52 protein-coding genes, 1 tRNA gene and 2 pseudogenes (1 of these 55 running past the window's edge) are annotated in these 57,671 nt (G+C 50.9%); 15 read left to right on the plus strand and 40 right to left on the minus strand.

The window, feature by feature from the left end; translation table 11 throughout:
* The 15 genes from C2M29_RS08320 to deoC all read right to left on the minus strand — a co-directional run.
* A partial coding sequence (locus C2M29_RS08320; protein ID WP_233997923.1) for a GTP-binding protein occupies positions 1 to 90 on the minus strand: 90 nt, incomplete at its 3' end.
* 57 nt (positions 91 to 147) lie between these two features.
* On the minus strand, positions 148 to 2,265 hold the full coding sequence (gene fusA / locus C2M29_RS08325; RefSeq protein ID WP_105189349.1) for an elongation factor G: 2,118 nt from the start codon (positions 2,263 to 2,265) through the stop codon (positions 148 to 150).
* Between the two features lie 27 nt (positions 2,266 to 2,292).
* Positions 2,293 to 2,763 carry a 30S ribosomal protein S7 gene (rpsG, locus tag C2M29_RS08330; protein ID WP_105189350.1) on the minus strand — a complete coding sequence of 157 codons (471 nt, stop codon included), beginning with the start codon at positions 2,761 to 2,763 and terminating at the stop codon, positions 2,293 to 2,295.
* A gap of 97 nt (positions 2,764 to 2,860) precedes the next feature.
* Positions 2,861 to 3,235 carry a 30S ribosomal protein S12 gene (rpsL, locus tag C2M29_RS08335; RefSeq protein WP_105189351.1) on the minus strand — a complete coding sequence of 125 codons (375 nt, stop codon included), beginning with the start codon at positions 3,233 to 3,235 and terminating at the stop codon, positions 2,861 to 2,863.
* 189 nt (positions 3,236 to 3,424) lie between these two features.
* Positions 3,425 to 7,603, minus strand: coding sequence for a DNA-directed RNA polymerase subunit beta' (gene rpoC, locus C2M29_RS08340; protein WP_105189352.1), 4,179 nt, complete (start codon positions 7,601 to 7,603; stop codon positions 3,425 to 3,427).
* Between the two features lie 92 nt (positions 7,604 to 7,695).
* The gene (rpoB, locus tag C2M29_RS08345) at positions 7,696 to 11,721 is read right to left on the minus strand and encodes a DNA-directed RNA polymerase subunit beta (RefSeq protein ID WP_105189353.1); all 4,026 of its coding nucleotides are present in this window, start codon (positions 11,719 to 11,721) and stop codon (positions 7,696 to 7,698) included.
* Positions 11,722 to 11,991: 270 nt separating this feature from the next.
* Positions 11,992 to 12,354 carry a 50S ribosomal protein L7/L12 gene (rplL, locus tag C2M29_RS08350; protein ID WP_105189354.1) on the minus strand — a complete coding sequence of 121 codons (363 nt, stop codon included), beginning with the start codon at positions 12,352 to 12,354 and terminating at the stop codon, positions 11,992 to 11,994.
* An 81-nt stretch (positions 12,355 to 12,435) separates the two neighbouring features.
* Positions 12,436 to 12,930: a 50S ribosomal protein L10 gene (rplJ, locus tag C2M29_RS08355; protein WP_105189355.1), complete on the minus strand. Its 495-nt coding sequence runs from the start codon at positions 12,928 to 12,930 to the stop codon at positions 12,436 to 12,438.
* Between the two features lie 286 nt (positions 12,931 to 13,216).
* The gene (gene rplA / locus C2M29_RS08360; RefSeq protein ID WP_105189356.1) at positions 13,217 to 13,921 is read right to left on the minus strand and encodes a 50S ribosomal protein L1; all 705 of its coding nucleotides are present in this window, start codon (positions 13,919 to 13,921) and stop codon (positions 13,217 to 13,219) included.
* A gap of 4 nt (positions 13,922 to 13,925) precedes the next feature.
* Complete coding sequence (rplK, locus tag C2M29_RS08365) at positions 13,926 to 14,354, minus strand: 50S ribosomal protein L11 (RefSeq protein ID WP_105189357.1); 429 nt, start codon at positions 14,352 to 14,354, stop codon at positions 13,926 to 13,928.
* A gap of 183 nt (positions 14,355 to 14,537) precedes the next feature.
* Positions 14,538 to 15,095 carry a transcription termination/antitermination protein NusG gene (nusG, locus tag C2M29_RS08370; RefSeq protein ID WP_105189358.1) on the minus strand — a complete coding sequence of 186 codons (558 nt, stop codon included), beginning with the start codon at positions 15,093 to 15,095 and terminating at the stop codon, positions 14,538 to 14,540.
* Positions 15,096 to 15,099: 4 nt separating this feature from the next.
* Positions 15,100 to 15,477, minus strand: a complete 378-nt coding sequence (gene secE, locus C2M29_RS08375; protein ID WP_105189359.1) for a preprotein translocase subunit SecE — start codon at positions 15,475 to 15,477, stop codon at positions 15,100 to 15,102.
* 125 nt (positions 15,478 to 15,602) lie between these two features.
* A tRNA-Trp gene (locus C2M29_RS08380) sits at positions 15,603 to 15,679 on the minus strand.
* 91 nt (positions 15,680 to 15,770) lie between these two features.
* The gene (locus tag C2M29_RS08385; RefSeq protein ID WP_105189360.1) at positions 15,771 to 16,277 is read right to left on the minus strand and encodes a hypothetical protein; all 507 of its coding nucleotides are present in this window, start codon (positions 16,275 to 16,277) and stop codon (positions 15,771 to 15,773) included.
* Entirely contained in the window at positions 16,274 to 17,005 is a 732-nt protein-coding gene (gene deoC, locus C2M29_RS08390; RefSeq protein ID WP_105189361.1) for a deoxyribose-phosphate aldolase, read from the minus strand. The genes C2M29_RS08385 and deoC overlap by 4 nt, the downstream gene beginning before the upstream one ends.
* Positions 17,006 to 17,264: 259 nt before the next feature.
* On the opposite strand from deoC, the gene cysG reads away from it, so the two are divergent.
* The 6 genes from cysG to cysQ are packed head-to-tail and all read left to right on the plus strand — an operon-like array spanning position 17,265 to position 24,160.
* Positions 17,265 to 18,686, plus strand: a complete 1,422-nt coding sequence (gene cysG / locus C2M29_RS08395) for a siroheme synthase CysG (protein ID WP_105189362.1) — start codon at positions 17,265 to 17,267, stop codon at positions 18,684 to 18,686.
* 45 nt (positions 18,687 to 18,731) lie between these two features.
* The gene (gene cysD / locus C2M29_RS08400; RefSeq protein WP_105189363.1) at positions 18,732 to 19,631 is read left to right on the plus strand and encodes a sulfate adenylyltransferase subunit CysD; all 900 of its coding nucleotides are present in this window, start codon (positions 18,732 to 18,734) and stop codon (positions 19,629 to 19,631) included.
* Positions 19,631 to 21,052 carry a sulfate adenylyltransferase subunit CysN gene (cysN, locus tag C2M29_RS08405; RefSeq protein ID WP_105189364.1) on the plus strand — a complete coding sequence of 474 codons (1,422 nt, stop codon included), beginning with the start codon at positions 19,631 to 19,633 and terminating at the stop codon, positions 21,050 to 21,052. The genes cysD and cysN overlap by 1 nt, the downstream gene beginning before the upstream one ends.
* Before the next feature lie 3 nt (positions 21,053 to 21,055).
* On the plus strand, positions 21,056 to 22,774 hold the full coding sequence (locus tag C2M29_RS08410) for an SLC13 family permease (protein WP_105189365.1): 1,719 nt from the start codon (positions 21,056 to 21,058) through the stop codon (positions 22,772 to 22,774).
* A gap of 15 nt (positions 22,775 to 22,789) precedes the next feature.
* Entirely contained in the window at positions 22,790 to 23,386 is a 597-nt protein-coding gene (gene cysC / locus C2M29_RS08415; protein WP_105189366.1) for an adenylyl-sulfate kinase, read from the plus strand.
* Between the two features lie 3 nt (positions 23,387 to 23,389).
* On the plus strand, positions 23,390 to 24,160 hold the full coding sequence (cysQ, locus tag C2M29_RS08420; protein WP_105189367.1) for a 3'(2'),5'-bisphosphate nucleotidase CysQ: 771 nt from the start codon (positions 23,390 to 23,392) through the stop codon (positions 24,158 to 24,160).
* A 68-nt stretch (positions 24,161 to 24,228) separates the two neighbouring features.
* Here the strand turns inward: cysQ and C2M29_RS08425 are convergent, their stop codons facing one another.
* Positions 24,229 to 24,540 carry a hypothetical protein gene (locus C2M29_RS08425; protein ID WP_105189368.1) on the minus strand — a complete coding sequence of 104 codons (312 nt, stop codon included), beginning with the start codon at positions 24,538 to 24,540 and terminating at the stop codon, positions 24,229 to 24,231.
* A gap of 219 nt (positions 24,541 to 24,759) precedes the next feature.
* Between C2M29_RS08425 and C2M29_RS08430 the strand changes: the two genes are divergently transcribed.
* Both C2M29_RS08430 and acnA read left to right on the plus strand, forming a co-directional pair.
* Positions 24,760 to 25,152: an RNA-binding S4 domain-containing protein gene (locus C2M29_RS08430; protein ID WP_105189369.1), complete on the plus strand. Its 393-nt coding sequence runs from the start codon at positions 24,760 to 24,762 to the stop codon at positions 25,150 to 25,152.
* Positions 25,153 to 25,318: 166 nt separating this feature from the next.
* Positions 25,319 to 28,060, plus strand: a complete 2,742-nt coding sequence (gene acnA / locus C2M29_RS08435) for an aconitate hydratase AcnA (protein WP_105189370.1) — start codon at positions 25,319 to 25,321, stop codon at positions 28,058 to 28,060.
* 37 nt (positions 28,061 to 28,097) lie between these two features.
* Here the strand turns inward: acnA and C2M29_RS08440 are convergent, their stop codons facing one another.
* Complete coding sequence (locus tag C2M29_RS08440) at positions 28,098 to 28,691, minus strand: hypothetical protein (protein ID WP_105189371.1); 594 nt, start codon at positions 28,689 to 28,691, stop codon at positions 28,098 to 28,100.
* Positions 28,692 to 28,912: 221 nt separating this feature from the next.
* Between C2M29_RS08440 and C2M29_RS08445 the strand changes: the two genes are divergently transcribed.
* The gene (locus C2M29_RS08445; protein WP_105189372.1) at positions 28,913 to 29,278 is read left to right on the plus strand and encodes a hypothetical protein; all 366 of its coding nucleotides are present in this window, start codon (positions 28,913 to 28,915) and stop codon (positions 29,276 to 29,278) included.
* A 49-nt stretch (positions 29,279 to 29,327) separates the two neighbouring features.
* On the opposite strand, the gene C2M29_RS08450 is transcribed toward C2M29_RS08445, so the two are convergent.
* The 14 genes and pseudogenes from C2M29_RS08450 to rpsJ form a co-directional block, all read right to left on the minus strand.
* Positions 29,328 to 30,629, minus strand: a complete 1,302-nt coding sequence (locus C2M29_RS08450; protein ID WP_105189373.1) for an NAD(P)/FAD-dependent oxidoreductase — start codon at positions 30,627 to 30,629, stop codon at positions 29,328 to 29,330.
* A gap of 322 nt (positions 30,630 to 30,951) precedes the next feature.
* Positions 30,952 to 31,590: an NrsF family protein gene (locus C2M29_RS08460; RefSeq protein WP_105189375.1), complete on the minus strand. Its 639-nt coding sequence runs from the start codon at positions 31,588 to 31,590 to the stop codon at positions 30,952 to 30,954.
* A complete protein-coding gene (locus C2M29_RS08465; protein WP_158684689.1) occupies positions 31,590 to 32,147 on the minus strand; it encodes an RNA polymerase sigma factor in 558 nt (185 codons plus the stop codon). The genes C2M29_RS08460 and C2M29_RS08465 overlap by 1 nt, the downstream gene beginning before the upstream one ends.
* A gap of 401 nt (positions 32,148 to 32,548) precedes the next feature.
* Positions 32,549 to 32,805, minus strand: a pseudogene (gene rpsQ / locus C2M29_RS08470) (30S ribosomal protein S17).
* On the minus strand, positions 32,805 to 32,996 hold the full coding sequence (gene rpmC, locus C2M29_RS08475) for a 50S ribosomal protein L29 (RefSeq protein WP_105189377.1): 192 nt from the start codon (positions 32,994 to 32,996) through the stop codon (positions 32,805 to 32,807). The pseudogene rpsQ and the gene rpmC overlap by 1 nt, the downstream one beginning before the upstream one ends.
* Positions 32,996 to 33,409 carry a 50S ribosomal protein L16 gene (gene rplP / locus C2M29_RS08480; protein ID WP_022944311.1) on the minus strand — a complete coding sequence of 138 codons (414 nt, stop codon included), beginning with the start codon at positions 33,407 to 33,409 and terminating at the stop codon, positions 32,996 to 32,998. Before rplP ends, rpmC begins: the two co-directional genes overlap by 1 nt.
* 12 nt (positions 33,410 to 33,421) lie before the next feature.
* The gene (rpsC, locus tag C2M29_RS08485) at positions 33,422 to 34,123 is read right to left on the minus strand and encodes a 30S ribosomal protein S3 (RefSeq protein ID WP_105189378.1); all 702 of its coding nucleotides are present in this window, start codon (positions 34,121 to 34,123) and stop codon (positions 33,422 to 33,424) included.
* Positions 34,124 to 34,135: 12 nt separating this feature from the next.
* Positions 34,136 to 34,468 carry a 50S ribosomal protein L22 gene (rplV, locus tag C2M29_RS08490; RefSeq protein WP_105189398.1) on the minus strand — a complete coding sequence of 111 codons (333 nt, stop codon included), beginning with the start codon at positions 34,466 to 34,468 and terminating at the stop codon, positions 34,136 to 34,138.
* A gap of 12 nt (positions 34,469 to 34,480) precedes the next feature.
* Positions 34,481 to 34,759: a 30S ribosomal protein S19 gene (gene rpsS / locus C2M29_RS08495; RefSeq protein WP_010367084.1), complete on the minus strand. Its 279-nt coding sequence runs from the start codon at positions 34,757 to 34,759 to the stop codon at positions 34,481 to 34,483.
* Between the two features lie 16 nt (positions 34,760 to 34,775).
* Positions 34,776 to 35,600: a 50S ribosomal protein L2 gene (gene rplB, locus C2M29_RS08500; protein WP_105189379.1), complete on the minus strand. Its 825-nt coding sequence runs from the start codon at positions 35,598 to 35,600 to the stop codon at positions 34,776 to 34,778.
* Positions 35,601 to 35,617: 17 nt separating this feature from the next.
* On the minus strand, positions 35,618 to 35,920 hold the full coding sequence (gene rplW, locus C2M29_RS08505) for a 50S ribosomal protein L23 (protein WP_105189380.1): 303 nt from the start codon (positions 35,918 to 35,920) through the stop codon (positions 35,618 to 35,620).
* Entirely contained in the window at positions 35,917 to 36,522 is a 606-nt protein-coding gene (gene rplD, locus C2M29_RS08510; protein WP_105189381.1) for a 50S ribosomal protein L4, read from the minus strand. The genes rplW and rplD overlap by 4 nt, the downstream gene beginning before the upstream one ends.
* A 17-nt stretch (positions 36,523 to 36,539) precedes the next feature.
* Entirely contained in the window at positions 36,540 to 37,175 is a 636-nt protein-coding gene (gene rplC / locus C2M29_RS08515; RefSeq protein WP_105189382.1) for a 50S ribosomal protein L3, read from the minus strand.
* Between the two features lie 27 nt (positions 37,176 to 37,202).
* Positions 37,203 to 37,514 carry a 30S ribosomal protein S10 gene (gene rpsJ, locus C2M29_RS08520; RefSeq protein ID WP_010376390.1) on the minus strand — a complete coding sequence of 104 codons (312 nt, stop codon included), beginning with the start codon at positions 37,512 to 37,514 and terminating at the stop codon, positions 37,203 to 37,205.
* Between the two features lie 793 nt (positions 37,515 to 38,307).
* Between rpsJ and plsB the strand changes: the two genes are divergently transcribed.
* Positions 38,308 to 40,755, plus strand: coding sequence for a glycerol-3-phosphate 1-O-acyltransferase PlsB (gene plsB, locus C2M29_RS08525; protein WP_105189383.1), 2,448 nt, complete (start codon positions 38,308 to 38,310; stop codon positions 40,753 to 40,755).
* A gap of 734 nt (positions 40,756 to 41,489) precedes the next feature.
* Positions 41,490 to 42,521, plus strand: a complete 1,032-nt coding sequence (locus C2M29_RS08535; protein ID WP_105189399.1) for a cytosolic protein — start codon at positions 41,490 to 41,492, stop codon at positions 42,519 to 42,521.
* 214 nt (positions 42,522 to 42,735) lie between these two features.
* Here C2M29_RS08535 and tesB read toward each other — a convergent pair whose 3' ends face one another.
* Positions 42,736 to 43,593 (minus strand): acyl-CoA thioesterase II, encoded by an 858-nt coding sequence (tesB, locus tag C2M29_RS08540; RefSeq protein ID WP_105189385.1) that lies wholly within the window; start codon positions 43,591 to 43,593, stop codon positions 42,736 to 42,738.
* Between the two features lie 84 nt (positions 43,594 to 43,677).
* Here tesB and C2M29_RS08545 point away from each other — a divergent pair, with 84 nt between their 5' ends.
* Positions 43,678 to 44,136 (plus strand): EVE domain-containing protein, encoded by a 459-nt coding sequence (locus C2M29_RS08545; RefSeq protein ID WP_105189386.1) that lies wholly within the window; start codon positions 43,678 to 43,680, stop codon positions 44,134 to 44,136.
* A 7-nt stretch (positions 44,137 to 44,143) separates the two neighbouring features.
* On the opposite strand, the gene C2M29_RS08550 is transcribed toward C2M29_RS08545, so the two are convergent.
* The 7 genes from C2M29_RS08550 to C2M29_RS08580 form a co-directional block, all read right to left on the minus strand.
* Positions 44,144 to 44,932, minus strand: coding sequence for a TIGR00266 family protein (locus C2M29_RS08550; protein WP_105189387.1), 789 nt, complete (start codon positions 44,930 to 44,932; stop codon positions 44,144 to 44,146).
* A gap of 140 nt (positions 44,933 to 45,072) precedes the next feature.
* Complete coding sequence (locus tag C2M29_RS16725) at positions 45,073 to 45,285, minus strand: GDCCVxC domain-containing (seleno)protein (protein WP_105189388.1); 213 nt, start codon at positions 45,283 to 45,285, stop codon at positions 45,073 to 45,075.
* Between the two features lie 166 nt (positions 45,286 to 45,451).
* Positions 45,452 to 46,108: a CoA transferase subunit B gene (locus C2M29_RS08560; protein WP_105189389.1), complete on the minus strand. Its 657-nt coding sequence runs from the start codon at positions 46,106 to 46,108 to the stop codon at positions 45,452 to 45,454.
* A 2-nt stretch (positions 46,109 to 46,110) separates the two neighbouring features.
* Positions 46,111 to 46,812: a CoA transferase subunit A gene (locus C2M29_RS08565; protein WP_105189390.1), complete on the minus strand. Its 702-nt coding sequence runs from the start codon at positions 46,810 to 46,812 to the stop codon at positions 46,111 to 46,113.
* 8 nt (positions 46,813 to 46,820) lie between these two features.
* Complete coding sequence (locus C2M29_RS08570) at positions 46,821 to 47,579, minus strand: 3-hydroxybutyrate dehydrogenase (protein WP_105189391.1); 759 nt, start codon at positions 47,577 to 47,579, stop codon at positions 46,821 to 46,823.
* A gap of 2 nt (positions 47,580 to 47,581) precedes the next feature.
* Positions 47,582 to 48,760, minus strand: coding sequence for an E22 family MetX-like putative esterase (locus C2M29_RS08575; protein WP_105189392.1), 1,179 nt, complete (start codon positions 48,758 to 48,760; stop codon positions 47,582 to 47,584).
* Between the two features lie 12 nt (positions 48,761 to 48,772).
* Positions 48,773 to 50,077, minus strand: a complete 1,305-nt coding sequence (locus C2M29_RS08580; RefSeq protein ID WP_105189393.1) for a GntP family permease — start codon at positions 50,075 to 50,077, stop codon at positions 48,773 to 48,775.
* A 302-nt stretch (positions 50,078 to 50,379) separates the two neighbouring features.
* Here C2M29_RS08580 and C2M29_RS08585 point away from each other — a divergent pair, with 302 nt between their 5' ends.
* Both C2M29_RS08585 and C2M29_RS08590 read left to right on the plus strand, forming a co-directional pair.
* Positions 50,380 to 52,686 carry a TonB-dependent receptor gene (locus C2M29_RS08585; RefSeq protein WP_105189394.1) on the plus strand — a complete coding sequence of 769 codons (2,307 nt, stop codon included), beginning with the start codon at positions 50,380 to 50,382 and terminating at the stop codon, positions 52,684 to 52,686.
* Between the two features lie 133 nt (positions 52,687 to 52,819).
* The gene (locus tag C2M29_RS08590; protein WP_105189395.1) at positions 52,820 to 53,476 is read left to right on the plus strand and encodes a response regulator; all 657 of its coding nucleotides are present in this window, start codon (positions 52,820 to 52,822) and stop codon (positions 53,474 to 53,476) included.
* 158 nt (positions 53,477 to 53,634) lie between these two features.
* Here the strand turns inward: C2M29_RS08590 and C2M29_RS08595 are convergent.
* Positions 53,635 to 57,103, minus strand: a pseudogene (locus tag C2M29_RS08595) (PAS domain-containing hybrid sensor histidine kinase/response regulator).
* Positions 57,104 to 57,233: 130 nt separating this feature from the next.
* Between C2M29_RS08595 and C2M29_RS08600 the strand changes: the two are divergent.
* A protein-coding gene (locus C2M29_RS08600) for a DUF3857 domain-containing transglutaminase family protein (protein ID WP_105189396.1) crosses the window boundary here: on the plus strand, positions 57,234 to 57,671 show its start. It continues 2,511 nt past the right edge of the window; only the first 438 of its 2,949 coding nucleotides appear in the window; it begins with the start codon at positions 57,234 to 57,236; its stop codon lies beyond the right edge, outside the window.

The following is a 57,671-nucleotide window of genomic DNA, read 5'->3' on the forward strand; positions in this document are numbered from 1 at the left end:
TGCAGTTAGAGTTGTTTTACCGTGGTCAACGTGGCCGATTGTACCTACGTTTACGTGCGGTTTTACGCGTTCAAACTTTTCTTTTGCCATTTTAAAAATTCCTATAAAGAAATTAAAGTCCGACCCGTAGATCGGACCGAACTCAAATTACTTAACAGCGCGAGCTGCAATAATAGATTCTGCGACGTTTTTAGCTGCTTCTGCGTACTTGAGGAATTCCATCGAGTACGAGGCGCGACCTTGGGTTGCAGAACGTAAATCAGTTGCATAACCGAACATTTCTGAAAGCGGAACCTCGGCGTTGATTTGTTTCAAGCCGCCTGGTGCCTCTTCCATACCATCGATCATACCGCGACGACGGTTTAGGTCGCCTACAACATCACCCATGTTTGCTTCTGGAGTGATCACTTCAACCTTCATGATTGGCTCTAACAATACCGGGCTTGCTTCAAGCGCACCCTTACGCATTGCCATCGCACCAGCGATCTTAAAGGCCATTTCGTTCGAGTCGACATCGTGGAATGAACCATCGTACAGCGTCGCTTTTACGCCCAGAAGCGGATAACCAGCAAGAACACCTTGCTCCATCTGCTCGTGGAGACCTTTTTCTACCGCAGGAATGTATTCCTTCGGTACCGTACCACCGACGATTTCGTTAACGAACTCGAACGTTGGTGCTTCTTCATCGCTGAAATCAAGTGGCTCAAGTTTGACCCAAACGTGACCATACTGACCACGACCACCCGATTGACGTACAAACTTACCCTCAACCTCAACGGTTGAACGAATCGCTTCACGATAGGCAACCTGTGGCTTACCAACGTTACATTCAACTTTGAACTCACGTTTCATACGGTCGACAATGATATCGAGGTGAAGTTCACCCATGCCAGAGATAATTGTCTGGCCCGATTCTTCGTCGGTCTGTACGCGGAAAGACGGGTCTTCTGCAGCTAGTTTACCTAGTGCCATACCCATTTTTTCCTGGTCTGCCTTGGTTTTTGGCTCTACCGCAACAGAGATTACCGGCTCTGGGAATTCCATACGCTCAAGCGTAATGACTGAATCCGCATCACACAGGGTATCACCTGTTGTTACGTCTTTGAGACCAATCGCGGCGGCGATATCACCGGCACGAACTTCTTTGATCTCTTCACGTGAGTTTGAGTGCATCTGAACGATACGACCGAAGCGCTCACGCTTTGATTTAACTGGGTTATAAACCGTGTCACCCTGGCCCACTGTGCCCGAGTAAACACGGAAAAAGGTTAGCGTACCAACAAAGGGGTCGGTGGCAATCTTAAACGCCAGGGCCGCAAATGGGGCACTGTCGTCTGCCGGGCGCGTGTCTTCGGTTTCACCGTCTTCTAACACACCCTGGATTGCTTTGACTTCGGTTGGTGAAGGCATGTATTCAACCACGGCATCAAGCACAGCTTGAACACCCTTGTTCTTGAATGCACTACCACAGCTCATTAGCACAATTTCGTTGGCTAAGGTGCGGGCGCGCAGGCCTTCTTTGATCTCAGCTTCGCTGAGGTCGCCTTCCTCTAAATATTTGTCCATTAGTTCTTCAGACGCTTCCGCAGCCGCTTCGATAAGTTGCGAGCGGTATTCTTCGGCTTCGTCTAGAAGTTCTGCCGGGATCTCCTCATAGCTGAAAGTCATGCCCTGGTCCGCTTCGTTCCAGTTGATAGCTTTCATCTTGATAAGATCGATTACACCTTTAAAGTCTTCTTCAGCGCCGATAGGCAACTGAATGGGAACAGGAGTAGCACCCAGGCGGGTTTTCACCTGATCTACAACCGACAAAAAGTCGGCGCCGATACGGTCCATCTTGTTTACGAAGATCATTCGCGGAACTTCGTATTTGTTGGCCTGACGCCAGACTGTTTCTGTCTGTGGCTGTACACCTGATGAGGCACAAAGCACGACCACGGCACCATCAAGCACTCGTAATGAACGTTCTACTTCAATGGTGAAGTCAACGTGTCCAGGAGTGTCGATGATATTAATGCGGTGATCGTCAAATTGCGCGTCCATCCCCTTCCAGAAACAAGTAGTCGCAGCAGACGTGATAGTGATACCACGCTCCTGCTCTTGCTCCATCCAGTCCATAGTTGCGGCACCATCATGCACCTCACCGATTTTGTGAGACAGGCCCGTGTAGAAAAGTACACGTTCCGTGGTGGTGGTTTTCCCCGCATCTACGTGAGCACAAATACCGATATTGCGGTAGCGCTCAATTGGAGTTGTACGTGCCATATTATCCTCTTAAAGGTTAAGGACAGATTACCAACGGTAATGAGCGAATGCTTTGTTCGCTTCAGCCATACGGTGAACGTCTTCACGTTTCTTAACCGCAGTGCCTTTGTTTTCAGCAGCGTCAACGATCTCTTGAGCCAAACGAAGGCCCATAGATTTTTCGCCACGCTTACGTGCAGCGTCAACTAACCCACGCATACCTAGTGCGTTGCGACGAACTGGACGTACTTCAACTGGTACTTGGTACGTTGAACCACCAACACGGCGAGATTTAACCTCAACCTGTGGGCGAACGTTCTCAAGTGCAGCTTCAAAGATTTCAAGGTGCGACTTGCCTGATTTCTCAGCAGCCACGTCTAGCGCACCATATACGATTTTTTCAGCAGTAGATTTTTTGCCGTCAAGCATTACTACGTTGACGAACTTTGCAAGTAATTCTGATCCGAACTTAGGATCTGGAAGAATTTTACGTTGACCTATAACGCGTCTTCTTGGCATTTTGAATCTCCGGTATCTTCAGGTCTGTCTTTTGGACAGATTCCCAAAACTAATATTTATAAAAACTTAAGTGCTTGGCCTTACTAACGGAGAACCATTAGCCCTTAGGGCGTTTTGCACCGTACTTAGAACGACCTTGACGACGGTCGTTAACGCCTGCACAGTCAAGTGCACCGCGAACAGTGTGGAAACGTACACCTGGTAAGTCTTTAACACGACCACCACGGATAAGGATTACACTGTGCTCTTGAAGGTTGTGACCTTCACCACCGATGTATGATGTTACTTCGAAACCGTTCGTTAGACGAACACGGGCTACTTTACGTAGAGCCGAGTTAGGTTTCTTAGGAGTAGTAGTATATACACGCGTACATACACCACGCTTTTGTGGACATGCCTTTAGCGCGGCTGAGTTACTTTTAGTAACCTTGCTGCGACGTGGCTTGCGCACTAGCTGGTTAATAGTTGCCATTAAATAGCTCCTGAAAAATTAAAGTTACTACTGAAAAAATTAAAAAATCCGCCCAATTTATCCGCAACATTGACTGTAGCGAGTAAAAGGGTGGCGGAATTTTAATGAGCAAAGTTTAGCCTGTCAACCAAAACAATGCCTAGAGCGGCATTCTACCACTCTAGGCATGACTTAATTATGAAATTAAGTTTATTCCTGGTCGCCAGACAAATCTGCGTTTAGCGCGTCAGTTAGGGCTTGAGTTGCCTCTTCTGCACTAACCGTTGGCTCAAGCAGATCCTCTGCATTTTGCTTACGACGGCTTGCACGATCTTGGTGATACGCAAAGCCGGTACCGGCTGGGATCAAGCGACCCACGATTACGTTCTCTTTCAGACCACGAAGCTCATCGCTCTTACCATTTACAGCGGCTTCGGTTAGGACACGCGTGGTCTCCTGGAACGAGGCTGCTGAAATGAATGATTCTGTAGCAAGTGATGCCTTGGTAATACCCATCAGCTGAATTTCGAATTTCGCTGGGATCTTACCTTGGGCTTCCAGGTCACGGTTAGCAATGTTTACACGTGCTACTTCAACCTGCTCACCGGCTAGGAATTCACTGTCACCACCGTCAATGATTAGACACTTACGTAGCATCTGACGGATTACCGTTTCGATGTGCTTATCGTTAATCTTTACACCTTGCAGACGGTAAACGTCTTGCACTTCGTTAACGATATAGTTAGCAACATCGGTTACGCCACGTAGACGAAGGATGTCATGTGGAGATTCTGGACCATCGGCGATAACTTCACCTTTAGATACAATCTCACCTTCGAACACGTTAAGCTGACGCCACTTAGGAATCATTTCTTCGTATGCATCACCCTCTTCAGGCGTGATCACAAGACGTTTCTTACCTTTGGTCTCTTTACCGAAGCTCACCATACCTGAGATTTCAGCAAGGATTGCTGGATCTTTCGGCTTACGGGCTTCGAATAGGTCCGCTACGCGCGGTAGACCACCGGTGATGTCACGAGTCTTCGAACCTTCTTGCGGAATACGCGCCAGTACGTCACCAGGGTTTGATGTCGCGCCATCGCTCACCTCGATTGTGGTGAATGACGGTAGGCGGATTTCCTGCAGGCCACGCTCTTCATTTTCAATGATTAGCTTAGGCTCTTTGGCATTCACTTTCGCAAGGTCTTTAACAACCACACGGGTTAGGCCAGTAAGCTCGTCGGTCTGCGTTTCGGTGTTCGAATCGTCGATGTCGCTGAACGACACTTTTGACTCGTGCTCGATAATAATTGGGTGACTGTGCGGGTCCCACATAGCAACTATGTCGTTACCTTTCACTTCGGCACCGTCTTGTACAGTTAGTACTGCACCGTAAGGTACTTTATAACGCTCTTTCTCACGACCATGCTCATCGATGATGGTGATTTCAGTTGAACGTGAAGTGATTACAATCTTGCCTTCGGTGTTCAATACGAATTTCGCATTGTGCAACTTCAGACGACCATTGTTCTTAACTTGTACGCTGTTCTCTGCTGACGCTCGAGATGCCGCACCACCGATGTGGAAGGTACGCATCGTAAGCTGTGTACCCGGCTCACCGATTGACTGTGCCGCGATAACACCGACCGCTTCACCCGCATTGATGATGTGGCCACGTGCAAGGTCACGACCGTAACAGTTAGAACATACGCCGAAGTCGTTATCACAGGTGATAACTGAACGTACGCGTACTTCGTCCACCGAGTGCTCTTCTAGAAGGTCACACAGCTTCTCATCCAGCATCACGTTACGCTCAACAAGAACCGTGTCAGTGCCAGGGATAACCACGTCTTCAGCTACTACACGACCTAGTACACGCTCGCGTAGCGGCTCTACTACGTCACCACCTTCGATAAGCGGCTTCATAGTTAGACCATCTTCGGTGCCACAGTCTACTTCGTTGATTACCAAGTCTTGCGCTACGTCTACTAGACGACGCGTTAGGTAACCCGAGTTCGCTGTCTTCAATGCGGTATCGGCAAGACCTTTACGCGCACCGTGCGTCGAGATGAAGTACTGAAGTACGTTTAGACCTTCACGGAAGTTCGCTGTGATTGGCGTCTCGATGATTGAACCATCCGGACGTGCCATCAGACCACGCATACCCGCTAGCTGACGAATCTGAGCCGCGCTACCACGCGCGCCCGAGTCGGCCATCATAAACACTGAGTTGAATGAGTCTTGCTCTTCTTCTTGACCGTCAGCGTTGATAACTGTGTCTTTCGATAGGTTAGCCATCATTTCGCGTGAAAGGTTTTCGTTCACACGTGACCAGATATCGATAACTTTGTTGTATTTCTCACCCGCGGTTACAAGACCTGACTGGAACTGCTGGTTGATTTCAGCAACTTCTTCCTCGGCCGCTTCGATGATCTCAGCTTTAACCGGTGGGATTTCCATGTCATTGATACCGATAGACACACCCGACTTCATCGCGTAGTGGAAACCGGTATACATTACTTGGTCAGCAAAGATAACAGTGTCTTTCAGACCTAGTAGACGGTAACACTCGTTTAGCATGCCAGAGATTTGTTTCTTACCAAGTGGGCGGTTAATAAGCTCGAATGGTAAGCCTTTTGGCATGATCAATGAGAAGATTGCACGGCCCACTGTTGTATCAACAATGCCGGTTACTTCGCTTGAAGTACCGTCTTCGGCAATCACAGTTTGCGTCATACGTACTTTAACGCGTGCATGTAGTTGCGCTACGCCGGTACGGTATGCTTTTTCAGCTTCTTTCGCGTCTTTAAATACCAGGCCTTCACCTTTGGCATTGATGCGATCACGGGTCATGTAGTACAGACCCAATACAACGTCCTGTGAAGGTACGATGATTGGCTCACCGTTCGCAGGCGAAAGAATGTTGTTCGTTGACATCATCAACGCACGCGCTTCTAGCTGCGCTTCCAGCGTTAATGGTACGTGAACCGCCATTTGGTCACCGTCGAAGTCGGCGTTATATGCCGCACACACCAATGGGTGTAGGTGAATCGCTTTACCTTCGATTAGGACCGGCTCAAATGCCTGGATACCCAAACGGTGAAGTGTCGGTGCACGGTTAAGTAGCACTGGGTGTTCACGAATTACTTCGTCTAGTACGTCCCAAACCTCTGGTACTTCGCGCTCAACCATCTTCTTCGCAGCTTTGATGGTGGTCGCCATACCGCGGCGCTCTAGTTTGCCGTAGATGAATGGCTTGAATAGCTCAAGGGCCATTTTCTTAGGAAGACCACACTGGTGTAGTTTCAGTGTAGGACCTACGGTGATTACAGAACGGCCTGAGTAGTCAACACGCTTACCTAGAAGGTTTTGACGGAAACGACCTTGCTTACCTTTGATCATGTCTGCAAGCGACTTAAGAGGACGCTTGTTAGAACCGGTGATCGCACGGCCACGACGACCATTATCAAGTAGCGCATCAACCGCTTCTTGAAGCATACGCTTTTCGTTGCGTACGATGATGTCAGGTGCCGCTAGGTCTAGAAGACGCTTCAAACGGTTGTTACGGTTGATTACACGACGGTATAGGTCGTTCAGATCTGAGGTCGCAAAACGACCGCCGTCTAGTGGTACTAGAGGACGTAGATCTGGTGGAAGAACCGGAAGAACCGTCATGATCATCCACTCTGGGTTGTTACCAGACTGGTGGAATGCTTCCATCAACTTCAAGCGCTTAGTGATTTTCTTACGCTTAGTTTCAGAGTTGATAGTCGGTAGCTCTTCACGCATTTCTGCGATCAACTGACCCAGGTCTAGTTCACGTAGCAGATCAAGTACGGCTTCCGCACCCATCTTGGCTTCGAACTCGTCGCCGTGCTCTTCAAGCGCATCCAGATACTCTTCTTCACCTAGCAGCTGGCCACGCTCAAGCGTAGTCATGCCCGGCTCGGTCACAACGAATGATTCAAAGTACAGTACGCGCTCGATGTCACGTAGCGTCATATCAAGCATTAAGCCGATACGAGACGGTAGTGATTTCAAGAACCAGATGTGTGCAACTGGGCTTGCTAGCTCGATGTGACCCATGCGGTCACGACGTACTTTAGTGAGCGTTACTTCAACGCCACACTTTTCACAAATAACACCACGGTGTTTTAAGCGCTTGTATTTACCACACAAACACTCATAGTCTTTCACTGGGCCGAAGATACGGGCACAGAATAAGCCGTCACGCTCAGGCTTGAAAGTACGGTAGTTAATGGTCTCAGGTTTCTTTACTTCACCGAATGACCATGAACGCACCATGTCTGGCGAAGCAAGACCAATGCGAATTGCGTCGAATTCTTCGGTCTTATTTTGTTGCTTCAGAAACTTAAGTAAGTCTTTCACCTTAGCTCTCCTGTCGGAGGTTAATCTCGAGGGCGGCAAACCGCCCATTCATTCTTTTTGCAGGTAGTGGGCGCACTATGCGCCCAACCGGCTTATTCTTCTTCAAGCTCGATGTTGATACCGAGTGAACGGATTTCTTTCAACAATACGTTGAATGATTCCGGCATACCTGGCTCCATCTTGTGGTTGCCATCAACGATGTTCTTATACATCTTGGTACGACCGTTCACGTCATCCGACTTCACCGTCAACATCTCTTGTAGCGTGTAGGCTGCGCCGTACGCTTCAAGTGCCCATACTTCCATCTCACCGAAGCGCTGACCACCGAACTGAGCTTTACCACCCAGAGGCTGCTGCGTTACTAGGCTGTAAGAACCAGTTGAACGGGCGTGCATCTTGTCATCAACAAGGTGGTTCAGTTTCAGCATGTACATGTAACCCACGGTTACTTGACGCTCAAACTGGTCACCGGTACGACCATCATACAGGGTTACCTGACCGCTTGATGGGTAGCCACCTAGCTCTAGCATCTCTTTGATTTCGCTTTCTTTGGCGCCATCGAATGCTGGAGTTGCGATTGGTAGACCGCCTTTAAGGTTCTCTGCAAGACGACGTATTTCGTCATCTGAGAAGCTGTCGATGTCTACTTTCTGACGACACTCGCCTAGCTCGTATGCTTTCTTGATGAATTCGCGCAATTCGTGAAGCTCACGCTGCTCTTTCATCATTTCTTCGATACGCTCACCGATACCACGTGCCGCTAGGCCCATGTGGGTTTCAAGGATCTGACCGATGTTCATACGCGATGGTACACCCAGTGGGTTCAACACGATATCTACGGTACGGCCCTTGTCATCGTAAGGCATGTCTTCTACTGGTACGATTGTCGAGATAACACCCTTGTTACCGTGACGACCCGCCATCTTATCACCTGGCTGGATGCGACGTTTAACCGCTAGGTAAACCTTCACAATCTTCAATACGCCCGGCGCTAAGTCATCACCTTGAGTGATCTTACGACGCTTGGTTTCAAATTTCTTATCGTACTCGGTCTTAAGCTCTTCGTACTGAGCAGCAAGTTGCTCAAGTTCCGCTTGCTTATCTTCTGCGGCCAGACTTTGCGTTAGGATCTTATCCGCAGAAAGACCGACTAGCTTGGCTGCATCTACACCTGAATCGGTAAGAAGCTTGCGTGCACGGCTCAATACACCTTCTTCAAGGATCTTGAACTCTTCGTTGAAGTCTTTCTTCGCTTCACGCAGCTGCATTTCTTCGATTTCAAGCGCACGCTTGTCTTTTTCTACACCGTCACGGGTGAAGACCTGTACGTCGATAACCGTACCCGATACCGAGTTAGGTACGCGTAGTGAGCTGTCTTTAACGTCAGACGCTTTTTCACCGAAGATCGCACGCAGTAGCTTCTCTTCAGGAGTTAGCTGGGTTTCGCCTTTCGGAGTTACTTTACCTACTAGGATGTCACCGCCTTTCACTTCCGCACCGATGTAAACAACGCCAGACTCGTCCAGCTTGCCTAGTGCAGATTCACCCACGTTCGGGATATCGGCTGTGATTTCTTCTGGCCCAAGCTTAGTATCACGAGCAATACACTGAAGCTCTTGGATGTGGATAGTCGTTAGACGATCTTCTTTTACAACGTTCTCTGAAAGTAGGATTGAATCCTCGAAGTTGTAACCATTCCAAGGCATGAATGCCACGCGTAAGTTTTGACCAAGCGCCAGGTCACCTAGGTCTGTTGAAGGACCGTCGGCAAGTACGTCACCACGTACGATTGGCTCGCCAATCATCACGGTTGGCTTCTGGTTGATACAGGTATTCTGGTTAGAACGGGTGTACTTAGTCAGGTTGTAGATGTCGATACCCGCTTCGCCAGGTACGCGCTCATCTTCGTTTACGTTGATAACGATACGGCTCGCATCAGCGTAATCAACCACACCACCACGCTTAGCAACGATGGTTACACCTGAGTCTTTCGCAAGTGTAAGTTCGATACCCGTACCTACTAGCGGCTTGTCGGCGCGCAGTGTAGGAACAGCCTGACGTTGCATGTTCGATCCCATCAATGCACGGTTCGCATCATCGTGCTCTAGGAATGGGATAAGGGCAGCAGCAACCGAGATGACCTGTTGTGGCGAAACGTCCATGTACTGGATTTCTTCGCGCGGCATCAAGGTTGATTCGCCTTTGTGACGACATGTAACCAGTTCTTCAATGAATTCATTGTTATCGTTCAAGTCAACGTTTGCCTGGGCAATAACGAATTGACCTTCTTCAATAGCAGATAGGTAATCAACATCGTCGGTTACCGCACCGTCTACCACTTTACGGTAAGGTGTTTCTAGGAAACCGAAGTCATTGGTACGTGCGTACGTAGACAATGAGTTGATTAGACCGATGTTTGGACCTTCAGGCGTTTCGATTGGACATACGCGACCGTAGTGCGTTACGTGTACGTCACGTACTTCGAAGCCTGCACGCTCACGAGTTAGACCACCCGGGCCTAACGCAGAAATACGACGCTTGTGCGTTACTTCTGAAAGCGGGTTGTTCTGGTCCATGAACTGAGAAAGCTGTGATGAACCGAAGAACTCTTTCACCGCTGCCGAGATAGGCTTAGCGTTGATCAGGTCTTGTGGCATGATGGCATCAAGATCGCCAAGGCTTAAGCGCTCACGTACTGCACGCTCAACACGTACTAGACCAACACGGAATTGGTTCTCGGCCATTTCGCCCACTGAACGGATACGACGGTTACCTAGGTGGTCGATATCATCCACATCGCCTTTACCGTTACGGATGTCGATCAACACCTTCATTACAGACACGATGTCTTCTTTAGAAAGTGTACCTGGACCTTCGTCTGAATCGTAACCAACACGGCTGTTGAACTTCATACGACCTACGGTTGATAGATCATAGCGCTCTTCACTGAAGAATAGGTTTTCAAATAATGCTTCAGCCGCTTCTTTCGTTGGTGGCTCACCAGGGCGCATCATGCGGTAGATTTCCACAAGCGCTTCTAGGCGGTTTGACGTTGAGTCAATACGTACCGTGTCAGACATGTACGCACCGCTGTCTACATCATTGATGTACAGCGTGGCGATCTTGGTGTGACCCGCTTTAACAAGCTCAGCCATTAGCTCAAGAGATAGCTCGTCATTGGCGTTGGCGATCACTTCACCAGTTGACTCGTCGAAATAGTTCTTAGCAAGTACGCGACCAATGATGTACTCGTGTGGTACTTCTAGTTGATCGATGCCTTTTTTCTCAAGCGTTTTAATGTGACGTGCTGTTACACGACGACCTTGCTCAACCACGACTTCACCGTCATCGCTCTTAATTTCAAAAGCGGCGGTTTCACCACGTAGACGCGAAGGTACAAGTTCCATTAGAACTTTGCCATCGGTCACTTCAAACGTAGTGGTTTCGAAGAAGATGTTTAGGATTTCTTCGGTTGAGAAATCAAGGGCACGCAGAATGATCGACGCAGGAAGTTTACGACGACGGTCAATACGTACATACAGGTTATCTTTAGCATCGAATTCAAAGTCGAGCCAAGAACCACGGTAAGGGATAACGCGAGCGTTATATAGCACTTTGCCCGACGAGTGGGTTTTACCACGGTCGTTATCAAAGAATACACCAGGTGAACGGTGTAGCTGAGAAACAATAACACGCTCAGTACCATTGATTACAAAGGTACCAGTGTCGGTCATGAGCGGAATCTCGCCCATGTAAACTTCTTGCTCTTTGATGTCTTTAACAGTGCCCGGTGCTTCTTTGTCCATAAGCACTAGACGAAGTTTCACGCGAAGTGGAGCAGAATATGTCACGCCGCGAATTTGACATTCTTTAACGTCGAATACTGGCTCACCAATACGATAACTTACGTATTGAAGCTCAGAATTGCCCGAGTAGCTTTTAATCGGGAAAACGGAACGGAAAGCAGCTTCCAAACCGAAATCACCGTCAGCGTCCGGCGTTAAGAATTTTTTAAACGATTCTAGCTGCATCTGCAGTAAGAAAGGCACATCCAAAACCTGTGGACGTTTACCAAAATCCTTACGGATACGTTTCTTTTCAGAATAAGAGTAAGCCATGGGGTTCCTCAGCTTGCTGATCTTTGACCCTACCTGTTCTTGTAAGAACAGGACTTCATTGACGAAATGCCAATTTCTACAACATTTAGAGTTGCGTCCAAATGTCACTGCTATTGCCAATAATGAGTCTAACTAATTGATAATAATAGTGAAATTTGGTTATAGAAAGCGCGATAGCGAATTTTCTCTCTATAGCGCAAAAGGGCCGGTGATTAAATAATCACCAGCCCTTGCCTGATTTCTCAGGCAGCGAACCTAGCGTATGCTAGATTACTTGATCTCAACTTCAGCACCAGCTTCTTCAAGATCTTTCTTAAGTGCTTCAGCTTCTTCCTTAGATACACCTTCTTTGATAGGTGCAGGAGCTGATTCAACAAGAGCTTTAGCTTCTTTAAGGCCAAGACCTGTTGCGCCACGTACCGCTTTGATAGCAGCAACTTTGTTAGCGCCAGCGCCAGCTAGGATTACGTCGAACTCAGTCTTCTCTTCAGCAGCTTCAGCAGGACCAGCAGCAACAACAGCAGCAGCTGCAGTTACGCCGAATTTTTCTTCCATTGCTTCAACTAGTTCAACAACTTCCATTACTGACATTTCAGCAATAGCGTCAAGGATTTGGTCTTTAGTTACAGACATTGTAAATTTCCTAATATTCTCGAACCCTGAGGTTCATTAAATTCAATACACCGATAAAGAACAATAGCTTATAAATAAAAATTAAGCAGCTTGTTCTTGTTTCTGGTCGCGAACTGCAGCAAGAGTTTTTGCCAGCTTGCCCGCAGAAGCTTCTTTCATAGCGCTCATTAGACGTGCAACTGCTTCGTCGTATGTAGGTAGCTTAGCAAGCATGTCTACATCAACTAGAGAACCGTCAAAAGCAGCCGTTTTAAGCTCAAACGCTTCGTGACTCTTAGCGAAATCTTTAAAGATACGCGCTGCAGCACCTGGGTGCTCAGAAGAGAAAGCGATTAGGCTAGGGCCTACTAGTGATTCAGTTAGACACTCGTACTCAGTACCTTCAACAGCACGTTTAGCTAGGGTGTTACGAACAACTTTCATCCATACACCAGCTTCACGAGCTTCTTTACGAAGGGCTGTGATAGCGTCTACAGTTACACCACGAGAATCTGCAACAACTGCAGATAGAGCACCTTTGGCAGCTTCGTTGACTTCAGCAACAATTGCTTTTTTGTCTTGAAGATTTAAAGCCATGGGTGTTACTCCTGGTTGTGAGGAACATACATCCCTCAGTTTTACTCTACTCCACTCATAAGTAAGCGGAGCTGCTTGTTACGGCGAGAGCCAGAAGATTAGGAAAAATCTAGCTGGGATTCACACCGTCTACGTAGGAGATTAAGCAGTGAACCACTGCACCTACGGTCTTGGACGGAAGCCAAATAACTTGGCTTCAACCCGAATTCGTTGTTTTGTTGAGACGTTTTCTCAACAAAATGGCGCGAAATTATAGTATAAAAATCGCGCCACGTAAACTCTTAAATTACGCTACTTGCGTGCTTAGAGAGTTTTGGTCTACAGCAACACCTGCGCCCATAGTAGTAGAGATGCTTACCTTCTTGATGTAAGTACCTTTAGCTTGAGAAGGCTTAGCCTTCTTAAGCGCTACGATTAGAGACTCAAGGTTTTCTTGTAGTTGCTCAGCTGTGAAGTCCACTTTACCGATGGTAGTGTGGATGATGCCGTTCTTGTCGTTACGGTAACGAACCTGGCCAGCTTTTGCATTTTTAACTGCTTCTGCAACGTTAGGAGTTACAGTACCAGTTTTAGGGTTAGGCATAAGACCACGTGGACCTAGGATTTGACCTAGTTGACCAACAACGCGCATTGCATCTGGAGAAGCAACAACTACGTCGAAGTTCATCTCGCCTTTCTTAACTAGTTCAGCAAGATCTTCCATACCTACGATGTCAGCACCTGCTTCTTTCGCAGCGTCTGCATTTGCACCAGCGGTGAATACAGCTACGCGAACGTCACGGCCAGTACCGTGAGGAAGAACAGTTGCGCCACGTACGTTTTGGTCAGATTTACGTGCGTCGATACCAAGGTTAACAGCAACGTCAACACTTTCAACGAACTTAGCAGTCGCTAGCTCTTTAAGAAGCGCTACAGCTTCGTTGATTTCGTAATCTTTAGTTACATCCACTTTCTCGCGGATAGTACGCATACGTTTAGTTAGTTTTGCCATTATCTTAGTCCTCTACGTTCAAGCCCATTGCACGCGCAGAACCTGCGATAGTGCGTACCGCAGCGTCCATGTCGGCCGCTGTAAGGTCTGGTTTCTTCATCTCAACGATTTCTTCTAGTTGAGCACGAGTAACAGTACCTACTTTTTCAGTGTTAGGACGGCCTGAACCAGACTTGATGCCCGCAGCTTTCTTAAGAAGGTAAGCAGCAGGTGGAGTCTTCATTTCAAACGTGAATGAACGGTCGCTGTAAACAGAGATGATTACAGGAACAGGTGCGCCTTTCTCTAGAGATTCTGTACGGGCGTTGAACGCTTTACAGAATTCCATGATGTTTACACCGTGTTGACCTAGAGCAGGACCTACTGGTGGACTAGGGTTAGCCATACCAGCAGCAACTTGTAGCTTGATTAAAGCTTCAACTTTTTTAGCCATGATTATACCTCGTTAGGTGGGTCTTAGCCTCGTGCGCGCGAGGACGCGTACTCAATCGGCTTCCCAATTAAAAATTTAATACTCTTTTTGCCCTCACCGCCGGGCGATGAATACAAAAAGGCCGCTGATTATAAGTTAATCAGCGGCCTTTTTCAATACGATTTTGTCGTTTAAGTAGACAAATTATTTATCTTGTTCTACCTGGCCGAATTCAAGTTCAACCGGCGTTGAACGACCGAAGATAAGCACAGATACTTTCAAGCGGCTTTTCTCGTAATCCACTTCTTCAACCACACCGTTGAAGTCGGCGAAAGGACCATCAACAACGCGTACCACTTCACCCGGTTCAAACAAGGTAGCCGGCTTAGGTGCTTCGGCGTTTTCTTGAAGACGGTTAAGGATGCGGTCCGCTTCTTTTTTGCTGATCGGCGCAGGACGGTCAGAAGTACCGCCGATAAAGCCCATGACACGTGGCGTGCTGTTTACCAGGTGCCAGCTTTCATCGTTCATGTCCATTTCAACCAATACATAGCCTGGGAAGAACTTACGCTCTGACTTGCGCTTTTGACCGGCACGCATTTCAACTACTTCTTCAGTAGGCACTAGCACTTCACCAAAGCTGTCTTCCAGACCCTGGATTTGAATGTGCTCTTTGATGGTTTGTGCTACACGCTTCTCAAAACCTGAGAATGCCTGAATCACATACCAACGTAATTTCTTTTCTTTTTTCTCTTCCGTCATGGGACTAGATCTCCAATCCAGTTAAAAAGCCTACTACTCGGAATAAAATTCCATCCAATCCCCAAAGGATTAGCGCCATAATAACTGTCGCAATCATTACGATGAACGTCGTGTGCGTGGTCTCTTGGCGCGTTGGCCAAACCACTTTACGTACTTCGATGCGTGCCTCTTTCGCAAACGTGATAAAGTTACGGCCCTTTTCTGTGGTCGCCGCTACCGCTAAGGCGATAGCCACTGCCGCAACGACACCGATCGCTCGAATTAGCGCAGACTCTTCACCATAAACGGTGTTACCTACTACTGCCGCTGCCAGCAACGCAATGGCGAATAGCCACTTAACCATATCCATCGAGCTTGACGGGCTTTCTACATTTGCACTCATAATTCCTGATACCTTAAATACAGACACAACAACCCCGTCACTCGACAGGGTAAATCTATCCAAATCTAACCTTAAAAACTTGCTTTTAAAACAGATTTTTAGACTTAGACTTGCTAGCTGAAAAGTGGCAGGGGCGGAGAGATTCGAACTCCCAACCGTCGGTTTTGGAGACCGCTGTTCTACCAATTGGAACTACGCCCCTGCAAAGTGGATGCCCATTATACTGACCAAACGCGCTAAAACAAGAGTAAAAGCTAGACACGCATAAAATTAATTGTGCGATTTTAATCCTCTCAATCTTTGTATAGCTGCAGTGGTTGCTCTTCGCCATGCCAGTCGCTCAGCAGCCAGATTTGCTCAAACTGATGCGGCGTAGGCACCGGCAGACTTCTCATTACGGCAAGAAAGTCTTCTCGTTGCCACAGGGTGCTGGCATTACGAATAAGCAGCCATACCCGCTTACTGTCGTATTGCTTACTGGCCTTGGCCTGAAGCAGGCGATTGAGAGCAAAGGCCAGTTGCCCCGAAGGTGGGTTCAACGCCAGTTGCGCCAACTGGCGTTGAATATCCAGGTTTAACACCCGACCCAGCACCGCCATGGCCTCGTGTTCATTGGCATACAAATGCGCTATTTCTATGTCCAGACGCTCGCCATCCATATAACAGCTGACATCGGGCTTGGCCGGCTCATTGTGCCAGATATGGCGCATCGGCGTATGGTAGGTGCGCTCATAGGCGCGTAAAAAAAGCCGCGCCGCTTGATGTTCTAACTGTAACTTTTCTGCTTCGCTGTCGGTCATAGCGCTTTATAAAGCTCATCTAGGAGCGCCGAGGCGCCAAAACGGAAGCGTTCGGGTGTCAGCCACTCCCTTCCCATTTTCTCCGTGGTCAAATCCATATACTGCTGCGCCTGAGCCAGGGTCCTGACGCCTCCGGACACCTTTAACCCCACCGTCCCATCACTGTGTTTGAGCTCGTCGAGAATAACGGCAACCGCATCAAGCGTCGCATTCACCGCCACCTTGCCGGTGCTGGTTTTAACAAAATCGGCGCCGCCGGCGATGGCTATGCGGGTCGCCTGTGCCACCTGCGTCAAACCGAGTTCACCACTTTCAATGATCACCTTAAGCTTGGCCCGCCCATCACACAGCGCCTTAGCGCGGCGTACATAATCAAGAGGAGTTTGCTCATCGCCCGCCTGCAAGCGTTTGTAAGGCAACACCAAATCGATTTCATCGGCACCCAGGGACAGTGCCAACTCGGTGTGTTTCAGGACGTCGTTCAACGGCTGATCGCCACCGGGAAAATTGGTGACCGTCGCCAAGGCTGGTACCTCGGCAAAATGGCTCTGCATAAAGACACGCACATAGGTCAACCACTGCGAATAGATGCATATAGCCGCAGGTAACGGCTTGTTCGCCGATAATTGCTGTAAAAAGCCCTTAATGTCTTGCTCTTCGTCCCGCTCATTCAGACGAGTAAAATCCAAACAGGCTAATGCCAGTTGGGCGTCATGTGATGCGCTCATGAGCATCCTCTCCTTATTCCGCTGCACCTATACTATCATCCTCAGGTAATAACGAAATCCCCTTCCCTAGCGGTTTTAAAAAACTCCGTTAACGCTTTATTTTTATTGGCTTAAGCCATTTCGAAAGTCAGCATATAACTTTTGGTTATATAAGCTTGGAACAAATTATTTTTTAACCACCGGGGCTCGCTTTATGCTTTGCTGCTCAGACGAATCTTTGGGTTCGCTACTTTTAGTTGCTTGGAACAGGTGGTGTCGCGTGCAATATTTTCCCATATTCACAAAATTAGATAATAAGCCGGTGCTGATCGTTGGCGGCGGCGAGGTGGCATTGCGTAAGGCCACGGCCATGTTAAAAGCGGGCGCTAAGCTGACCCTGGTTGCCCCCTCATTTTGCACGCAACTACAAACCCTGGCGCAGCAGCAAGGGCTAACCCTGATCAACAGTGAGTTTAACGCCGATCTGGTAAAGGGCTTTATGCTGGTGATCGCCGCCACCGACAGCGAAACCGTCAATGCCCAGGTACAAACGGCCGCCGATGAACAGCATATTTTCGTTAACGTGGTCGATGACCAGCCCAAGTGCAGTTTTATTTTTCCCTCGATTGTTGACCGCAGCCCAGTGACCATAGCCATTTCAAGTGCCGGCACCGCGCCGGTATTGGCAAGACGCCTGCGGGAAAAGCTCGAAACCTTGATCCCTCAGCATATCGGACCGTTGGCCAACCTGGTAGGTCGCTTTCGCGCCCAGGTTAAGCAGCGCTTTCATCATTTTGCCGACCGCCGTCAGTTTTGGGAGCGGGTCTTTGACTCCAATGTGGTTAGTGAGGTGCAAAAGGGCAATGAAGACCAGGCCTATACCCAACTACAGCAAATGCTTAATGATACCCCGGCCCCCAAGGGTGAGGTGTATGTGATTGGTGCCGGCCCCGGCGACCCGGAATTACTGACCCTCAAGGCCTTACAACTAATGCAACAGGCCGATGTGGTGGTGTATGACTACCTGGTGTCCGACGAGATTATGGAGCTGGTGCGCCGCGATGCCGATTTAATTTGTGTCGGTAAACGCGCCGGCGATCACAGCGTGCCGCAAGAGCGCACCAATGAAATTTTGGTGGAGCTGGCGCAGCAGGGCAAAAAGGTCTGTCGCATCAAGGGCGGCGATCCCTTTATTTATGGTCGCGGTGGCGAAGAAGTCCAGGTTCTGGCCGAGCAGGGCGTCAGCTATCAAATCGTCCCCGGCATCACCGCAGCAGCAGGCTGCAGCGCCTACGCTGGTATTCCGCTGACCCACAGGGATCACGCCCAAAGCATTCAGTTTGTGACCGGCCACTGTAAAAAAGACGGCCAAGAGCTGGACTGGCAGTCGCTCGCCAAGCCTAATCAAACCCTGGCTATCTACATGGGGGTGATGAAATCTCCGGATATCAAGGCGCAACTTATTGACCATGGCCGCAGCCCGACAACACCGGTGGCCATAGTAGAAAACGGCACACGCAAAGAGCAGCGTGTGGTCACGGGCCCCCTGGCACAGTTAGACGAGCTGGTGACACTGCACAATATTCAGTCACCCGCTTTACTCATAGTAGGTGAAGTAGCATCATTGCATCAGCAGTTGGCCTGGTTTGGCAGTACGGTACAAACCAGCAGCTTGGCACAGCCTCTGACCGATGTGGCTTAACACCCTATGGCATATTAATTTACGAGTTTAGGCAGGAACAAAGCTATGGCTTTAACACATCTTCAGCAGCTTGAGGCTGAAAGTATCAAAATCATCCGCGAGGTCGCGGCTGAATTTGACAACCCGGTAATGCTTTACTCCATAGGTAAAGATTCCTCGGTACTATTGCATCTGGCCCGCAAGGCCTTCTTCCCGGCAAAGATCCCCTTCCCTTTGCTGCATGTGGATACCGATTGGAAGTTCCGCGAGATGATCGAGTTTCGTGACCGCATGGCCAAAGAATATGGCTTTGACCTGTTGGTACATAAAAACCCCGAAGGTCTGGCGATGAATATCAGCCCCTTCGTACACGGCTCGAGCAAGCACACCGACATCATGAAAACCCAAGGTTTGAAGCAGGCACTGGACCAGTATGGTTTTGATGCCGCCTTCGGGGGTGCCCGTCGCGACGAGGAAAAATCACGTGCGAAAGAGCGTGTCTATTCATTTCGTGACAAGCACCATAGATGGGACCCAAAAAATCAGCGTCCGGAGTTGTGGAATACCTACAACGGAGAGGTGAACCAGGGTGAAAGCATTCGCGTATTCCCGCTGTCGAACTGGACCGAGCTGGATATCTGGCAATACATTTACCAGGAAAACATCGAAATCGTGCCGCTTTACCTGGCGCAGCCACGCCCCGTGGTTGAACGCAATGGCACCCTGATCATGGTCGACGATGAGCGCATGCCGCTGAACGACGGCGAACAGCCGCAAATGAAATCGGTGCGCTTTCGTACCCTGGGCTGTTACCCACTCACCGGCGCGGTGGAATCCGAGGCCGATACTTTGACCGGCATTATCGAAGAGATGCTGCTGTCGACATCATCTGAGCGTGAGGGCCGCGTCATCGATCACGATTCCGCCGGTTCCATGGAGAAGAAAAAACGTGAGGGCTATTTCTAATGTCAGCAACTGCCAATGAAGTAAAAGAATTAGGCATCGAGGCCTATTTAACGCGCCAGCAAGACAAAAGCCTGTTGCGCCTGTTGACCTGCGGCAGCGTCGACGACGGTAAATCAACGCTGATTGGTCGCCTCTTGCACGACAGTCACCAGATCTATGAAGATCAACTGGCGGCGCTGCACAAAGACAATGAAAAAGTCGGTAACGCCGGCGAAGAGCTGGATTTAGCCCTGTTGGTCGACGGCCTGCAGGCGGAGCGCGAGCAAGGCATCACCATAGACGTGGCCTATCGCTATTTCTCCACGGCGAAGCGTAAGTTTATTATTGCCGACACCCCGGGACACGAGCAGTACACCCGCAACATGGTGACCGGTGCGTCAACCAGTGATTTAGCCATTATCCTGGTGGATGCCCGTTATGGCGTGCAGGTGCAAACCAAGCGTCATAGCTTTATCTGTGATTCCCTGGGTATCGAGCAGTTTGTGGTGGCCATTAACAAGATGGATATCGTCGGTTTCGATGAGTCCGTGTATGAGAAGATAAAGGCCGATTACCTTAAGTTTGCCGAGCAGTTAAATGTAACTAACATCAAGTTTGTGCCCATGTCTGCGCTCAAGGGCGACAACGTGGTCACCCGCTCAGAGCACACCCCTTATTACACCGATAAGCCGTTACTTGAGTTATTAGAAGACTCTCCGGCGGCGGCCACCAACAATGGTTTCGAAGCCCGCCTGCCGGTGCAGTATGTGGTGCGCCCCAACCTCGACTTCCGTGGTTTTCAGGGCACCATTACCTCGGGCGAATTTAAAGTGGGTGATGCGGTAAAGGTACTGCCATCGGGCAAGACCTCAAGCATCAAAGAGCTGGTCACCTTCGACGGCAATCTGGATACCGCCGAAGCCGGTCAGGCGATCACCATGACCCTGAACGACGAGATAGATATCAGCCGCGGCGATGTGATCGTACCGAGCGCCTCCACCTCGGTGGCCACCAACCAATTGCAGGCCAAACTGGTATGGATGCACGAAGAGCCCCTGGTTATAGGCAAAACCTATAACTTGAAGCTGGGTGCCAAAAAAACTGCGGCGGTGATCTCACGCATAGATCACACCATAGACGTGAATACCTTAGCCCATGGCCAGGCCGATGGTCTGCAGCTTAATGAGATTGCCATAGTGACGGTGGAGCTGACCGAGCCGCTACTGGCGGATATGTATCGCAATAACCGCGAAACCGGCGCCTTTATCCTGATCGACCGCCTCACTAATCTGACCGTGGGTGCAGGCATGGTGGAGCAGATACTGGCAACCAAGCAGATGCAACAAACGAGTCAGTTCAGCGACTTTGAAGTTGAGCTTAATGCCCTGGTGCGCAAGCACTTCCCGCATTGGCAAGCAATCGACATCAGTAAGTTGCGCTAAGCCATGGATGCCGTTTTTTATGTGCTGATAATAGCCGCCTTGTTTGCCGCTCTGGTGTTAACCCATGTGCGCCCGGCGACCCTGTTTTTCAGCGCATTACTCGGCTGCTATGCCCTGGGGTATGTGGATACACAGACCCTGCTGGGCAACTTTACCAACACCGGGCTGGTCAGCCTGGTGTTATTGATGCTGGTGTCCATCGCCCTGGAACGCACCTCCTTGCTGCAGATCCTGGCCAAGCGCATCGTCAGCCCTTCCTTAAAGTTAAGCATTATCAAGGTCAGTACGCTGACGGCGGCGGCATCGGCATTTTTAAATAATACCGCCGTGGTCGCCTCTCTGGTCGGGCCCTTGACCCGCAATAAACATCATGCGCCATCCAAGTTGCTTATCCCGCTGTCATATGCAGCCATTTTAGGGGGCACCACCACCTTGGTCGGCACCTCGACCAACCTCATCGTTAACAGCTTTACCCAGCAATACGATGGCCTGAGCCTGGCCATGTTTAGCTTTTTACCCATAGGCCTGGCTGTCACCCTGGTGGGCGTCTTGTTATTGATCGTCTGCCATAAGCTGCTACCCGACTACCCTAGGGTTGAAGGAGAGCACAAGGAGTACCTGCTCGAAGCCAAGGTCAATCCGGACTCGCCCCTGGTGGGCAAAAGCATAGAGAAAAACGGTCTGCGTGATTTGGACGATCTTTTCTTAGTGGAAATCGTCCGCGAGCGACGCCTGATCAGCCCGGTGCGTCCCGAGAACAAGGTGCGCGCCGGCGATAAGCTGATTTTTACCGGCAATGTGCAAAGCGTGACCGCCTTACAGCGCATTCCCGGGCTCACCCTGTTTGCCGATAGCAATGGGTTATTGAGCTCAAACCTGCAAGAGGTAATAGTGACGCATACCTCCACCCTGGTAGGGCGTACGCTCAAGGACGTCGGTTTTCGAGCCAAGTTCGATGCCGCCGTGGTAGCCATTCACCGCAACGGCGGGCGCCTGTCCGGCAAGCTTGGCGAGGTCACCATACGCCCCGGCGACCGGCTGATGCTGGCGGTGGGCCGCGACTTTCAACATCGCAATAACCTGGATAAAAACTTTTACTTTGTCAGCGAGCACAGTGTTGCCAAGGCCTACAACCGTGTCAGCGAATTCGCGCTGCTTGGCGGCTTTGCCGCGGTGATTGCCCTGGCCGCCACCGCCATTGTGCCCCTGGTACAGGGCCTCTTGGTGTTTGTCGCCCTGCTGTTGGCCACCAAGGTGCTCGACGGTCAGGAATTAAAACGTCGTTTTCCCTTTGAGCTGGTGATCATTATCGCCTCGGCCCTTGGTCTGGCCAATGCCTTTAGTGGCTCCGGCGCCGAACTGGCTTTACAACACTGGCTGGGAGAGCATCAGGGGCTGACACCCTTTATGGCTCTGGTGCTGGTGTATGTGCTGACCGTGCTGCTGACCGAGTTGATCACCAATAATGCCGCCGCCGCGCTGATGTTTCCACTGGCCTATGGCCTAGCCAGTTCCCTGGAAGTGAGCTTGATGCCCTTCGCCATGACTGTGGCCTACGGTGCCAGCGCCGCCTTTATTAGCCCTTATAGCTACCAAACCAACATGATAGTGATGAATGCTGGGCAGTATCGCTTTGCCGACTTTGCCCGCCTCGGTGTGCTCATGTCATTGGCCTATGCCGCCGTGGTACTGTCACTGATCGGCTATGTATTTGAGTTTTAAAATCGAGACCTGAGAATGGATGAAAACATAGTGTGGCACCAACACGGTGTCGATAAGCAAAAAAGACAACAACAAAATGGCCATAAAAGCTGCATCCTGTGGTTTACCGGCTTTTCTGGATCGGGCAAAAGCACCATAGCCGGAGCCCTCGAAGCCAGACTGTTTGAGCTCGGCCATCACACCTACTTACTCGATGGCGATAATGTCCGCCATGGTCTGTGTGGCGATCTTGGTTTTAGCGACGCCGATCGCAAAGAAAATATTCGCCGCGTGGGTGAAACCGCTAAACTTATGGTCGATGCCGGTTTAATTGTACTCACCGCGTTTATTTCCCCCTTTCAGGAAGAGCGGGATATGGTCCGTAACCTGGTGGGAGAAAGCGAGTTTATCGAGGTGTATTTGGATACGCCGCTGGCCACCTGCGAGCAACGGGATCCCAAGGGCTTGTATAAAAAGGCACGGGCCGGCGAAATCGCCCACTTTACCGGCATTGACTCGGACTATGAGGTGCCGACTAATCCGGAGCTCAGCATTAATACCTCAACACAGGATATAGACAGCTGCGTAGCGCAACTTATCGACTATTTACGCGGTAAAAACATAATAGGATAACCCATGACTTCTCCAGAACTGCTCGAACATGTGCTGCAACTGGCACAAGACGCCGGACAAGCGGCAATGTGCATCTATAATAAGGACTTTAACGTCGAGTATAAGGACGATAAAAGCCCGGTGACCGATGCCGATCTGGCGGCTCACCAGGTGATAGTAGCCGGGCTGGAGAGACTCACGCCACACCTTCCCGTGCTCAGCGAGGAAAGCGCCACCATTAGCTGGAAAGAACGACAACAATGGCAACGCTACTGGCTGGTTGATCCCATTGACGGCACCAAGGAATTTATCAAGAAAAATGGCGAATTCACCATCAATATCGCCCTGATTGAAAACGGTGTGCCTGTGCTGGGCGTGGTCGATGCCCCGGCGTTGGGCGTCAGCTACCTGGCGGCCCAGGATATAGGCGCCTTTAAACAGGTCGGCGAAGCCCGCATTGAGCTCAAGGTCACGACCAAAGAAAACAAAGGACTCATCCGCGTGGTCGGCAGTCGCTCACACCCTTCCGAGCAACTGGCCAATTTCCTTAAGCAGTTTGACGAAGTGGATATGGTGCCCAAGGGCAGCTCGCTGAAACTCTGTTTAGTCGCCGAAGGTGCCGCCGATATATACCCGCGCTTGGGGCCAACGTCCGAATGGGATACCGGTGCCGGCCATGCGGTGGCCGCCATTGCTGGCGCCCGCGTCACCACGGTCGATGGCGACCCGTTAAAATACAATCAAAAAGAAAGCTACCTAAATCCGCATTTTATCGTCAGCGCCCTGCAACCCTAAGCAGCCAGCGAAGCATGATGCAAAGTTAAAAAAAGCAGCCTAGGCTGCTTTTTTTAACTTTAATATCATTACAAGGTCAGTTCAAGGCCACGACCTTGGGCCCAGGCCCGGACGCTGGCCTTGTCATAGGTGATTTCTTTAAACAACTTATGTTCGCAAAACTCCAGCAATGGCTCTGCGCTTCGGCCCTGATAGAGAATTCGGCTATGGTTGTCATTAAACCGAGATAGCAGTGCAAAATAATGCTCGCCGACACTCTGACCATCGGCCTCTGCCTGCTTAATGGCCTCGGTGATGGCTAGACGTACCTGTTCGGCACTGCAATGATGTGCGTATTTATGACCTAAAAATTCTTCGAATACCGCTTGCCGTGCACCCATGTTCTTCCCCGCTAAAGTTGATAACTACGATTATTAGCATTGGATAGCAATATTTACGCCATCCAGTAAATGGCGCCTTGCTACTTGTTATACTTGTTATTGTGGAAATTAGACTACCAACAAGAAAAAAAGTTTGCATTACATTGGCGCAATTTGACACATTTTAGTGCAGCACCTGATGTATAATGTCGCACCTGTACCATAGAGAACATAACCCAGATGCATGACGATTTTATTGAAGTTCAATTAGAAGAAGAGCCGATTGAGCTGTGTAAGCTATTAAAAGTGCTCGACCTTGCAGAAGGCGGTGGCCATGCCAAGCTGCTGATCGCCGATGGTTATGTGGGCGTTAACGGCGAATTGTGCACGCAAAAGCGCAAAAAGCTTTACGCCGGTGATACGGTTCATTTCGACGGCGACACCTTTTTACTCAGCGCCGCTGACAATATGGTTCAGCGCGAACTACACAAGGCCGCCCCGCAAAAAGCGCCCAAGGCAAAACAACCGGCAGCTGCTAAACAAACGCAACAAGCCGCCGCTCCCAAAAAAACCAAGAAGAAAACCTCTAACCGCGACGAAAACACGGGCCGTAAACCTATTTCATTCGGGTAAGGACGCAGGACGAGTTACAAAGTTTCCTGCACTGACAGGTTGAAAAACACGCAAATATCCCCAAGCTCTTAAATGTGGCTAAAATTCAGTCGCAAGGAACCTTGCGCATCAAATAATCGTACTGTGCGATTATTTCGTGCGCCAAGAGCAGAAAAAGGGGTATTGAATGAAGAACAGCTTTAACACGCTTGCACAGCTTACCGTCAACGCTAAGCAGTACCATATTCACTCGCTGTGTCCACTGGGCGACAAAGCCAAGCGCTTACCTTTCTCGTTAAAGATTCTATTGGAAAACCTGCTGCGCCATGAAGATGGCGAGAGCATCAACAAAGACGATATTCAGGCCTTGCTTGATTGGCAACCACAAGCCAAGCCGAGTAAGGAAGTGGCCTTTACGCCTGCCCGCGTGGTGATGCAGGACTTCACCGGAGTGCCCGCCATAGTGGATTTAGCCGCTATGCGCGATGCCATGGAGCAACTTGGCGGCGACCCCAGCAAGATCAACCCCCTGTCGCCGGCGGAGCTGGTGATCGATCACTCGGTGCAGGTTGACAGCTATGGTAACAACGGCGCCTTCGATCTCAATGCCAAGCTCGAATACCAACGCAATAAGGAACGCTACGAATTTTTACGCTGGGGGCAAACGGCCTTTGATAACCTCACCGTGGTGCCTCCGGCCACTGGTATAGTGCATCAGGTTAACCTAGAGTACCTGGCTCGGGTGGTGTTTGAAAAAGATGAACAGGGGCATACCTTTGCCTACCCGGACAGTCTGGTTGGCACCGACTCGCACACCACCATGATCAATGGTCTGGGCATTCTTGGTTGGGGGGTCGGTGGCATCGAAGCCGAGGCCGCCATGCTCGGCCAACCCATCAGCCTGCTTATCCCCCAGGTGGTAGGCTTTAAACTCAAGGGCGCACTGCCAGAGGGCACCACGGCCACGGATCTGGTTCTGACGGTCACACAAATACTAAGACAAAAAGGCGTGGTCGGTAAGTTTGTTGAGTTCTACGGTGACGGCCTGGCCGATCTGCCGCTGGCGGACCGCGCAACCATTGCCAATATGGCGCCCGAATACGGCGCCACCTGTGGCATCTTCCCTATTGACCAGGAAACCATAGAGTACCTTAAGCTCACTAATCGCAGTGACGAGCAAGTAGCCCTTATCGAAGCCTATGCCAAACATCAGGGAATGTGGCGTGAGGCAGGCGACGAACCCCTTTACAGCGACATAGTGGAGCTGGATTTAGGTACCGTAGTACCTAGCCTGGCAGGGCCAAAACGGCCGCAGGATCGCATCCCGCTTGATACAGCAGGCGATACCATCACCGAGCATCTGCGTGCCTTTCAAGACGAGCGGGCTGAAAAAAAAGCGCTGGAGATGGAAGAGGAAGCCCGCATTGTTTCAGAGGGCGGACAACCAAAACAATTGCAAACCGAGCCTGAAGTCACCGGCATAGCCAAGGTGAAGTATAACGGCGAAGAGTTTGAGCTCAGCGATGGCGCCTGTGTGATTGCCGCCATCACCAGTTGTACCAATACTTCAAATCCCAGTGTGATCCTTGCCGCCGGGCTGGTTGCCAAGAAGGCTAAGGAACTGGGATTGAATGTGAAGCCTTGGGTAAAGACATCCTTAGCGCCGGGCTCACAGGTGGTCACCGACTACTTGAAAAAAGCCGAGCTGATGGATGACCTAGAAGCACTTGGCTTTAACCTGGTGGGCTATGGCTGCACCACCTGTATTGGTAACTCGGGGCCACTGCCGGATGAAATTCAGCAAGCCATCACCGAGCACAAGTTGGTGGTCAGCTCGATTCTCTCCGGTAACCGTAATTTTGAAGGCCGTATTCACCAGGATGTGAAAATGAACTTCCTCGCCTCACCGCCTCTGGTGGTGGCCTATGCCCTTGCCGGTCGCACCGATATTGATGTCTACAACGAGCCACTCACCCAGGATGTTCAAGGTCGCGATGTGTACCTGAAAGACCTCTGGCCCTCGGTAAGCGAGGTGGCTGAGCTGGTCAAATCCACAGTCACCAAGGAGATGTTCGCGAAAAGCTATGCCGACGTTTACAAGGGCGATGAACGCTGGCGAAATATCGCCGTGCCCCAGGCCAAACGCTACGAATGGGATGAAGCGTCCACCTATATTCGCAAGGCTCCCTTCTTTGACGGCATGAGTAAGGAGCCGCCGGGCCTACCTAGCATAACGGGCGCTCGTTGTTTGGCAAAACTCGGCGACTCGGTCACCACCGACCATATCTCCCCGGCGGGGGCAATTAAGGCCGATGCACCTGCGGGCCAGTACCTGATTAAACATGGTGTCTCTCAAGGGGACTTTAACTCCTATGGCTCGCGCCGGGGTAACCATGAGGTGATGATGCGCGGCACCTTTGCCAATGTGCGCCTGCGTAACCAGCTTGCACCGGGCACCGAGGGTGGTATTACCAGGACCCAGCCGGAAGATGACCTGGCCAGCATTTACGATGCGGCCATGCAGTACCAGAAAAACAACACGCCTCTGGTGGTGTTAGCCGGGACGGAATATGGTACCGGCTCGTCGCGAGACTGGGCGGCCAAGGGCTCCTTGCTTCTCGGCATAAAAGCTGTGATCGCCAAAAGCTATGAGCGTATCCACCGCTCCAACCTGATTGGTATGGGCGTGCTCCCCTTGCAGTTTAAAGACGGGCAAGGCCATGAGGAGCTTGGGTTAACCGGCAAGGAAACCTTCGATATTAATGGCCTTTGCGATAAAGCCAAAGAGCTGGAAATTGTCGCCACCAACGAGGACGGACAGCAAACCAAGTTTAGAGTGGATGTGCGTATCGATACCCCGAAAGAATGGGAATACTACAAGCACGGCGGCATCTTGCAGTATGTGCTGAGGCAAATGCTGCGCTCCTAAGTCAGATTAAGCCGTGCCTAGCACGGCTTTTTTCAGTTTAGGCCAAATAGCTGAGCTTACCCTCGGCCTGCAACTTAGCCACATAACGCTGCTCCAACGGCCAGGGGTGACGCTTCCAGCCTTGAAAACCAAATCCGATGATATGCACCGGCCTGCCGCTGGCGGCAAAATGGGCTATGGCCTGAGTGCCGGAGCTCGGCCACCTGGGTGTGCAATCGGGCCGCCCTAAACGTAACAGCTCGGTCAAGAGCTGCTGCCTGGCTAGCGCCGTAATGCGTGTACTTGTCTGGGCCCCGGCAAACTTGACCATCAACGCGTCACCATGATCCAGATTGCCCCGGCGGCCAAGCAAACGAAAAAAGCGCTGTGCAATAGGGTTAGGCTCGGGGTCGGTGATCACCAGACTGTGCAGCTGCCGTGGGTCGATATCCAACTGTGAGTGCGCCAGTTTATGGGCCTGGCGACCACGAGCACTGAGCCAGAGATCGGTGCATTTGCGGCCAAGGTGCGTGGGCATACCGGCACAAAAGTTAAAACGCACCACCCGCGTATAGGTTTCCACCTCGGCACTGATGTCCTCGGTGATGGGGGCATTGCCAATGATCAATATTGGCTTGCCGGCTTCAGACATACGTTACTCCCCTCGCATCCATAGAGGGCGGATCCTAGAGCAAGTTTATGAAGCCTCAATGACAAAAATACTTGTCCCGCGATGTAACAATTTCACCTGACTGTGCGTATTCGTTTTTAACCCAGCATGGGTTTTAGAGGTGCGCCGCGTCCGTTGATGCGAGCGCGCAAATCTAATCAATGTGCCGCGGCACATTGCCAACTAAAGATTAAGGTACCACTATGAACACATACAAACCCCTAACGGTGATTGTCCTGGTGAGTGCAGTTGCCCTCTTCACTTCCGCTGTCGACGCTAAAGAGCGTACCACGGGTAAAGGGGCCCCAGACCTTCCGGTCATTTACGTGACCTCTCAGAACCTTTATTACGACACTCTGCTGTTAAAAGATTTGCCGTTTAATGGCACTGAAAATTTCCAGTTGCTGGAAATGGATGGCCCCACCGGAGTACAAACCGAATTCGGCCCCATGGATACCGGCTATTATGGCGGGCGTTGGTGGGTGGATGCCAACCCCAATGGCTTTATGGATGAAGGTGATGTCTACTTCTTATGTCCGCTTCTGGGCCCAGGTAGAGAAACCCCATAACCTCTTCTTCAATGCGGCGAATAAGTTGTTTATGCGCCGCATTAAGCACTTAATGTAATTTCATTTTCGGCCTAACAACTCGCATCAGTTTTTCGCTTAGCCACAGCGCCATCATTTTCAAAGTGCCGTGCACTGCTTGTTGATGCATTCTGTACAGGCTCATATACATCCACCGCGCAATTTTGCCTTCAATAAACACATCACTGCTGAGGTTACCCATCAAATTGCCAACGGCACTAAAGCGAGCCAAGTTCACCAGGGAACCATGGTCTTTATAAACAAAAGGTTGCAGAGGCTTGCCCTGATACTCGCGAATGATGTTGTTTTTTACCGTACTGGCCATCTGATGCGCTGATTGTGCTCTCGGTGGTACCAAGGAACCGTTCTCTTGCGTGAACGCACAGCAATCCCCCACTACATAGATATGTTCGTCATCGCTTACTTGCAGGTAAGAGTTAACCACAATTTGATTGTTGCGATTGAGTTCAAAGACACCAAGATCTTTCAAAAAGTCCGGTGCTTTTACACCTGCAGCCCAGACCTTAATGTCGCAATCCAAAGTTTGATCTTCAAAGTGGATAGTACGCTCATCGATTTGTAATACTCGTTTACCCAAATGTAAGGTTACGCCAATTTTTTTAAGCTCCATTGTCGCTTTAGTAGCGATACGCTCAGGCAGTGCCGGGAGGATCCGGTCACTTGCTTCGATAAGGTGAATATTCAGGCGGTCTTTATTGACCTTATCTAGTCCGTATATCTTAAGCAAACTAGTGACATGAAAGAGCTCAGCAGATAATTCAACACCTGTCGCCCCTGCACCGATGATCGCTACGTTGAGTTTTGATGTGCTCTCATCCGCCTGCTGCAAGCGAGTAAAGCTGTCCAACAAGGTGTGTTGAAAACGTTCTGCACCACTGACTGAATCCAAGAAGAAACAGTGCTCTTGTGCTCCGGGAGTATTGAAGTCATTGCTCACGCTGCCGATGGCGAGAATCAGTTTATCGTATTTAAGCGTGCGCTCAGGAAGCACCACTTGGCCACGGTCATCTAAAAGGGGGGCAAGTAAAATTGTTTTGGTAAGACGGTCAACATTATAAAACGTACCGAGTTGGAAAATGAAATGATGCTTTGCTGCGTGAGCAGAATAGACAACACCATCCAAGCTAGCATCGAGTGAGCCAGTTGCGACCTCATGGAGTAGAGGCTTCCAGATGTGTGTGCGGTTACGATCTATCAGTATAATTTCAGCTTTGCGCTTTTTGCCCAATTTATGGCCCAAGCCCGTCGCGAGTTCTAATCCTCCTGCACCACCACCAACAATAACGATGCGTGGTATTGATTCGTCGTTCATAGCTATTCCTCAAAAATTGCATACCCAAATGCACGTACCTGAGCGTCAAATGTACTTGGGTATTGTTGGCCAGTGGGTTGGCCAATCTCTTGTTTTCGAGGAACAATTTGGCCCAGCTTACGCCTTCTGTTAACAAAAGTCATTAAGGCGCCAACTACTGAATTAATATATGTAATAACTTTGCTAAGCGAGACATAGACCTGCAGCATTTGCCGCTTCTAAATGCGTGGCTAGGTAAATTACGCGGCGAACTGGTGAACCAATGCTGAGCAAAATGGCATATCCCAGCGAATAGGGTGGATGTGATTGCCTGTCATCCCGCTCAACATTTTACGCGATAAAGCCAGGCTAATCCCAATCCGATCACCATCACTAGCAAACCCGGGGTGATGTGAAACAGCAAAATATGGCCTGGTTCATACATGCAGGCTAGCTGCATATACAAGGCAGGCATCATACCGGACGCCAGGCTCAAAGAAATGGCCATACGTCGTGGGTGGAGAGGATAGAACTTACGCGTCACAAACCAGGCCAGGCTCAGGGGCACCAAGGAATACAACAGGGTTTCAAACTCACAGCTCGGTCGTTTTCCCAGACTGGCAGGCTCAAGTGTGGGAGCCACTAAGCCGATTACATATTGCAGCAGCCAGAATAACATCAGCGTTAAACCAAGGAGCTGTAATCTGCCGCTCGTTCTGCCGGGCACCGCATCCCGAAAAGCCTGCACGCTGACATAAACTATCGCCACCACCCCCGACAGGGTTTCGAATAAGAAACGCGGCGTCGACAACAGCTGAGAAAAGGCGTCCGGGCGCACTGGGCCAACGAGATGAGTTAGCACAACGACATACAGCATACTCAACACAAACCAGGCCATGGCCAGCTTGTCCAGATCCGGCATCCTGCCGACCGGCTTGAGGTGATGGCTGAGCTCCGCGATAAAGGTTATTCGATCCGGCATTAGTCTTCCGCCTCGATTATATGTTTGAGTTTGTTGATGGCCCTGTGCACTCGCACCTTAAGCGCGCTTTCTGAAATTCCCAATTGTTTCGCGGCTTCGCTGCTAGTAAGGCCTACCAGTTTGGTCAAGGTGAGCGCTTCCCTGTGGGGAGCCGGCAACTCCTTCAATAGGTTTTCTTCATCAATGCCGTCTTCCACCGAAGGGCTCTGAGATACAAGACCCTGCACTTCGAGTTGATACGGCTCCGTGTGTTGAATGCGGCTACTTTTGTGGCGCAGATAATCTATGACCTTGTGCCGAACTATAGTGAAAAACCAAGGCCTGAACGGACGCTGGGGGTCATAGGTATGGCGCGCCTTGTGAATGGCTAGCAAGGTTTCCTGGACGCAATCTTCTATGAACTCCTGATCCCCGAAACGCTTTTTAAGATAGCCGTGAATCACGTTTGCCAGCTCAGTCAGTAATTGACGGTAATCGGATTCGCAGCCGCCTTGGGCACTGGCCATCAGCTCTGACCAACGGCTGTTATCGGATTGCGACGCGTCATTGATGCTCATCCGTGAAAAAAAGGCCCTGAGTTCATAAGCCGAGAAGATGACAATTCCAAAATGAAAGTCCTCTGAGATTGACGCCATTGCGAGTAAAGCAGCAGACGGATGAGCCACCCTCGTAAAGCTGTCACACCTTGAAGCGTTAATAATAGCACCTCAACAACACGCCATATTAACTAACTACGTACGACAGCAAGCAATGGTTACAATGCACAAAAATAAACTGGGCTGAGTTCAGGGTAAGTTTGCCGTGCTTAGCTCATGCCGCCACAGGCTGGAGGCTTGACAGAAAAGTGAAGAAGGAATGGACGGGAGTGTGGGTATATCGCCAACCGCAACGGGCCCAATAATGAAAAAGCCCCGGCGAATGCCAGGGCTTTTTGGGTCCAAATAGACTTAATTAAAAATTAAGCTTTCTTAGGACGCTCAACAACTTCTACCAAAGTCCAAGACTTAGTCTTAGAGATAGGCGCACATTCACGAATAGTAACTGTGTCGCCTGCCATAGCAGAGTTGTTTTCATCATGTACGTGCAACTTAGTAGTACGTTTCATGAACTTACCGTAGATCGGGTGCTTCACGTAACGGGCTACAGCAACAGTGAAAGACTTGTCCATCTGTCGCTGATTACACGGCCTTGTAGAGTACGGATCTTATCGCTCATTATGCACCTGCCTTCTGGTTAATAACCGTTTTAACACGCGCGATATCGCGACGTACTTTACGTAGCAAATGAGATTGAGCTAGCTGACCAGTGCTTGCTTGCATGCGCAGGTTAAACTGCTCACGAAGAAGTTCAATAAGTTCAGCATTTAGCTCTTCTACGCTTTTATCTTTAAGTTCGCTAGCTTTCATTACATCACCGTCCGAGTTACAAAAGTGGTTTTGAATGGTAATTTACGAGCAGCTAGGTTGAATGCTTCACGAGCAAGCTCTTCTGAAACACCTTCCATTTCGTAAAGTACTTTACCAGGCTGAATTTCAGCAACCCAGTATTCAACAGAACCTTTACCTTTACCCATACGAACTTCAAGCGGCTTTTCAGTGATTGGCTTGTCTGGGAATACACGGATCCAGATTTTACCTTGACGCTTGATGTGACGTGTCATAGCACGACGAGCTGCTTCGATTTGACGAGCAGTCATACGGCCACGACCAGTAGCCTTAAGACCGAAAGTACCGAAGCTTACTTTGTTACCGTTTTGCGCAAGACCACGGTTGCGGCCTTTGTGCACCTTACGGAATTTTGTACGTTTTGGCTGTAACATTATTCGCTACTCCTACTTAGCACTTTTCTTGGCTTTCTTCGGGCCACGTTTAGCAGGCTTCTCTTGCTCTTGTACTAGTGGAAGACCACCAATAACTTCGCCTTTGAAGATCCATACTTTAACACCGATAATGCCGTAAGTGGTTGCAGCTTCAGAAGTTGCGTAATCGATATCAGCACGAAGAGTGTGTAGAGGTACACGACCTTCACGGTACCACTCAGAACGTGCGATTTCTGCGCCGCCTAGACGGCCGCTTACTTCAACTTTGATACCCTTTGCACCTAAGCGCATTGCGTTTTGTACCGAACGCTTCATAGCGCGACGGAACATAACACGACGCTCTAGCTGTGACGCAATACCGTCAGCTACTAGTTGTGCATCAAGTTCTGGCTTACGTACTTCCGCAATATTGATTTGCGCAGGTACACCAGCGATTTTTGTTACAGCTTGACGTAGCTTTTCAACGTCTTCGCCTTTTTTACCGATAACAACACCAGGACGAGCTGTGTGAATTGTTACACGGATAGATTTTGCTGGGCGCTCGATAACGATTTTAGCCACAGAAGCGTTCTTAAGTTCCTTAGTAAGGTAAGAACGTACTTTGTGATCGCCAAAAAGCTGCTCAGAGTAATCTTTTGTATTCGCGTACCAGGTAGAAACCCAAGGTTTAGAGATACCTAGGCGAATACCAGTAGGATGAACTTTTTGTCCCATTACTTATATCTCCTAGTTATCCGAAACCACAACAGTGATGTGGCTTGTACGCTTAAGGATGCGGTCAGCGCGTCCTTTAGCACGAGGCATGATGCGTTTCATTGTAGGACCTTCGTCTACAAATACTTTCGCTACTACAAGCTCATCAATGTCAGCACCTTCGTTGTGCTCCGCGTTCGCGATAGCAGACTCAAGTACTTTCTTAACTAATGCAGCCGCTTTCTTAGGGCTGTACGCCAGGATTTCTAGGGCGCGATCTACCGGTAGTCCACGGATTTGGTCTGCAACTAGACGTGCTTTTTGCGCCGAACCAGAGGCGAATTTGTGTTTAGCTAATGCTTCCATCATAACCTCCGATTAACGTTTCTTAGCTTTCTTATCCGCAGCGTGACCGCGGTAAGTACGTGTAGGTGCGAATTCACCCAGTTTGTGACCGATCATTTCGTCTGTGACAAACACAGGAACGTGCTGACGACCATTATGGACAGCGATGGTCAATCCGATCATGTTAGGTATGATCATTGAACGACGGCTCCAAGTTTTAATTGGCTTCTTGTCACCGCTTTCCAACGCTTTCTCTACCTTCTTCAGCAAGTGCAGGTCAATAAATGGACCTTTCTTGAGAGAACGTGGCATGGCTATTCCTCAACTATTATTTAGTACGACGACGTACGATGAACTTATCAGTACGCTTGTTCTTACGAGTCTTGTAACCTTTGGTAGGTACGCCCCATGGAGATACAGGGTGACGACCACCAGAAGTACGACCTTCACCACCACCGTGCGGGTGATCTACCGGGTTCATGGCAACACCACGAACGGTCGGACGGATACCACGCCAGCGGTTTGCACCGGCTTTACCAAGTGAACGTAGCATGTGCTCAGCATTACCTACTTCACCTAGCGTTGCGCGACAGTCAGCTAGTACTTTACGAACTTCGCCTGAACGAAGACGTAGAGTCACGTATTGACCTTCACGTGCTAGGATTTGTACGTAAGCGCCTGCAGAACGTGCAATCTGTGCACCTTTACCAGGCTTAAGCTCTACGTTGTGTACGGTCGAACCTACAGGCATGTTGCGCATAGGTAAGGTGTTACCAGCTTTGATTGGTGCATCAACACCAGACTGGATTTGATCACCTGCTTTAAGACCCTTAGGAGCGATGATGTAACGACGCTCACCGTCTGCATAACAAACCAAGGCGATGTTCGCGCTACGGTTTGGATCATACTCTAGACGCTCTACTTTAGCTGGAATGCCATCTTTAGTGCGTTTAAAGTCAATTACACGGTAATGATGCTTGTGACCACCACCGATATGACGAACCGTGATACGACCTTTGTTGTTACGACCACCGGTTTTAGAGTTCTTCTCTAGAAGCGGAGCGTATGGCTTACCCTTGTGTAGATCAGGGTTAACCACTTTAACGACGTGACGACGACCCGCAGAAGTTGGTTTACACTTTTGAAGTGCCATAATTCTAACTCCCCTTATTACTCGGCGCCGCCGACAAAGTCTAGCTCGCTACCTTCTTTAAGAGTAACGTAGGCTTTCTTCCAGTCGCTACGACGACCGAAACGCATACCAGTACGCTTTGTTTTACCCTTAACATTAAGTGTGCGAACACCAGTTACTTCTACTTCGAAAAGCTTTTCTACAGCTGCTTTAACTTCAGCTTTAGTTGCATCTTTAAGTACTTTGAAAACAATCGTGTTGTTATCTTCAGCAGATACAGTGCTCTTCTCAGAGATGTGCGGAGCAAGGATTACTTTTAAAAGACGTTCTTCACGGATCATGCTAGCGCCTCCTCAAGTTGCTTTACAGCACCCTTAGTCATAACAACCTTATCGAAAGCGATTAGGCTTACTGGGTCGATACCAGCTACATCACGTACGTCAACCTTGTATAGGTTACGAGCAGCAAGGAATAGATTCTCTTCTACTTCTTCTGTCACGATTAGTACGTCTTTAAGCTCAAGCTCTTTAAGCTTCGCTACAAGTGCTTTAGTCTTAGGAGCTTCGATACCGAAGTTCTCAACTACAACTAAACGCTCTTGACGAACAAGCTCAGATAAGATGCTCTTGATCGCACCGCGATACATCTTACGGTTAACTTTTTGGCTGTGATCTTGCGGCTTAGCTGCAAAAGTCACACCACCGCTACGCCAGATTGGGCTGCGGATTGTACCAGCACGTGCACGGCCAGTACCTTTTTGACGCCATGGCTTCTTACCGCCACCGCTTACTTCAGAACGTGTCTTCTGAGCTTTAGTACCTTGACGAGCACCTGCTGCGTAAGCAACAACTACTTGGTGTACTAATGCTTCGTTAAACTCACGTCCAAAAGTAGCTTCGGAAACTTCAAGAGCGCCTGACGCGTCTTTAATTGCTAATTCCATCACTAAATCTCCAGGACTTATGCTTTAACAGCAGGTTTAACGATAACGTCACCGCCGATAGCGCCAGGTACTGCACCTTTAACTAGAAGCAGGTTACGCTCAGCGTCAACACGAACTAGTTCTAGGTTCTGAGTAGTTACACGCTCAGCACCCATGTGACCGGCCATTTTCTTACCTTTAAACACCTTACCAGGTGATTGGTTTTGACCGATTGAACCAGGAGCACGGTGAGACAAAGAGTTACCGTGAGTTGCGTCTTGCATGCTGAAGTTCCAGCGCTTAACACCACCTTGGAAACCTTTACCTTTAGAAGTACCAGTAACGTCAACTTTGCTCACTTCGTTGAATACTTCAACAGTGATTTCGTTACCAACTTCAAAGTCGCCTTCACCGCCATTAAGACGGAATTCCCACAGACCACGACCCGCTTCAACGCCAGCTTTAGCGAAGTGACCCGCTGCTGGTTTGTTTACACGGCTAGCTTTTTTCTCGCCTGCGGTTACTTGAAGCGCGTTATAACCGTCTGTTGCGTCAGATTTGATCTGCGTAACACGGTTAGGAGTCGCTTCGATTACGGTTACTGGGATAGATACGCCATCTTCAGTGAAGATACGAGTCATGCCCACTTTACGACCGACTAGACCTAATGCCATTTTCCTAAAACCTCTCTAATCTTCCGATTAACCCAGGCTGATTTGAACATCAACGCCAGCAGCAAGGTCTAGGCGCATTAGAGCGTCTACAGTCTTGTCTGTTGGTTCTACGATGTCGATCAGACGTTTGTGGGTGCGGATCTCGTACTGATCACGCGCGTCTTTGTTAACGTGCGGAGAGATCAATACAGTGAAACGTTCTTTGCGTGTAGGAAGTGGGATTGGACCACGTACCTGAGCACCTGTGCGTTTCGCAGTTTCCACAATTTCCGCCGTTGATTGGTCAATCAAACGGTGGTCAAAAGCTTTTAGGCGAATGCGAATGCGTTGATTTGACATTCTAAAACCTCAATAAAAAGAGCATTTAAAAAGAGCATAAAAAAACACCCGAAACTTACTTACTACTAAGAAGTCGGTTGTCCTTTCATTTTCTACCATTGAGCTCCAAATCGGAGCTCCTGTTTATGCTTGAAATCCAAGCTATATCTAGCTTTCCATGTCCTTGGTGGAACACCTAAGGCAAAGAAAGTCTGCGTATTATAGAGATATTGGTGATAAATGCAACAGTTTTTTGTGCTTAAGGAAGGGTACGGTGGACAAGAAGGAGGAAGCGCTTGATGCTGCGTCACTCACCCGTCCTTCTTGTCTGCCGCAACACAGAATTCAGCCCCAGGGATACGACTAAATACCGAGCCTGGCGCGTTTGTCGCAGCCATTGTTCTTATTATCGAGACTCTTAACTGACAGCAGGCTTAAAGCCTGTTCATTTTATGTACCAAGGCCAATCCCTCGTCTGACGGCAGTGGAAGGCAAAACCTCCCCGCGCCCTTGGCTCAGTCGCCAAGCCAGCTCATAGCAATGGTCAGTCCAGTTAGAACTTGGTATCATTTACGCCCTTTATTGTGTTTTTTAATGCCAGTTGCATTAATAAAGTGCTCGGGTGTAGCAACGGATAAAAGCTCGGGATAGCGAGGCTAAAATTATGGTATATAGTTGTTCTATCTAAATAATTTTTAACGAAGCTAGCCTGGCGTTTGGCACGCTGGATTGAGCAAAATTTTAATAAATTGGTATTCGACATTACCTGATCTGTTATTGCCCCTTGGTAATGTGGTTAAGCGAGTGAGTGTAAATGAAAATGTTAAACCGCAGCGTCGACTTTCTAGCCCGTTGCTTAAATGCCATTTGTGTAAGGTCCAAGGTGCTGCCGCAGCAGCCGATTGCCGACTTCGAGCTTGATACCTCGGTACCCACCTTCTACATTGGCCGCTTAAACTCGCGCCTTGATATCGCCGCCCTGGCGAAGATCTGTCGCAAGCTGGGCCTGCCAGATCCCAGTCAGGAGCAGAGTCTCGCCGACACCGAGCTGCCGCGCTTCATCGGCATTCAAAATCCACCGCCGGTATTCGGTACTAAAAGTCGCCCCAGCTGTGCCCTGCAACAGGGTAAAGCGATTTTCGATGCCCTTGCCAAGCAACCAGAGCAAAAGATTCAGATTATTCCTGTGACCATTCTCTGGGGCCGCAACCCAGGCAAAGAAAAGCCAGGCTTAAGCACGCTAATTTCCCATTCCCTGACACCGAGTTGGTTCCGTAAGTTTTTCGTGGTGCTGTTCTCGGGCCGCGACAACCTTATTCGCTTTAGTCAGCCCCTGGATTTAACCCAACTGGTGCATGATAAGGGTGACAAAGACGAGCTCCCGCAAAAACTACTGCGTGTGGCCCGGGTGCACTTCCGTCGCCAAAAGCTCGCCGCCACCGGTCCGAAACTGCCTTCTCGCGAGGCACTGTTTAATTCCTTGCTGGCGTCGCCAACCATTAAAAAGGCCATTGCCGACGAGGCCAAGGCCAAAGGCATCAGTCAGGAAGAGGCGCGAAAAAAAGCCCTGCGTCTGCTCGATGAAATCGCCGCCAACTACTCCGATGCCATGGTGCGCGTCGCCGACCGCATTCTTACCTGGCTGTGGAATAAGCTCTATAACGGCATCGACGTGAACTATGCCGAGCAGGTGCGCGAGCTGACCGATAAGGGACACGAGATCATCTATGTGCCCTGCCACCGCAGCCATATGGACTACCTGTTACTCACCTACGTGATTTATCACCAGGGCCTGGTGCCACCGCACATTGCCGCGGGTATCAACCTCGACTTCTTCCCCGCCGGGCCGATTTTCCGTCGCAGCGGCGCCTTCTTTATTCGCCGTTCCTTCAGTGGCAACAAGCTCTATTCGGCGGTGTTTAAAGAATACCTAAGCCAGCTCTTTATTAACGGCTACTCGGTGAAGTTTTACACCGAAGGCGGGCGCAGCCGTACCGGTCGCCTGTTACCACCGAAAACCGGCATGCTAGCGATGACCATTCAGGCCATGCTGCGCGGCATCGACCGCCCCATATCCATAGTGCCCGTGTATATCGGCTATGAGCATGTGATGGAGATCAACACCTACCTCAAAGAGCTGGCCGGCGATCATAAAAAGAACGAGTCTGTGCTGGGTATTTTCAAGGCCATTAAAAACCTCAAGAACTATGGTCGCGGTAACGTGAACTTCGGCGCGCCGATCAATATCAACCAGTTCCTTAACGAGCAGCAGCCGAACTGGCGCGAGGCGATTCATCCCACCGACGTGCAAAAACCGGCTTGGCTGGGTAAGCAGGTCAGCAATCTGGCCGACGAGATTATGATGAATATCAACAGTGCCGCCGCATTGAACTCGGTAAACCTGCTGGCCACCATTTTGCTGACCAATGATCAGTTTGCGCTCAGTAAGTCACAGCTGCTGGAGCAGATGGATTTCTACCTGCGCCTGCACCGGGACGCGCCACTCAGCGACAAGTTAACCCTGCCCCAGCAAAACAGCGCCGAGCTGCTTGGACACGCCCTGACCCTGAACAAATTTGACGTGGTGAACGACCACTTTGGCGACATCATCGCCATTAAAGAAAAAGAGCGCACCCTGTTTAACTATTATCGCAATAATGTGCTGCATCTGTTTGCGGTGCCCAGCGTCATTGCCCAGCAACTGTTTAACCACCACAGCATCACCCGCAGCGAGTGCAAGGCGCAGGTTCAACGCCTTTACCCCTTGTTTGCCAAAGAATGGTTCCTGCCTGAGCTGAACGACGACTACATCGACAAGGTTATCGCCAGCTTCGCCGAGCAGGGCCTTATTCGCCAAGACGGCGAGCAGCTGGAAGTGATCAAAGCGGGTGACAATCAGGCGACGCTGGAAATGCTGGGCAAGGTGGTACACCACACCTTGCTGCGCTACGCCATAGTCATAGGCCTATTAAGCCAAAGCGGCGATATGAGCCCTTCGGAGCTGGAAAAAGAAGGCGCCGTGATCGCCAACCGCCTAGGCACATTGCACGGTATTAAGAGCCCGGAATTCTTCGATAAGAAGGTACTGACCGGCTTTATTGCCAGCCTCAAAGAGCAGGGCTTGGTGCATCAACGCGACAACGCCCTCGCCCATACCGACGAGCTGGTTGCCCTGTACCAGGATCTGCAGCAGTTGCTGCCGGCCAGGTTGTGGCAGTCGATTAGCGATGCCATAGCGGCTATGCATGCAGGTCAGGCGTAAGCCTTTCTAGGTCGTCGGGCCGCCGACTATGGCGGTTTTTGTAGGTCGGTGCTCTGCGCCGACAGCGGTGTTAGTGGGATAGATCTTGTCGCGTTGGGCGACGAGCGACCGAAGCACCGCTTCGCAGCGCTAGGGTGAGCGCGTTTGGCAAATAGTCCAGTGAACTATTTTTTAGTAAGCGAACGCCTTAAGCCCAGCGGCGGGCCGGACGGTGGAGGCATGGATGCCGTAACTTCGTCACGAACAGGAATGCGGCTCGACACGTCTAAACCGGTTCACCAAACAACAAAAGTAGAGCAAAACATGCCAACATCAAAAAGAAAGGAGGCCTCATTTTCTCTTCATAAATTGAAAAGAACCCTTGAGATATAGGCGGGAATAAAAAGTTTAACACTACGCAAAGAAAAGAAACGTGTACACCTCGTGCCACAGACCAAATCCATGCCACGACCATTATTAACAATAACAAAGTTGCCATACTTTCAGCTCATCCTGAGTTTAATAAATCCCTCATCATAACGACATTGAACAGCATCTAGCGCTGCCGAGTCGTCTCTAGTAAACCAGCATACTACCTAATTCTAAAAAGTACACCCACCGCGACAAGATCTAGCCGCCATAGTCGGCGGCCCGAATCCCCTTGTTTTTCATTACCGCTCATTTTTGCTACAATGCGGGGCTTTTTGTGGGTTTGTCTTCGCGCCGGTGGGCGTGAGGCCTACTGGGAGCATGGCATGAAATTACTATATTGGCTGGATGAGTGGCTGACTCTTCCACCTCCAGAGCAACGCGAACGTCTACCAATGACGGGCAGCGACTTACTCGATGATGTGTATGTTAAATATCACTTTGTCGACCCTAGCAAACCGCTGCTATTCACATTTTCACCTGCCGGTACTAACTACCAAACCAGTGATTTACACGAGGGTTTTGCTCCATGGGGCTATCGCTTGGCGCTAAAGCAGCAAGTGAATATCATTGCTTTTCAGCACTTAGGTCAAAGTAACTGGTTTCGCAGTCGCAACCTCATCTTCTTCTTAGAACAACTAGCGCCTTTACTCACACCATTCTCTACGCGTCTTGGATATGGCTTAAGTCGCGGTGGGTTTGCCGTAGGGGCATTTTCTGAGCTGTTAAAGCTAGATTATGTTCTGTTACTTCACCCGGTGAGCACAAAAAATACCACCATTGCACCTTGGGACACCCGCTCCAGTACAGAACTTGCGCAGCAGTTTGATTGGCACGATGATTATCACGATCTGCAATTGGGAAATGCCAAAGGCTACATCATTTACGATCCAACCAATGAGATTGATCGTAAACATGCAAAACGCTACTCACAGCTTACTCACCTCCGCGTCTACGGTATGGGTCATGGCACTCACGCCAGTTATCTCAATAAGTTTGGCTTTTATAAGCAGGTGGCGAAGGACTTTTTGCACCACCAAGAACTGGATATCAAAACGTTTCGCCAGCAAACCAAAACGCTACGCCTAAAAGAAGATTATTATCAGTCTCTTAATCGAGCCAATAGTAACTCGCCACACCGCTTGGCACTGTTAAGTACGGCACATCAAATACTGGCCGATGAAAAAGAGCAGCATGTGCAAGAGCATAAAGCACAAATTGATGTGCAACCACTCATAGATGTCGCGGTGAAGCACCAAGACGATCACCCCAAAGATGCAATCAAACTCCTTGAAGTAGCGCAGCAACTGGTACCGGATGATCCCCTCGTTGAGCACAAATTAAGGCAGCTTGGGTAGCAACTTTTAAGCATGCGTTGCTCACCTAACACGGGCAAGCAAAAAGCAAATGTGGAGGCGCCCTCGGGTGTCGTCGCCAAAAACCATCGAAAACGTCGCGAGCGAAGTCAGTACAATGCAAAAATCGCTGAAAAGCCGCAGTTTACTGGCCGTAAATGAGGACTTTAAAGCGATTTTTAATCGCCGTAGTGTCGAGCGCAGCAGTTTTAAGCCCCTAACGCTCGCGCATCACACCTTCTTGAATGGTGGAAGCAACCAGGTTGCCCTTGCGGTCAAAGAACTGGCCGCGCACCAGGCCACGGCCACAGCTGGCGCTGGGACTGTCCACACTATAGAGCATCCATTCATCCATACGGAATGGGCGATGGAACCACATGGCGTGGTCGATAGTCGCAACCTGCATTTTCGGGTGCATAAACGACTTACCGTGCGGCTGCAAGGCGGTAGGCAAAAACTCAAAGTCCGACGCATAGGCCAACAGGTAGTTGTGAATACGCTGGTCGTCCGGCATCTCGCCGTTGGCCTTAAACCAGATATGCTTCACCGGCTCGGCAACCTGCGGCTTAAAGGGGTTTTGAAAATTCACCGGGCGCATGTCGATGGGCTTTTCGCTGATAAACTTGTTGCGAATGGGCTCGGGAATTTGATGGGCATGCTCTTGGTAGAATTCTAAAGCCGAACGCAAACCTTCCGGTGCCGGCACATCCGGCATAAGAGTCTGATGCTCCAGGCCCTGGGCGTCGCCGGAGAAAGAGGCTGTCATATAGAAAATCGGTTTGCCGTACTGAATGGCGCTGACACGACGAGTGCTTAGGCTCTTACCGTCGCGAATATTTTCCACATCATAAACAATGGGGCGCGAGGCATCGCCGGGCCGTAAAAAATAGGAATGCAGGGAATGCACCACGCGCCCTTCGGGCAAGGTTTCCTTCGCCGCCGAAAGCGCCTGACCCATAACCTGACCGCCAAAAACGGCCTTAAAACCCAGGTCCTGGCTGGCACCGCGATACAGGCCTAACTCGATTTCTTCCAGTTTTAACAGCGACAATAAATTATCTAATGCTTGGCTCATTGTGTCCTCATTTCCACATTGCAGCTAATACAATGATAATACTATACAATGAACCCGATTACCTAGCTCAGCACAGGACCCGACATGGCTTATTGGCTACTCAAAACAGAGCCCGATGCGTTTTCATTGGCAGACTTAAAAGCGGCCCCGGACGGCACTACGGTGTGGGATGGCGTACGTAACTATCAGGCCCGTAATTTTATTCGCGATGGCATGAAGGTGGGCGACAAGGTGTTTATCTATCATTCGAGCTGCAAGGTGCCCGCAATAGTCGGCGTGGCCGAGATAGTGAACGGTCCCTATGCGGATCCATCACAATTCGATGCCAGCGGCGATTATTATGATCCCAAGGCCACAACCGAGGCGCCGCGCTGGTTTAGTGTCGATGTGCAATACAGGGAAACCTTTAACAAGCCGGTGACCCTGCAGGCGATCAAGGCCGACCCGGCCATCGAAGAGCTGGCGCTGAAAAAATCCGGGCGCTTATCCGTGATGCCGGTCACCGAGGAAGAATGGCAATACCTGTGCGGCATTGCCAAATAAAGGCTCTCTAATCGCCGCCTATCATATCGCCGATGCCACCAAGGACCGAGCCCTCGCCTTGGCGTGCACCACCGGCTCGAGGGGCATGTTCAAGTACGCGATCAGCTAAACGTGAGAATGGCAGGCTTTGGATCCAAACGGTGCCATGGCCGCGCAGCGTGGTGAGGAACAGGCCTTCACCACCAAAGAACATGGAACGCAGGCCCTTAACCCGTTCGATATCGAACTCAATGCCGCCGGTGAAGCCCACCACACACCCCGTGTCTAGGCGCAGCGTTTCACCATTAAGCTGTTTCTCAACGACCGTGCCGCCGGCATGGGCGAAAGCCATCCCATCGCCTTCTAAGCGCTGCAAAATAAAGCCCTCGCCGCCAAAGAAACCGGCGCCTAATTTACGCTGAAAGGCGATGTTGACCTCGGTGCCCAGTGCCGCGCACAAGAAGGAGTCTTTTTGCAAGAACACCTGCTCACCCAACTCGGCCATATTTAAGGGCACAATACTGCCCGGGAAAGGAGCGGCAAAGGCAACGCGTTTTTTACCCATGCCCTGATTGGTAAAGTGGGTCATAAACAGGGATTCACCGGTGATCATGCGCTTACCCGCACTGAACAGCTTGCTCATAAAGCCTTGATTGACCTGGGAGCCATCACCCATTTTGGCTTCATATTGAATGCCGTCTTCAAGGTAGTTCATTGCGCCCGCTTCGGCGATCACCGCCTCACCCGGGTCCAGTTCCACTTCCACCATCTGCATCGAATGGCCGATAATTTCATAATCAACTTCATGACATCGCATTGTGCTTTCTCCTTTGCATTCGAACACCTAGCATGACGGAATTAAACAAGGGTTGCACCGAATAAAATGTAAGCAGCTTTTACAAGGGGGAGCCGAGGTCGAGGCCGTGGTAACCGCTGCCCGATCCGTTTTGAGTGTTATTAACCGCAGCACGCGCCGTCTTGTTGAATGGGTGGGCATTTAACCGTGCCAAATGAACAATACACGCAGCAGTCACCGGGTAAAGGCTTTAACAGGGTGTGGCAAGATGAGCACTCATAGTAATATTGGCACGCATCGGTTGGCATGGTTTCCTGCTTCTTTGCGCCGCACACTGGGCAGGTGATAACAGACTCAAGAATGACGTTATCCATTTAGACCTCTGTCGCATCTTGGTTAATAGCCCTTAAACCTTAGCATACCCCCTACTCGAGGTCCTCTCAGCCTGCGTTTACGTCAGGTTGTGATGAACACATAAAAAACACCCAGCATAGCAGGCTAGCTGGGTGTTGACTGGTGCAGTCTAGAATCGGGACAACCCTAAAACTGCATTTCAGGAACCTGAGCCGGGCAGATGAGTTTGCCCTGGGTTTTGGCTTTAATTTCTTCCACACTCACGCCCGGGGCGCGCTCAAGTAAGTGAAACGCACCGTCCTTGATTTCCAGCAGCGCCAGGTCGGTGATCACCTTATTGATACAGCCTACCCCCGTCAGCGGCAGCGAGCACTGGGTCAGCAGTTTTGAGTCGCCATGCTTGCTGGCATGGGTCATGGTGCAGATAATGTTTTTCGCACCCGCCACCAAGTCCATAGCGCCGCCCATGCCTTTGACCAACTTGCCGGGGATCATCCAACTGGCGATGTTGCCGTTTTGGTCTACTTCGAAGGCGCCCAACACGGTTAAGTCCACATGACCACCGCGGATCATGGCAAAGCTTTCGGCGGAGTTAAAAATCGCCGCGCCGGTGCGAGCGGTCACGGTTTCCTTACCGGCGTTGATCATATCCGCATCCACTTCCCCCTCAAGCGGGTATTCACCCATGCCCAGCAAACCGTTTTCGGATTGCAGCATCACATCTATGCCTTTGGGTACATAGTTTGCCACCAGGGTGGGAATGCCTATGCCCAGGTTCACGTAATAACCGTCGCGTAATTCCTGGGCGACGCGTTGCGCCATTTGCTCTCGTGTCAGCGCCATGGTTATGCTCCTCGCACCGTACGTTTTTCGATGCGCTTTTCAAACTGGCCTTGAATCACGCGTTGCACATAAATACCCGGGGTGTGAATTTGACTGGGCTCCAGCTCCCCGGGCTCGACAATTTCTTCCGCCTCAACCACGGTGATCTTGCCTGCCGTAGCCGCCATGGGGTTGAAGTTCATCGCCGTGTGACGATAGATGCAGTTGCCGTAACGATCCGCTTTCCATGCTTTAACAATGGCAAAGTCACCAACAATGCTTGGCTCAAGCACGTAATCGCGGCCATCAAATTGCTTAATATCTTTGCCTTCGGCAACCACTGTGCCCACACCTGTTGCGGTGTAAAACGCAGGAATACCCGCCCCACCGGCACGCATTTTCTCCGCCAGGGTGCCTTGTGGGGTGAGTTCCACTTCCAACTCACCGTTCAGCAGTTGCTGTTCAAACAAGGCGTTTTCACCCACGTAAGACGCCACCATTTTGTGGATCTGCTTATCTTCAAGCAGGATGCCTAAACCAAAACCATCGACACCGCAGTTATTGGAAACCACCGTCAGGCCGGTGATGCCCTTGTTTTTGATTTCTTTAATCAGGCCCTCGGGAATACCGCAAAGGCCAAAACCACCGGCGATCACCGTCATATTGTCTTCGAGGCCCGCCATTGCTTCGGCGTAGCTGTTCACTACCTTATTAAAACCTGCCATCTTCTCTCCTATTGCGCCGTCCAACCGCCATCAAGGGCGATGGCCTGGGCAGTAATGTTGCGCGCCGCATCCGCCATTAAAAAGTCAACGGTGTGGGCAATTTCGTCCAGGCCGATAAAGGCCTTTTTGGGCATGGGGGCCAGCATGATGGTGTCGATCACCTCTTGCTCGGTGATGCCATGTTGTTTGGCCTGGCTGGCTATTTGCGCCTCGACCAAGGGGGTTTTTACATAGGCCGGGCAAATGGTATTGACCGTGATATCCACATCCCCGGTCTCCAGCGCCAACACCTTGCCCAAACCAATCAAGCCATGTTTGGCTGAGACGTACGCCGACTTATACTTGGAGGCAACCTGGGCATGAATGGAGCCGATATTGATAATACGACCAAAGTTTTGCGCCCGCATCGCCGGAAGCACGGCCTTGGTAAGCATGGCCGGGCCATTGAGTAATACGTCTTGCAACAGCTGCCATTTATCCAATGGGTAATCATCCAAACGCTCGACATACTGAATGCCGGCGTTATTGATCAACACATCTATGGTCGGCTGCCTGGCAATAAAATCCCCGAGGGAGGCCAGTTCTGCCACATTCAGCGCCAGGCCCTGGGCACGAATGCCCTGCTGTTGAAGCTGTTCGGCCTCGGCCTTGGCGCGCTCACCATCGAGATCGGTCAGTAAGATCTCATGGCCTTGCTTGCCCAGGTGTTCCGCCACATAGCGGCCAATGCCACTGGCGGCACCGGTAATTAAAATACGCTTACTCATGATTACTCCGCTAAAAACTCGGCGAGCACCGGGGCCTTGGTTTGAATCGAGAACAGACCGTCTAGGTGCCCCCAGATCCCCTCAATTTCCTCGATTTTTACATCTTTTCCTTGCTCTTTAAGCAGCTTGGCAAACGCGCGCACCGGGCCTGGGCGTAACAAGAGGTCGTTGCTGGCGGGCATAAGCAGTACCTTGGCCTGAATCTTTTGTGCCGCCGCGTTTAGGTCTTCCTGCATGCCGGCGCTGTACAGTTGCGAGGCGCGCACTAAATAGAGAATATGGTTGGCATCCTGAGTTTGCGCTCGAACCAGGGCGCGCTCATGCAGGGTCTGGTTAATGGCCGGCAGGGTGCGTATGTCTTTTTTCGCGCCCTCGTCCTGCACCTTGAAGTTTGGGAAGCTGACCTTGTAACTTTCCGGGTGCATGGCGTCCTGGGTAATATTCAGCATGGTGGCGGTCACACCGGCCAGCGGGCGCTCACCCTCATAGTAATTGCCATTGTTCCAGTTTGCGTCCAGGCGAATGGGCAGCGCCCATTTTTCCAGCGCGGGTACCGTCCAGGCGTCCATTTTCGCCGCACCAATCACATGCACCAGTCGTTCAACCTTGTCTGGGTAACGCACCGACCATTCCAGCGCCTGGAATGAGCCCATGGAGGCGCCAATGACGGCGTGGAGTTTTTCAATCCCCAGGCTGTCGAGCAAACGCTTTTGTACTTCGACAAAATCGCCTATGGTGACCACGGGGAAGTCCAGGCCATAGGGCTTGCCGGTTTTTGGATTAATGGACGCCGGGCCCGTGGTGATCACGTTTTTATCGTGCCAGTTGGCGTTAACCAGGGTGTCCGAGCTGATCACAAAAAACTTGTTGGTGTCTATGGCCTTACCCGGGCCAATAATGGCATCCCAATATCCGGGCAAAGCGTCATCCGCGCTGTATTTACCCGCCGCATGGGAGGTGCCGGAGAAAAAATGGGTGATCAGAATCACATTGTCCTTGGCATCATTAAGGGTGCCGTAGCTCTCCCACCCCACCTGCACCTCGGGCAAGGTCACCCCCGATTCCGTGGTGTAGTTTGCAAAGGCGAAACGCTGTTTTTCCACCAGCAGGGGCTCGCCCTGAGCCCAGGCCCACTGGCTTACACAGATTAAAACAAGGCCTATTATTCGCAGCATGCTCATGTTGTTCACTCCTTAGAATAAGATAAATAGGGCGAGCGCCAGGGCCACGCCAATCAGTGGCACCACGGCCGTTAATGCCGCCATAGACCAGTAAGCGCGTTGGTGCGTTTCTTTACAGATGGCGCGGATGGTGGTCACCACATAACCGTTGTGCGGCAAGGTATCCAACGCCCCGGAACTGATCGCCACCACCCGGTGTAATTGCTCCGGATTAACGCCTGCATCCAGGTAATGAGGCGCCACTAACGGCAGGGCTATGGCCTGGCCGCCGGATGCCGAGCCGGTCAAACCGGCAATGACACTGACGGCCACCGCCGCACCGAGCAATTCGTTGCCGGGCATATTGGTCATGACTTCCACCGCCACCTGAAAGGCCTCTGTGTTTTTAGCCACCGCACCAAAACCGACGACCGCACTGGTATTGCCTATGGCCACCAGCGCCCCCGTGGTACCCAGGTTAATGGCACCGCTGAGGTTGTGGAAATGCTTGAAGTTGATCACCAGAATCGCCAACACACCACCGAGCAAGGCGACGATCAAGGCACTTTGGTGCAATATATCGTGCAGTGTAAAGGACAGCAGTAACACCACCAGCAGCGGGATCACTCCGGTGATCGGATGGGGATAGTCGCGCTCGGGAATTTCCGGGTCGTCGTCGCGGGCCTCGAAGCGCTCACCATTGGCCACCGCCTTAGTGATCATCTTCTTCAGCCACCAGTAACCGGCAATGGCCATAAACACAGCCACCACCAGGCTCACTTCCCAGGCCGCATAGGGCGAAGTGCCCAAATACTTGATGGGGATCCAGTTTTGAATCTCCGGCGAGCCCGCCGAGGTCATGGTAAAGGTCACCGAGCCAAAGGCCAGAGTCGCGGGAATAAAGCGTCGTGGCAGGTTGGCGTCTTTAAACAGGCTCAGAGCCATGGGGTACACGGAAAAGGCGACGATAAAGACGCTGACACCACCATAGGTCAACACCGCACAGGCAATCACCACAGCCAGTACCGCGTGTTTCATACCCAGCTTGTTGACTATGGCACGGGCAACGCTGTCCGCGGCGCCGCTGTCTTCCATAAACTTGCCGAACAAGGAGCCGAGCAAGAACATAAAGAACCAGGCACTGAGGAAACCGGCAAAGCCGTTCATATAGGTGCTGACAAAGTCTAACGATACACTCTCACCGGGAAAGAGCGCCATATTGCCACTCAGCGCCACCAACAGGGCACATAAGGGCGCGGCAATAAACAGGTTTACGCCGCGCAGGGTAAGAATGATAAGTAGTACCAGACCGCCGATAAGGCCAATCATACTGAGCATAGAAGTGCTCCTCGAATTATTATTGTTTTAGTTATCAGAGCTAGCATAGCAGCTGTTTCTGTTAACAACACTGGCAATCAGTGTGGCCCCACAAACCGTTAAAATACATAGTACTAAGGTTATAGAATTGCGCCACACCCCGTAAATCAAGGGCTGTAGCGGCGATAGTACTAAGGTACTAACCCCCTCGTCGCATTTTTCCCCTAAAGTCACAGTTAATTAATATTTTTAAAACAAACCCATACCGTGACGACCCATAACAATACCGGCGCACGGACAACGACAATAACAGGGGATACAGGATGAACACATACAGTCTACGCCGCTCTAGTCTAGCCTTAGCGATTGGGGCGGCACTCACAAGTGCACTGGCAAGCCCAACGGCCTTGGCAGAAGAAGAAGTAAAAAAAGCCGAGCTGGAACGCATCGAGGTTACCGCCCGTAAAACGGTCGAGAACCTGCAAGAGGTGCCGGTGGCCGTGACCTCTATTGGCGCCGCGCAATTACAGGAAAACGGTATTTCGGTAATGACCGAGGTACAGCAGTTTTCACCCAACACCACCTTGCAGGCCAGCCGCGGCACAAACTCCACCATCACCGCCTTTATTCGCGGTGTAGGTCAACAGGACCCATTATGGGGTTATGAGCCGGGTGTGGGTATCTACATCGATGATGTCTACGTAGCTCGCCCTCAGGGTGCGGTGCTGGATTTATTAGATGTCCAGCAAATTGAAGTATTACGCGGTCCACAGGGGACACTCTACGGTAAAAACACCATAGGCGGCGCGGTGAAGTATGTCACCAAGGAAATGACCGGCGATATGACCTTTGATATCCAAGGTACGGTGGGCAGCTATAACCAAAGAGATTTGAAGATCACCGGGCAATTGCCACTGATCGATGAACAGCTCTATCTTGGTTATGGCTTTGCTACCTTAAACCGCGACGGCTTTGGTGACTTTTTGGTCTCGGATCTGGATGGTCAGGATAAGGAAAACTACAACAAGGATCTTACTGCGGCGCGCCTGACTCTGGAGTATCGCCCCACGGAAGACCTGTTTTTCCGCCTTGGCTGGGATAAAACCGACGATGACTCGAATTCCAAGGGCGGCTACCGTTTATTACCCAGTGTCCTGACCGAGGCCCCGGTGCCGGATGATGTCTATGACTCTTACACCAGTATGCCAACCTGGAACAAGGTGGAGTTAGAGGGCTATAGCCTGACCGCACGCTGGGACATGAGCGACAGCACCTCGTTTAAGTATATCGGTGCCAAGCGCGACAGCTATTCGCCGACCAATATCGACTTTGATAATACCGCCTTACGTATTTTCGATGTGCCCGCCATCTACGACGACGAGCAAACCACTCACGAACTGCAGATGAACCACCAGGGCGACAACTACAAGCTGGTATCCGGCTTGTACTATTACGACGGTGAATCCTGCGGCGTATTCGATGCCATCTTAGAGGTGGGTGCGCAGCTCGATAAATTGGGCGTTGGCGTGCCACTGCCTAGCTTCACCCGCGAAATCAGCGGTTGCAGCAACTCCACCAGCAAGGCCGCCTACATTCAGGGTAGTGTGGATTTAACCGACCAGTGGTCGTTAACTTTGGGTGCCCGTTACACCAAGGATAAGAAAGAAGCCTACGTCAATAACACCGCCCTGGTTGCCACCATCTATCCAGAATCTGGCTGGGTACCCGGCTATGAACGCCCAGAATTTGAAGAAAACCTGGTCTTGGACGATGAAGAAGATTGGTCACGCTTTACCCCACGCGTCGGCGTCGAGTATCAATACAATAACGATATCATGTTCTTCGCCAGCTACGCCCAGGGCTTTAAATCGGGCACCTTTAATCCCCGTGCCAGTGGTCCCGAGCCCGCCGCTAACCCGGAAATCGTGGATTCTTACGAGCTGGGTATGAAGAGTGAATGGAACGACAACCTGCGCGCCAATATCACCCTGTTTTCGTTGGATCACGATGACCGCCAATATATTTCGGTACTGCCCGGCAATAGCTCGGCGGATCTCAACCAGCGCCTGGGTAATATAGGTAAGTCGTCGGCGGACGGGGTGGAAGTGGAACTAAACTATGTCGCCACCGACGCCCTGACGTTTGATGCGTCGATGGGTTATATCGACTCGGACTTCGAAGAGGTGTTAGACACGGACCCTATTAGCGGCGAGTCCTTCGATAAGTCGGATCGCTTTAGCATATCCAACACCCCGGATCTTACCTTTAACCTGGGCGCCACCTATCGCCTGTATACGGATAACGGCGACTGGGTGTTTAACACCAACTACTACTACCGTGGCGACTATGTGTTATTCGAAGAAGACAGCCTGTTGAGCCAGGACAGCTATGGTCTGCTCAACCTCAGCGTCAACTGGTATAGCACAGACGGTCACTGGCGTGTCGGCCTCCATGGCAAGAACTTAACGGATGAAGAATATATGATCGGTGGCTACCAGTTCGTTACCCCGGATGCTTCCGACCCCACGGATGTCAGCAAGTACACCCCGGGACTAGGTGGCGATAACACCTTGATCGGCTACTTTGGCGACCCGCGCACCGTGTCGCTCACCGTGGGTTATAACTTCTAATCCCATCTGCTATACCAAGGCGACCGGCCGTCCCCCGGTTTCAAACGGTCGCCTTTCTCTTATGCAACTTACCGCAGGCCCTTGCCGCGACTAACAAAATCCCCTATAACGAGGGACATGGAGTCAACTTAGGATGCCCAGTGTGCAAGCCATTATCGCCGATGATCACCCGTTATTTCGCAGCGCCCTAAAACAGGCCGCCGCCCAGGCCATGGCCGATGAGCCAATTTTAGAAGCCAGCGATCTATCGGAGCTGTTCAGTGCCCTTATCGCCCACCCGGAGATTGAGCTGGTGTTTTTAGATCTCACCATTCCCGGCGCCCAGGGTTTGGAAGGCTTGGCACGACTGCGCAATCAATACCCAGATATTCTGGTGATCATGGTCTCCGCCAATGAACATCCCAGCATTATTGAACAAGCCATGGCGCTCGGTGCCAGCGCCTATATTCCCAAGTCTTCATCCCTGGAGGTGATCAGCGAAGCCATCGCTCAGGTTATCGAAGGGGAAAACTGGCTGCCACCGCAAACGGAAATTTGCACCGACGTTAACAGTGAACAGGCCCAGTTTGCCCGTAACCTGGAAAAGCTGACGCCACAGCAGTATCGGGTACTGAGCATGATCGCCGATGGCATGCTCAATAAGCAGATCGCCTATGCCATGTCGATTCAGGAAACCACCATTAAGCAGCATGTCTCGGCCATTTTGAAAAAGCTCAATGTCTACAACCGCACCCAGGCGGGGATTTTATTCAAGCAAATGGCCACGGTAGCCGAAAGTGAAGAAGCCTGAATTGTAGGTCGGGATTTTATCCCGACACAAAGGGCATATTATCGTTGTAAGTTGGCCTTTACCGCTAAAGATGACGGGAGTAGAGCAATGCGGGAGCACATTGCCGATAAGGCCTACAAAAGGGCAGGAGTCTCGCTTTGTCGGCGCAAAGCACCGACCTACAATTTAACCTGCTCCTGATTCGCCTTTAAGCGCTTTAACATCCGCTTTAATGCCGGTGTTTTTAACGGCTTATACAGCAAGGGATAACCACAATCGCTGACGCGCTCACGAATGGCCTCGTCATGGTTGGCGGTGTTGATCACGATGGCCATCTCCTCCAGACCCAGAGCCTGGATCACCTGCAAACCGGTGACGCCATCATCGAGCTGGTAGTCGGCAATCAGAATATCCGCCTCACTGCTTTGCACTAATTCGGCCAACTGCACCTGATCCTTGGCCAACGCCACGCTACATCCCCAATTCTGGAGCACCTGAGACAGCGCCTGTAACACGTTATCGTCATTGTCGAGCAGCCAGATGCGCAGACCTGCCAGTTGATTATCTTGACCCTTGTGTTCGCTCGGTGTTGGCACCGCGCTGTGCGGCTGACTATAACATGGCAGTGTCAGGGTAAACTGGGTGCCCTGGCCGAGTTGTGAGCCCAGGGTCATATTGATCTCCAGGGCGGCACAGATACGCTTACTAATGGCCAGTCCCAAACCCAGGCCCTGTGCCTGCTCTTTGCCCTGCAACTGTTTGAATTCCTCAAAGATCAGCTCCTGATCTTGCTTAGCGATGCCGGCTCCGGTGTCTTCCACCATAATGGACAGCTGCTGCCCATGACACTCGCAGAGCACCCGGATTTCGCCCTGCTCAGTATAGCGAATAGCGTTACTCAACAGGTTGCTCAACACCCTCTTAAGCAGCGCCTTGTCCGTTTTCACCATCACCTCGGCGCCTTGCAGACGAAACCCCAGGCCCTTGTCTTTGGCCAGGGCTCCGTATTCATTGGCAAGGGGCTGCAACAAGCTGGCCAAGGAGAAGTCGGTGCTGTTGATTTTAAAGGAGCCGGACTCCAGCTTGGTTAGCTGTAAGATGCTCGACAATAAATCCTCGGCACTGGCCAGGGAGTTGCGAATATTCTCGGCCAGCTCAGCCAATTCCGAGCCTTGGGCCTTGTCGCTCATTAGCGAGCAAAACAGGCTGGCGGCATTAAAGGGCTGTAACAGATCATGACTGGCGGCGGCGAAAAACCGGGTCTTACTTTCCGTGGCTAATTCCGCCTCCCGCTTGGCCGCCACCAGGGCGTGGTTGGTGGCTACCAGCTCGCTGGTACGGGCGGCGATTTTTTCTTCCAGATTCAGGTTTGCCAGCTCTAACTCGCGCTGCTGTTGCACAAAGTCGCTGATGTCCGTATAGGTGGTTACGAAGCCGCCGCCGGGCAAGGGGTTTCCCTGCATCTCGAAGACCCGGCCATCGTTGTGCTCACGGCGATATTTATAGGCGCTGCCACGGCGTAGGTGGGCGATGCGCTTGCTCACCTCCGCCTCGATTTGCAGGCATTCAAACAAACCGCGCTCGGCATTAAAGCGGATCAGCTCGGCCACCGGTCGCCCCACCGCCAGCATGTCTTTTGGATAGGCAAACATCTCCTGATAGCCCTGATTCCAGGCCACCAGTTTGAGATCGCTGTCTACCACGCTAATGCCCTGCTCTATGTTTTCTATGGTGGCCTGCAACAGATCCCGGTTAAAGCGCAGTACCTGAGAGGCCTCATCGACAAACTCCGCCACCTGCTCAAAGGGCTGGCGTTTTTCATCCTTAGCCACATCGAGGATCAGCCGCGCCGAGGCGCCACCGACCAGGGCCGACATTTCCCGCTCAACCCGCTCTTCCACTGCGGCGGGAGCCTGATTTTTCCAAAGATTACGGGCGGCGGGAAAGTATTGTTCTACCAGCTCGGCGGCACGATCCGGTTCGCTAAAACGTTGTAATAGCAGCGCCAGCTCTTGATAGCTAAGGGCGATATTGGCGTCACGCTCTTCTACGCCACGCAAAATAAACTTATTGCTTTGCAGGCGCTCGGCCAGCTGCGCCGCACTGATAAAGGGCACCAAGAGATAAACCAGGGTGTTCACCCCCAACGACAGCAGCACGGCTTGGGTTAGGGGCTCCAGACCAAGAGCAAATAGGTTGTTCGGTGCCAGCCAGGCCAGTTGCCACGGTCCCTCGTTAAGCCAGGCGGCCTCGCCATACAGGGCGGAATACACACTCGGTAGCAACAGGGTGTAAAACCAAATTGCCGAGCCACTTAAAATTCCCAGCTGGGCGCCGCGACACGAGGCCTTGGACCACCACAGGCCGATGATCATCGCCGGCGCAAACTGGGCCACCAGGGTAAAAGACATCAGGCCCATATTGGCCAGGGTATTGCCTTCGGCCAGCACCCGATGGCTGGCATAGCTCAGCAGCAGGACAGCGACTATCACCAGGCGCCGCGCCTGCAGCAATTTAAACTTGGAGAGGCCGCGATGGGATGAGCTCAGCTGCGAGCGGCGCAGCAAAAACTGGTTGATAAAGTCGTTGGTGATCATGATAGACAAGACTATGGTGGAGACGATCACCATACTGGTTGCCGCAGAAAAGCCCCCTAAAAAGGCCAACAGCGACACCCAGGGCGCCTCTGCGGCTATGGGCAGGGCCAGCACAAAAGTGTCGTAGCCGACATCCTGCCCCTGAAAATACACTAAACCCGCATAGGCAATGGGCAGGATAAAGAGATTGATCAACAACAGGTAAAGGGGGAACAACCAGCGCGAGGTAGCCAGTTGCTGCTCGTTATCATGCTCAATAAAAGCGGTATGAAACTGACGTGGTAAACACAAGGTCGCCCAATAAGCCGAGCAACACATGCACCCAATACACATAACCCGGACTGGCGGTGGTTTGCATCTGCGCCGCTATCTCTTGCTGTTGCGCCGCCGCAAAAATAGCCTGGGGCGAGTCAAATAACCCAAAGCAAATAAATAAACCAACGCCGACAAAGGCGAGCAACTTGACCACGGACTCAAAGGCGATGGAGGCCATCAAGCCCGGATTGTGTTCACTGGGGCGCACCCGCCGCGCCCCGAATAAAATGGCAAACAGGGCCAGGGTCAGGGTGATATAAAAGGTGCTGTCTTGATAGAAATAGTCGTTTTTCCCGCGCTCCACCTCGGTCAACATGGCGATACTGGCACTGGTGGCATTTAGCTGCAGGGCGATATAGGGCACGATGGCGATCACCGAGATCAGCGACACCAGGCCGGACAAACGGGACGACTGACCGTAACGGGTGGCAAGAAAGTCGGCCATGGAGGTGAGTTGCTGCTGGCGACAAATGGTGGCAATACGAGTATAAATTTGCCAACCAAAAACAAACAATAGGATGGTGCCGGTATAGGTAGGAGCCAGCCACCAGCCGTTATTGGCGGCCTGCGCGGTAGTGCCGTAAAACGCCCAGGAGGTGCAGTAGACCCCCAAAGACAAGCCATAGATCCAGCCACTGGAACGATTGTTGCTGAACTTATCCGCATACCAGGCCACGGCGAATAACACCCCGAGGTAGGCCAGGGCAATCACGCTTATCACACCAATAGAGAACATAACGGGCTAATTTATTATTGTTTTCTCATAATCATAACGGTTACTGTATGTAAAAACACCACTGACTTTAGTGTTACCTCGGCCCGCGCAACCTGGGTCTGCACACACGGACGTTAATGAGCAACCAGCCATGATAAAAAAACTAATAAGCTGCTTTGCACTAACCCTGCTGCTGCTTAGCCAAGCCACCCTGGCCCAGTACCAGATCACCCCGGCGGCCAACTGGGTGCAGCCCCTGCCCCTGACTTCGCTCGATAGCGAACAGGTACCGATAGAGAATATTGCCGACGGCACCTATTACCGCCTGCTCGACGATCAGTTTCAGGTCGATGCCGAGGGGAAGACCAGCCACTATATTCGCTATGTGATGCTGGCCACCAACCAAACAGGCGTCGAGGGTATGTCACAACTTAACCTCGACTACAACCCCAGTTATCAACGCATCGAACTTCATCATTTACAGGTGATCCGCGATGGCCTGGTCATCGATAAACTCGCCAGTGCCCAGCTCAAGTTGCTGCAACGGGAATTGGACGCCGACAAACTGATTTATGACGGTAGCCAAACC

Source organism: Pseudoalteromonas sp. T1lg48 (assembly GCF_002964785.1).
GTDB lineage: Bacteria > Pseudomonadota > Gammaproteobacteria > Enterobacterales > Alteromonadaceae > Pseudoalteromonas.

Excerpts from the sequence above, each read along its gene's own strand:
- rpsG (WP_105189350.1), bottom strand. The coding sequence starts at position 2,763 with ATGCCAAGAAGACGCGTTATAGGTCAACGTAAAATTCTTCCAGATCCT.
- C2M29_RS08570 (WP_105189391.1), bottom strand. The coding sequence starts at position 47,579 with ATGAGTAAGCGTATTTTAATTACCGGTGCCGCCAGTGGCATTGGCCGC.
- nusG (WP_105189358.1), bottom strand. The coding sequence starts at position 15,095 with ATGACGGAAGAGAAAAAAGAAAAGAAATTACGTTGGTATGTGATTCAG.
- C2M29_RS08460 (WP_105189375.1), bottom strand. The coding sequence starts at position 31,590 with ATGCCGGATCGAATAACCTTTATCGCGGAGCTCAGCCATCACCTCAAG.
- rplB (WP_105189379.1), bottom strand. The coding sequence starts at position 35,600 with ATGGCACTTCAAAAGTGTAAACCAACTTCTGCGGGTCGTCGTCACGTC.
- rpsL (WP_105189351.1), bottom strand. The coding sequence starts at position 3,235 with ATGGCAACTATTAACCAGCTAGTGCGCAAGCCACGTCGCAGCAAGGTT.
- acnA (WP_105189370.1), top strand. The coding sequence starts at position 25,319 with ATGAAGAACAGCTTTAACACGCTTGCACAGCTTACCGTCAACGCTAAG.
- C2M29_RS08430 (WP_105189369.1), top strand. The coding sequence starts at position 24,760 with ATGCATGACGATTTTATTGAAGTTCAATTAGAAGAAGAGCCGATTGAG.
- C2M29_RS08575 (WP_105189392.1), bottom strand. The coding sequence starts at position 48,760 with ATGAGCATGCTGCGAATAATAGGCCTTGTTTTAATCTGTGTAAGCCAG.
- cysQ (WP_105189367.1), top strand. The coding sequence starts at position 23,390 with ATGACTTCTCCAGAACTGCTCGAACATGTGCTGCAACTGGCACAAGAC.
- rplD (WP_105189381.1), bottom strand. The coding sequence starts at position 36,522 with ATGGAATTAGCAATTAAAGACGCGTCAGGCGCTCTTGAAGTTTCCGAA.
- fusA (WP_105189349.1), bottom strand. The coding sequence starts at position 2,265 with ATGGCACGTACAACTCCAATTGAGCGCTACCGCAATATCGGTATTTGT.
- cysC (WP_105189366.1), top strand. The coding sequence starts at position 22,790 with ATGGATGAAAACATAGTGTGGCACCAACACGGTGTCGATAAGCAAAAA.
- C2M29_RS08440 (WP_105189371.1), bottom strand. The coding sequence starts at position 28,691 with ATGTCTGAAGCCGGCAAGCCAATATTGATCATTGGCAATGCCCCCATC.
- C2M29_RS08580 (WP_105189393.1), bottom strand. The coding sequence starts at position 50,077 with ATGCTCAGTATGATTGGCCTTATCGGCGGTCTGGTACTACTTATCATT.
- rplC (WP_105189382.1), bottom strand. The coding sequence starts at position 37,175 with ATGGCATTAGGTCTAGTCGGTCGTAAAGTGGGCATGACTCGTATCTTC.
- rplJ (WP_105189355.1), bottom strand. The coding sequence starts at position 12,930 with ATGGCTTTAAATCTTCAAGACAAAAAAGCAATTGTTGCTGAAGTCAAC.
- rpoB (WP_105189353.1), bottom strand. The coding sequence starts at position 11,721 with ATGGCTTACTCTTATTCTGAAAAGAAACGTATCCGTAAGGATTTTGGT.
- rpsJ (WP_010376390.1), bottom strand. The coding sequence starts at position 37,514 with ATGTCAAATCAACGCATTCGCATTCGCCTAAAAGCTTTTGACCACCGT.
- C2M29_RS08450 (WP_105189373.1), bottom strand. The coding sequence starts at position 30,629 with ATGAACGACGAATCAATACCACGCATCGTTATTGTTGGTGGTGGTGCA.
- C2M29_RS08535 (WP_105189399.1), top strand. The coding sequence starts at position 41,490 with ATGAAATTACTATATTGGCTGGATGAGTGGCTGACTCTTCCACCTCCA.
- C2M29_RS08465 (WP_158684689.1), bottom strand. The coding sequence starts at position 32,147 with ATGAGCATCAATGACGCGTCGCAATCCGATAACAGCCGTTGGTCAGAG.
- rplK (WP_105189357.1), bottom strand. The coding sequence starts at position 14,354 with ATGGCTAAAAAAGTTGAAGCTTTAATCAAGCTACAAGTTGCTGCTGGT.
- plsB (WP_105189383.1), top strand. The coding sequence starts at position 38,308 with ATGAAAATGTTAAACCGCAGCGTCGACTTTCTAGCCCGTTGCTTAAAT.
- C2M29_RS16725 (WP_105189388.1), bottom strand. The coding sequence starts at position 45,285 with ATGGATAACGTCATTCTTGAGTCTGTTATCACCTGCCCAGTGTGCGGC.
- rplW (WP_105189380.1), bottom strand. The coding sequence starts at position 35,920 with ATGATCCGTGAAGAACGTCTTTTAAAAGTAATCCTTGCTCCGCACATC.
- C2M29_RS08425 (WP_105189368.1), bottom strand. The coding sequence starts at position 24,540 with ATGGGTGCACGGCAAGCGGTATTCGAAGAATTTTTAGGTCATAAATAC.
- C2M29_RS08585 (WP_105189394.1), top strand. The coding sequence starts at position 50,380 with ATGAACACATACAGTCTACGCCGCTCTAGTCTAGCCTTAGCGATTGGG.
- C2M29_RS08410 (WP_105189365.1), top strand. The coding sequence starts at position 21,056 with ATGGATGCCGTTTTTTATGTGCTGATAATAGCCGCCTTGTTTGCCGCT.
- C2M29_RS08385 (WP_105189360.1), bottom strand. The coding sequence starts at position 16,277 with ATGACCGACAGCGAAGCAGAAAAGTTACAGTTAGAACATCAAGCGGCG.
- deoC (WP_105189361.1), bottom strand. The coding sequence starts at position 17,005 with ATGAGCGCATCACATGACGCCCAACTGGCATTAGCCTGTTTGGATTTT.
- rpmC (WP_105189377.1), bottom strand. The coding sequence starts at position 32,996 with ATGAAAGCTAGCGAACTTAAAGATAAAAGCGTAGAAGAGCTAAATGCT.
- C2M29_RS08590 (WP_105189395.1), top strand. The coding sequence starts at position 52,820 with ATGCCCAGTGTGCAAGCCATTATCGCCGATGATCACCCGTTATTTCGC.
- tesB (WP_105189385.1), bottom strand. The coding sequence starts at position 43,593 with ATGAGCCAAGCATTAGATAATTTATTGTCGCTGTTAAAACTGGAAGAA.
- cysN (WP_105189364.1), top strand. The coding sequence starts at position 19,631 with ATGTCAGCAACTGCCAATGAAGTAAAAGAATTAGGCATCGAGGCCTAT.
- rplL (WP_105189354.1), bottom strand. The coding sequence starts at position 12,354 with ATGTCTGTAACTAAAGACCAAATCCTTGACGCTATTGCTGAAATGTCA.
- rpsS (WP_010367084.1), bottom strand. The coding sequence starts at position 34,759 with ATGCCACGTTCTCTCAAGAAAGGTCCATTTATTGACCTGCACTTGCTG.
- secE (WP_105189359.1), bottom strand. The coding sequence starts at position 15,477 with ATGAGTGCAAATGTAGAAAGCCCGTCAAGCTCGATGGATATGGTTAAG.
- C2M29_RS08550 (WP_105189387.1), bottom strand. The coding sequence starts at position 44,932 with ATGCGATGTCATGAAGTTGATTATGAAATTATCGGCCATTCGATGCAG.
- rplV (WP_105189398.1), bottom strand. The coding sequence starts at position 34,468 with ATGGAAGCATTAGCTAAACACAAATTCGCCTCTGGTTCGGCGCAAAAA.
- C2M29_RS08565 (WP_105189390.1), bottom strand. The coding sequence starts at position 46,812 with ATGGCAGGTTTTAATAAGGTAGTGAACAGCTACGCCGAAGCAATGGCG.
- C2M29_RS08445 (WP_105189372.1), top strand. The coding sequence starts at position 28,913 with ATGAACACATACAAACCCCTAACGGTGATTGTCCTGGTGAGTGCAGTT.
- rplP (WP_022944311.1), bottom strand. The coding sequence starts at position 33,409 with ATGTTACAGCCAAAACGTACAAAATTCCGTAAGGTGCACAAAGGCCGC.
- C2M29_RS08545 (WP_105189386.1), top strand. The coding sequence starts at position 43,678 with ATGGCTTATTGGCTACTCAAAACAGAGCCCGATGCGTTTTCATTGGCA.
- rpsC (WP_105189378.1), bottom strand. The coding sequence starts at position 34,123 with ATGGGACAAAAAGTTCATCCTACTGGTATTCGCCTAGGTATCTCTAAA.
- rplA (WP_105189356.1), bottom strand. The coding sequence starts at position 13,921 with ATGGCAAAACTAACTAAACGTATGCGTACTATCCGCGAGAAAGTGGAT.
- C2M29_RS08560 (WP_105189389.1), bottom strand. The coding sequence starts at position 46,108 with ATGGCGCTGACACGAGAGCAAATGGCGCAACGCGTCGCCCAGGAATTA.
- cysD (WP_105189363.1), top strand. The coding sequence starts at position 18,732 with ATGGCTTTAACACATCTTCAGCAGCTTGAGGCTGAAAGTATCAAAATC.